49 protein-coding genes and 2 tRNA genes (1 of these 51 running past the window's edge) are annotated in these 57,671 nt (G+C 71.6%); 16 read left to right on the top strand and 35 right to left on the bottom strand.

What is annotated here, in order from left to right:
* Together CLV40_RS28055 and CLV40_RS28050 are read right to left on the bottom strand one after the other, a co-directional pair.
* On the bottom strand, nucleotides 1–56 hold the start of the coding sequence (locus CLV40_RS28055) for an NAD(P)H-dependent glycerol-3-phosphate dehydrogenase (protein WP_104482003.1). It extends 955 nt beyond the left edge of the window; the window shows 56 of its 1,011 coding nt (coding positions 1–56); the start codon lies at nucleotides 54–56; its stop codon lies beyond the left edge, outside the window.
* A gap of 12 nt (nucleotides 57–68) precedes the next feature.
* Complete coding sequence (locus CLV40_RS28050; RefSeq protein ID WP_104482002.1) at nucleotides 69–797, bottom strand: lysophospholipid acyltransferase family protein; 729 nt, start codon at nucleotides 795–797, stop codon at nucleotides 69–71.
* A 117-nt stretch (nucleotides 798–914) separates the two neighbouring features.
* On the opposite strand from CLV40_RS28050, the gene cofC reads away from it, so the two are divergent.
* From cofC to CLV40_RS28035, 3 genes are all read left to right on the top strand, one after another.
* Nucleotides 915–1,559 carry a 2-phospho-L-lactate guanylyltransferase gene (gene cofC / locus CLV40_RS28045; protein ID WP_245931620.1) on the top strand — a complete coding sequence of 215 codons (645 nt, stop codon included), beginning with the start codon at nucleotides 915–917 and terminating at the stop codon, nucleotides 1,557–1,559.
* Between the two features lie 473 nt (nucleotides 1,560–2,032).
* On the top strand, nucleotides 2,033–4,216 hold the full coding sequence (locus CLV40_RS28040) for an RNA degradosome polyphosphate kinase (RefSeq protein WP_245931622.1): 2,184 nt from the start codon (nucleotides 2,033–2,035) through the stop codon (nucleotides 4,214–4,216).
* 3 nt (nucleotides 4,217–4,219) lie between these two features.
* Nucleotides 4,220–5,170 (top strand): NUDIX hydrolase, encoded by a 951-nt coding sequence (locus CLV40_RS28035; protein ID WP_104482000.1) that lies wholly within the window; start codon nucleotides 4,220–4,222, stop codon nucleotides 5,168–5,170.
* Between the two features lie 1,081 nt (nucleotides 5,171–6,251).
* Here CLV40_RS28035 and CLV40_RS28030 read toward each other — a convergent pair.
* The 3 genes from CLV40_RS28030 to leuC form a co-directional block, all read right to left on the bottom strand.
* On the bottom strand, nucleotides 6,252–6,941 hold the full coding sequence (locus CLV40_RS28030) for an HU family DNA-binding protein (RefSeq protein ID WP_104481999.1): 690 nt from the start codon (nucleotides 6,939–6,941) through the stop codon (nucleotides 6,252–6,254).
* A 274-nt stretch (nucleotides 6,942–7,215) separates the two neighbouring features.
* Nucleotides 7,216–7,818, bottom strand: coding sequence for a 3-isopropylmalate dehydratase small subunit (leuD, locus tag CLV40_RS28025; RefSeq protein ID WP_104481998.1), 603 nt, complete (start codon nucleotides 7,816–7,818; stop codon nucleotides 7,216–7,218).
* An 11-nt stretch (nucleotides 7,819–7,829) separates the two neighbouring features.
* Nucleotides 7,830–9,263, bottom strand: a complete 1,434-nt coding sequence (leuC, locus tag CLV40_RS28020; RefSeq protein ID WP_104481997.1) for a 3-isopropylmalate dehydratase large subunit — start codon at nucleotides 9,261–9,263, stop codon at nucleotides 7,830–7,832.
* A 64-nt stretch (nucleotides 9,264–9,327) separates the two neighbouring features.
* On the opposite strand from leuC, the gene CLV40_RS28015 reads away from it, so the two are divergent.
* The gene (locus CLV40_RS28015; protein WP_181043774.1) at nucleotides 9,328–10,029 is read left to right on the top strand and encodes an IclR family transcriptional regulator; all 702 of its coding nucleotides are present in this window, start codon (nucleotides 9,328–9,330) and stop codon (nucleotides 10,027–10,029) included.
* A 907-nt stretch (nucleotides 10,030–10,936) separates the two neighbouring features.
* Here CLV40_RS28015 and CLV40_RS28010 read toward each other — a convergent pair.
* The 4 genes from CLV40_RS28010 to gltX all read right to left on the bottom strand — a co-directional run bounded on the left by CLV40_RS28010 (nucleotide 10,937) and on the right by gltX (nucleotide 13,686).
* Nucleotides 10,937–11,009 (bottom strand) — tRNA-Glu (locus tag CLV40_RS28010).
* Nucleotides 11,010–11,095: 86 nt separating this feature from the next.
* Nucleotides 11,096–11,170, bottom strand: a tRNA-Gln gene (locus CLV40_RS28005).
* Nucleotides 11,171–11,272: 102 nt separating this feature from the next.
* Nucleotides 11,273–12,070 carry an HAD family hydrolase gene (locus tag CLV40_RS28000; protein WP_104481995.1) on the bottom strand — a complete coding sequence of 266 codons (798 nt, stop codon included), beginning with the start codon at nucleotides 12,068–12,070 and terminating at the stop codon, nucleotides 11,273–11,275.
* Between the two features lie 131 nt (nucleotides 12,071–12,201).
* Nucleotides 12,202–13,686 (bottom strand): glutamate--tRNA ligase, encoded by a 1,485-nt coding sequence (gltX, locus tag CLV40_RS27995; RefSeq protein ID WP_104481994.1) that lies wholly within the window; start codon nucleotides 13,684–13,686, stop codon nucleotides 12,202–12,204.
* A 102-nt stretch (nucleotides 13,687–13,788) separates the two neighbouring features.
* Between gltX and CLV40_RS27990 the strand changes: the two genes are divergently transcribed.
* A complete protein-coding gene (locus CLV40_RS27990) occupies nucleotides 13,789–15,015 on the top strand; it encodes an FAD-dependent oxidoreductase (RefSeq protein WP_104481993.1) in 1,227 nt (408 codons plus the stop codon).
* A gap of 808 nt (nucleotides 15,016–15,823) precedes the next feature.
* On the opposite strand, the gene CLV40_RS27985 is transcribed toward CLV40_RS27990, so the two are convergent.
* The 6 genes from CLV40_RS27985 to CLV40_RS27960 all read right to left on the bottom strand — a co-directional run bounded on the left by CLV40_RS27985 (nucleotide 15,824) and on the right by CLV40_RS27960 (nucleotide 24,584).
* Nucleotides 15,824–16,597, bottom strand: coding sequence for a fumarylacetoacetate hydrolase family protein (locus CLV40_RS27985; protein ID WP_104481992.1), 774 nt, complete (start codon nucleotides 16,595–16,597; stop codon nucleotides 15,824–15,826).
* Nucleotides 16,598–16,773: 176 nt separating this feature from the next.
* Nucleotides 16,774–18,444, bottom strand: coding sequence for a citramalate synthase (gene cimA, locus CLV40_RS27980; protein WP_104481991.1), 1,671 nt, complete (start codon nucleotides 18,442–18,444; stop codon nucleotides 16,774–16,776).
* A 282-nt stretch (nucleotides 18,445–18,726) separates the two neighbouring features.
* Complete coding sequence (locus tag CLV40_RS27975) at nucleotides 18,727–19,764, bottom strand: 3-isopropylmalate dehydrogenase (RefSeq protein ID WP_104481990.1); 1,038 nt, start codon at nucleotides 19,762–19,764, stop codon at nucleotides 18,727–18,729.
* A 277-nt stretch (nucleotides 19,765–20,041) separates the two neighbouring features.
* Nucleotides 20,042–21,637, bottom strand: a complete 1,596-nt coding sequence (serA, locus tag CLV40_RS27970) for a phosphoglycerate dehydrogenase (protein WP_104481989.1) — start codon at nucleotides 21,635–21,637, stop codon at nucleotides 20,042–20,044.
* A 131-nt stretch (nucleotides 21,638–21,768) separates the two neighbouring features.
* A complete protein-coding gene (locus CLV40_RS27965; protein ID WP_104481988.1) occupies nucleotides 21,769–22,056 on the bottom strand; it encodes a hypothetical protein in 288 nt (95 codons plus the stop codon).
* 2,252 nt (nucleotides 22,057–24,308) lie between these two features.
* Entirely contained in the window at nucleotides 24,309–24,584 is a 276-nt protein-coding gene (locus CLV40_RS27960; protein WP_104481987.1) for a DUF397 domain-containing protein, read from the bottom strand.
* A 127-nt stretch (nucleotides 24,585–24,711) separates the two neighbouring features.
* Here CLV40_RS27960 and CLV40_RS27955 point away from each other — a divergent pair, with 127 nt between their 5' ends.
* Nucleotides 24,712–25,428, top strand: a complete 717-nt coding sequence (locus CLV40_RS27955; protein WP_104481986.1) for a hypothetical protein — start codon at nucleotides 24,712–24,714, stop codon at nucleotides 25,426–25,428.
* Between the two features lie 178 nt (nucleotides 25,429–25,606).
* On the opposite strand, the gene ilvC is transcribed toward CLV40_RS27955, so the two are convergent.
* From ilvC to CLV40_RS27940, 3 genes are read right to left on the bottom strand one after another with little or no spacing between them, the layout of a single operon-like run.
* Nucleotides 25,607–26,620 carry a ketol-acid reductoisomerase gene (gene ilvC / locus CLV40_RS27950; protein ID WP_104481985.1) on the bottom strand — a complete coding sequence of 338 codons (1,014 nt, stop codon included), beginning with the start codon at nucleotides 26,618–26,620 and terminating at the stop codon, nucleotides 25,607–25,609.
* Nucleotides 26,621–26,648: 28 nt separating this feature from the next.
* Nucleotides 26,649–27,155, bottom strand: a complete 507-nt coding sequence (gene ilvN, locus CLV40_RS27945) for an acetolactate synthase small subunit (RefSeq protein ID WP_104481984.1) — start codon at nucleotides 27,153–27,155, stop codon at nucleotides 26,649–26,651.
* A gap of 18 nt (nucleotides 27,156–27,173) precedes the next feature.
* Entirely contained in the window at nucleotides 27,174–29,018 is a 1,845-nt protein-coding gene (locus tag CLV40_RS27940; protein ID WP_104481983.1) for an acetolactate synthase large subunit, read from the bottom strand.
* A 334-nt stretch (nucleotides 29,019–29,352) separates the two neighbouring features.
* Here CLV40_RS27940 and CLV40_RS27935 point away from each other — a divergent pair, with 334 nt between their 5' ends.
* Nucleotides 29,353–29,823: a PH domain-containing protein gene (locus CLV40_RS27935; RefSeq protein WP_104481982.1), complete on the top strand. Its 471-nt coding sequence runs from the start codon at nucleotides 29,353–29,355 to the stop codon at nucleotides 29,821–29,823.
* A 78-nt stretch (nucleotides 29,824–29,901) separates the two neighbouring features.
* The gene (gene ilvD, locus CLV40_RS27930) at nucleotides 29,902–31,746 is read left to right on the top strand and encodes a dihydroxy-acid dehydratase (RefSeq protein WP_104481981.1); all 1,845 of its coding nucleotides are present in this window, start codon (nucleotides 29,902–29,904) and stop codon (nucleotides 31,744–31,746) included.
* Nucleotides 31,747–32,557: 811 nt separating this feature from the next.
* Here the strand turns inward: ilvD and CLV40_RS27925 are convergent.
* Entirely contained in the window at nucleotides 32,558–33,238 is a 681-nt protein-coding gene (locus CLV40_RS27925) for a DoxX family protein (RefSeq protein WP_219824135.1), read from the bottom strand.
* Between the two features lie 31 nt (nucleotides 33,239–33,269).
* Entirely contained in the window at nucleotides 33,270–34,181 is a 912-nt protein-coding gene (locus tag CLV40_RS27920; RefSeq protein ID WP_104481979.1) for a 2-hydroxyacid dehydrogenase, read from the bottom strand.
* Between the two features lie 62 nt (nucleotides 34,182–34,243).
* Here CLV40_RS27920 and CLV40_RS27915 point away from each other — a divergent pair, with 62 nt between their 5' ends.
* Nucleotides 34,244–35,161 carry an alpha/beta fold hydrolase gene (locus CLV40_RS27915; protein ID WP_104481978.1) on the top strand — a complete coding sequence of 306 codons (918 nt, stop codon included), beginning with the start codon at nucleotides 34,244–34,246 and terminating at the stop codon, nucleotides 35,159–35,161.
* Between the two features lie 11 nt (nucleotides 35,162–35,172).
* Nucleotides 35,173–36,357 (top strand): PQQ-dependent sugar dehydrogenase, encoded by a 1,185-nt coding sequence (locus tag CLV40_RS27910; protein ID WP_104482066.1) that lies wholly within the window; start codon nucleotides 35,173–35,175, stop codon nucleotides 36,355–36,357.
* 50 nt (nucleotides 36,358–36,407) lie between these two features.
* Here the strand turns inward: CLV40_RS27910 and CLV40_RS27905 are convergent, their stop codons facing one another.
* Nucleotides 36,408–37,334, bottom strand: a complete 927-nt coding sequence (locus tag CLV40_RS27905) for an alpha/beta fold hydrolase (RefSeq protein WP_245931619.1) — start codon at nucleotides 37,332–37,334, stop codon at nucleotides 36,408–36,410.
* On the opposite strand from CLV40_RS27905, the gene CLV40_RS27900 reads away from it, so the two are divergent.
* Complete coding sequence (locus CLV40_RS27900) at nucleotides 37,296–37,568, top strand: hypothetical protein (protein ID WP_104481976.1); 273 nt, start codon at nucleotides 37,296–37,298, stop codon at nucleotides 37,566–37,568. The two genes, CLV40_RS27905 and CLV40_RS27900, sit on opposite strands and share 39 nt — an antisense overlap.
* 47 nt (nucleotides 37,569–37,615) lie before the next feature.
* Nucleotides 37,616–38,596, top strand: coding sequence for a hypothetical protein (locus CLV40_RS27895; RefSeq protein WP_104482065.1), 981 nt, complete (start codon nucleotides 37,616–37,618; stop codon nucleotides 38,594–38,596).
* 48 nt (nucleotides 38,597–38,644) lie between these two features.
* Here the strand turns inward: CLV40_RS27895 and gatB are convergent, their stop codons facing one another.
* From gatB to gatC, 4 genes are read right to left on the bottom strand one after another with little or no spacing between them, the layout of a single operon-like run.
* Entirely contained in the window at nucleotides 38,645–40,147 is a 1,503-nt protein-coding gene (gene gatB, locus CLV40_RS27890; RefSeq protein ID WP_104481975.1) for an Asp-tRNA(Asn)/Glu-tRNA(Gln) amidotransferase subunit GatB, read from the bottom strand.
* Nucleotides 40,144–40,341, bottom strand: a complete 198-nt coding sequence (locus CLV40_RS27885) for a hypothetical protein (protein ID WP_104481974.1) — start codon at nucleotides 40,339–40,341, stop codon at nucleotides 40,144–40,146. The genes gatB and CLV40_RS27885 overlap by 4 nt, the downstream gene beginning before the upstream one ends.
* Complete coding sequence (gene gatA / locus CLV40_RS27880) at nucleotides 40,341–41,858, bottom strand: Asp-tRNA(Asn)/Glu-tRNA(Gln) amidotransferase subunit GatA (protein WP_104481973.1); 1,518 nt, start codon at nucleotides 41,856–41,858, stop codon at nucleotides 40,341–40,343. Before gatA ends, CLV40_RS27885 begins: the two co-directional genes overlap by 1 nt.
* Entirely contained in the window at nucleotides 41,855–42,154 is a 300-nt protein-coding gene (gene gatC, locus CLV40_RS27875; protein WP_104481972.1) for an Asp-tRNA(Asn)/Glu-tRNA(Gln) amidotransferase subunit GatC, read from the bottom strand. Before gatC ends, gatA begins: the two co-directional genes overlap by 4 nt.
* Before the next feature lie 229 nt (nucleotides 42,155–42,383).
* Here gatC and CLV40_RS27870 point away from each other — a divergent pair, with 229 nt between their 5' ends.
* Nucleotides 42,384–43,037: an ACT domain-containing protein gene (locus CLV40_RS27870; protein ID WP_104482064.1), complete on the top strand. Its 654-nt coding sequence runs from the start codon at nucleotides 42,384–42,386 to the stop codon at nucleotides 43,035–43,037.
* Here the strand turns inward: CLV40_RS27870 and CLV40_RS27865 are convergent.
* Nucleotides 43,034–43,756 (bottom strand): 3-keto-5-aminohexanoate cleavage protein, encoded by a 723-nt coding sequence (locus tag CLV40_RS27865; RefSeq protein WP_104481971.1) that lies wholly within the window; start codon nucleotides 43,754–43,756, stop codon nucleotides 43,034–43,036. The two genes, CLV40_RS27870 and CLV40_RS27865, sit on opposite strands and share 4 nt — an antisense overlap.
* Nucleotides 43,757–43,961: 205 nt before the next feature.
* Here CLV40_RS27865 and CLV40_RS27860 point away from each other — a divergent pair, with 205 nt between their 5' ends.
* Complete coding sequence (locus CLV40_RS27860; RefSeq protein WP_104481970.1) at nucleotides 43,962–44,435, top strand: hypothetical protein; 474 nt, start codon at nucleotides 43,962–43,964, stop codon at nucleotides 44,433–44,435.
* 848 nt (nucleotides 44,436–45,283) lie between these two features.
* Here CLV40_RS27860 and CLV40_RS27855 read toward each other — a convergent pair.
* The 8 genes from CLV40_RS27855 to CLV40_RS27820 all read right to left on the bottom strand — a co-directional run bounded on the left by CLV40_RS27855 (nucleotide 45,284) and on the right by CLV40_RS27820 (nucleotide 54,090).
* Nucleotides 45,284–45,763 (bottom strand): GNAT family N-acetyltransferase, encoded by a 480-nt coding sequence (locus tag CLV40_RS27855; protein ID WP_104481969.1) that lies wholly within the window; start codon nucleotides 45,761–45,763, stop codon nucleotides 45,284–45,286.
* 551 nt (nucleotides 45,764–46,314) lie between these two features.
* Nucleotides 46,315–48,507: an NAD-dependent DNA ligase LigA gene (gene ligA / locus CLV40_RS27850; protein WP_219824134.1), complete on the bottom strand. Its 2,193-nt coding sequence runs from the start codon at nucleotides 48,505–48,507 to the stop codon at nucleotides 46,315–46,317.
* Between the two features lie 38 nt (nucleotides 48,508–48,545).
* Nucleotides 48,546–49,202: a hypothetical protein gene (locus CLV40_RS27845; RefSeq protein WP_104481967.1), complete on the bottom strand. Its 657-nt coding sequence runs from the start codon at nucleotides 49,200–49,202 to the stop codon at nucleotides 48,546–48,548.
* 55 nt (nucleotides 49,203–49,257) lie between these two features.
* Nucleotides 49,258–49,542, bottom strand: coding sequence for a MoaD/ThiS family protein (locus CLV40_RS27840; RefSeq protein WP_104481966.1), 285 nt, complete (start codon nucleotides 49,540–49,542; stop codon nucleotides 49,258–49,260).
* Complete coding sequence (locus CLV40_RS27835; protein ID WP_104481965.1) at nucleotides 49,543–50,640, bottom strand: WD40/YVTN/BNR-like repeat-containing protein; 1,098 nt, start codon at nucleotides 50,638–50,640, stop codon at nucleotides 49,543–49,545.
* 59 nt (nucleotides 50,641–50,699) lie between these two features.
* Nucleotides 50,700–51,446, bottom strand: a complete 747-nt coding sequence (locus CLV40_RS27830; RefSeq protein ID WP_104481964.1) for a succinate dehydrogenase/fumarate reductase iron-sulfur subunit — start codon at nucleotides 51,444–51,446, stop codon at nucleotides 50,700–50,702.
* Entirely contained in the window at nucleotides 51,443–53,371 is a 1,929-nt protein-coding gene (locus tag CLV40_RS27825; RefSeq protein ID WP_104481963.1) for a fumarate reductase/succinate dehydrogenase flavoprotein subunit, read from the bottom strand. Before CLV40_RS27825 ends, CLV40_RS27830 begins: the two co-directional genes overlap by 4 nt.
* 5 nt (nucleotides 53,372–53,376) lie before the next feature.
* On the bottom strand, nucleotides 53,377–54,090 hold the full coding sequence (locus CLV40_RS27820; RefSeq protein WP_104481962.1) for a succinate dehydrogenase cytochrome b subunit: 714 nt from the start codon (nucleotides 54,088–54,090) through the stop codon (nucleotides 53,377–53,379).
* 71 nt (nucleotides 54,091–54,161) lie between these two features.
* Between CLV40_RS27820 and CLV40_RS27815 the strand changes: the two genes are divergently transcribed.
* Complete coding sequence (locus tag CLV40_RS27815; protein ID WP_104481961.1) at nucleotides 54,162–55,094, top strand: LysR family transcriptional regulator; 933 nt, start codon at nucleotides 54,162–54,164, stop codon at nucleotides 55,092–55,094.
* Between the two features lie 397 nt (nucleotides 55,095–55,491).
* Here the strand turns inward: CLV40_RS27815 and CLV40_RS27810 are convergent, their stop codons facing one another.
* Nucleotides 55,492–56,529: a methionine synthase gene (locus CLV40_RS27810; RefSeq protein WP_104481960.1), complete on the bottom strand. Its 1,038-nt coding sequence runs from the start codon at nucleotides 56,527–56,529 to the stop codon at nucleotides 55,492–55,494.
* A 58-nt stretch (nucleotides 56,530–56,587) separates the two neighbouring features.
* On the opposite strand from CLV40_RS27810, the gene CLV40_RS27805 reads away from it, so the two are divergent.
* Nucleotides 56,588–57,490 (top strand): serine/threonine dehydratase, encoded by a 903-nt coding sequence (locus CLV40_RS27805; protein WP_245931618.1) that lies wholly within the window; start codon nucleotides 56,588–56,590, stop codon nucleotides 57,488–57,490.
* The last annotated feature ends 181 nt before the right edge of the window (nucleotides 57,491–57,671 follow it).

The raw sequence follows: 57,671 nt of genomic DNA, 5'->3' as shown, positions 1-57,671 counted from the left end.
AAGGTGGTGCCCCACGACCCCGCGCCGAGCACCGCGATCTTGTCCGCGCCGGTCATCGCGCCGTCCGCTCAGCCGGAGTTCTCGTCGGCGGCGCGCGCGGTGCCCGGCCGGTAGAAGTCCGCGGGCTCCGGTTCGCCGCGGACCTCCGCCAGCAGCGCGCGGACGTGGGACATCAGCAGGTCGGTGACCTCGCGCAGCAACTGGTTGGTCACCGGCTGCCCCCGGTAGGCCGACAGGTCGACGGGGTCGCCGAGCAGGGTGACGACCTCCTTGCGGGGGAACGGCCGGAACTTCTTGGTGTAGCCGTCCCAGATCTTGTTGCTCCCCCACCGCGCAGCGGGGATGACCGGCACGTCGTTGTCCAGGGCCAGCCGGGCGACACCGGTGCGGGAGCGCATCGGCCAGCCCTCGGGGTCCTTGGTGATGGTGCCCTCGGGGTAGATGAGCACGACCTTGCCCTCGCGCAGCGCGTCGTGCGCGGCGCTGAGGCTGTGCTTGGCGTCGGTGGTGCCGCGGTAGACGGGGATGCCGCCGGAGCCCGCGAGCATCTTGCCGAAGACGGGGACCTTGAACAGGCTGTCCTTGGCCATGAACCGGGGGATCCGCTTGTTGCGGTGCACGAAGACCGCGTCGTTGGGCGGGTCCAGGTGGGAGACGTGGTTCATCACCAGCAGCGCCGCGCCCTCGGCGGGCAGCTTCTCCGCGCCCCGGTAGGTCCGCTTGCCCAGCCAGCTCAGCGGGTAGAACACCACCGCGGCCGCCCCGATCCAGAAGCCGCCCTTCTCGCGCTTGCCCAAAACCCGCTCCTCCTCGTGCTGCCCGGCCCGTGACCGGTGAGTCTCCCTGGCGTCCCGCGACGGGTCCACCACCGGGGTGCCCGCCGCGGCGCGCCGCGCACTGGCAGTATCGAACGCGTGGCGGACCTCGCGCTGGTGGACCTCGTGGTGCCGGTCAAGCACCTGGACCGGGCGAAGTCCCGGCTGCGCGGCGCCGTGCCGGGTGGACTCGACGCGCACCGCGCCCTGGTGCTGGCCGTCGTGTCCGACACCATCGGCGCCGCACTGGCCGCCCCCGGCGTCCGCCGGGTGCTGGTGGTGTGCGAGGACTCCCGGGTGGTCGAGGCCCTGGCGGGCACCGGCGCGGAGTGCGTCGACGAGCGCGGCCTGCCCGGCCTGAACGCCGCCCTGCGCTTCGGCGCCCGGCGGCTGCGCGCCGACGACCCGCGCGTGGCAGTGGGGGCGTTGCAGGCGGACCTCCCGGCCGCGCGCCCTTCGGACATCGACGAGGCCATCACCGAGGCGGACGGCAGGCGCGCGTTCGTCGCGGACCGCCCCGGCACCGGCACGGCCCTGCTGATCGGCGCCCCGGGCGAACCGCTGGCCCCCCGCTTCGGCCAGGGCTCCGCGACCGCCCACGCCCGCGACGCCGCCCGCGTCGGCGACCACCTGCCCTACCTGCGGTGCGACGTGGACACCCCGGACGACCTCACCCTGGCCCGCGACCTGGGCCTCGGCCCCCGCACCGCCCGCGTGCTCGAAGCCACCTGCCGGGTCTGCTGACGCCCGACCACATCCCGCCCAACCCTCACCCCAGCGCGGGCAAGAGGTCCCTGGCATGGGGAACCAGCGCCACCGCCCTCGCAACACGCAAAAGTGGCTTGGCCCACCTCGAAGCCACCTGCCGGCCTGCTGACAACCACGCTTCGCCCACACCTCGCCCCAGCGCGCGCGAGGGGTCCCCTGGCATAGGGGAACCCCTATTTTCAAGCCTACGCGGCAACGACCGAGCGGCGGAAGTCGACCTCGACCTGTGGACAACTCGGGCGGATGTGGAGGACCCGCCCCCGACCAAGATCAACCACAGCGAGCCCGGCCGGGCCACGCCCACGGCCAAGCGCCGCCGGACGAGCGGCGCCGGATGGGACAACCGGTGCCCAACCGCCGAGAATTCACGGTGGCGTCGGTCGCGCGGGTGCGCCATCGGTTGTCACGTGCCTGACAATGGGCCGGTGAGCACCTCGGACCAAGAGCAGTTGACCAGCCAGGACGCCCCCGCGACCGGAGCCGCCCCGGCGCAGCGCGCCGTGCCGTCCGCGCCCCCGGCGGTGACCCCCGCCGCGGTGCCGACCGACCTGCCCGACGACCGCTACCTCAACCGGGAACTGTCCTGGTTGGACTTCAACTCCCGGGTCCTGGCGCTGGCCGAGGACGCCTCCCAGCCGCTGCTGGAGCGGGCCAAGTTCCTGGCGATCTTCGCCTCGAACCTCGACGAGTTCTACATGGTGCGGGTCGCGGGCCTCAAGCGCCGGAACGAGACCGGCCTGTCGGTGCGCAGCGCCGACGGGCTCACCCCGCGCGAGCAGCTGGCCTACATCGCCAAGCGCAACCAGGAGCTGGTCGACCGGCACGCCAAGGTCTTCGAGGACCAGGTCCGCCCGGCGCTGGAGGAGTGCGGGATCCGCATCGCCAACTGGGAGCAGATCACCGACGAGGAACGCACCCGGCTGTCGAACTACTTCCGCGACCAGGTGTTCCCCGTGCTGACCCCGCTCGCGGTCGACCCGGCGCACCCGTTCCCCTACATCTCGGGGCTTTCGCTCAACCTCGCGGTGACGGTCCGCGACCCGGAGGGCGGCCGCGAGCGCTTCGCCCGCGTGAAGGTGCCGGACAACGTGCCGCGGCTGGTGCCCATCGACCGCAGCGCCGACGAGCAGGTCGCGGTGTTCCTGCCGCTGGAGGAGCTCATCGCCGCGCACCTCGACGCGCTGTTCGCGGGCATGGACCTCACCGAGGTGCACGCCTTCCGGGTGACCCGCAACGCCGACATGGAGGTCGAGGAGGACCGCGACGAGGACCTGCTCAAGGCGCTGGAGCGGGAGCTGGCGCAGCGCCGGTTCGGCCCGTCGGTGCGCCTGGAGATCGCGGGCGACATGAGCGACCACATGCTCGAACTGCTGCTGCGCGAGCTGGAGGTGCACCCCGGCGACGTGGTCATCGTGCGGGGCCGCGACTCCGACGGCTTCGACGGCGGCCACGCGCTGCTGGACCTGTCCTGCCTGTGGCAGATCTACGGCGTGGACCGCAAGGAGCTCAAGGACCCGCCGTTCGTGCCCGCCACGCACCCGGCGTTCGGCGAGCGGGAGACCCCGAAGAGCATCTTCGCGACGCTGCGCGAGGGCGACGTGCTGGTGCACCACCCGTACGACTCGTTCTCCACCAGCGTGCAGCGGTTCATCGAGCAGGCCGCGAGCGACCCGCACGTGTTGGCCATCAAGCAGACCCTGTACCGCACCTCCGGCGACTCCCCCATCGTGGACGCGCTCATCGACGCGGCCGAGGCGGGCAAGCAGGTGGTGGCGCTGGTCGAGCTGAAGGCGCGCTTCGACGAGCAGGCGAACATCAAGTGGGCGCGGGCGCTGGAGAAGGCGGGCGTGCACGTGGTCTACGGCCTGGTGGGCCTCAAGACGCACTGCAAGACCTCGCTGGTGGTGCGCCAGGAGGGGTCCACGATCCGCCGCTACTGCCACATCGGGACGGGCAACTACAACCCCAAGACCGCGCGGCTCTACGAGGACGTCGGCCTGCTCACCGCGGAGCCCGCGGTCGGCGCGGACCTCACCGACCTGTTCAACGTGCTCACCGGCTGGGCCCGCCAGGACGAGTACCGCAGCCTGCTGGTCGCCCCCTACGGCGTGCGGCGCGGCATCGTCGAGCGGATCGAGCGCGAGGTCGAGCACCTGCGGGCCGGTCGCCCGGCCGGGGTGCGGATCAAGGTGAACTCCCTGGTGGACGAACAGGTCATCGACGCGCTCTACCGGGCGTCGCAGGCCGGGGTGCCGGTGGACGTGGTGGTGCGCGGGATCTGCGCGCTCAAGCCGGGTATCCCCGGGTTGAGCGAGAACATCCGGGTGCGGTCCATCCTGGGCCGCTTCCTGGAGCACTCGCGCATCTTCCACTTCGCCGGGTCCGACGAGCACTGGATCGGCAGCGCGGACATGATGCACCGCAACCTCGACCGCCGCGTCGAGGTCACCTGCCGGGTGACCGACCCGAGGCTGACCGCGCAGCTCGACGCCATCTTCGACTCGGCGCTGGACCCGTCCACCCGGTGCTGGGTGCTGCTGGCCAACGGCGAGTGGGAACCGTCGCCCGCGGACGGGTCGACGGTGCGCGACCACCAGGCCGAGTTGCTCAAGCGCCACCGCGCCACCGGCTGAGCCGTGGTACGGAACGTCCGCGCCGCGGGCGCGGTGCTGTGGCGGTTCCGAGGTGCCGGGGACACCCCCGGCGCCTCGGCCGTCGAGGTGGCCATCGTGCACCGGCCGCGCTACGACGACTGGAGCCTGCCCAAGGGAAAGCTGGAGCGGGGCGAGACGCGGCACGCCGCGGCGGTGCGGGAAGTGGCGGAGGAGACGGGTTTCGCCGCCGTCCTGGGCCGCCACCTCGGCCGCGTCGGCTATCCGGTCCCGGAGGGCGACAAGACGGTGGACTACTACGCCGCGCGCGCCGCGGGCGGGGAGTTCGCCCCGAACGAGGAAGTCGACGAGCTGCGCTGGCTCCCCGCGGCCGCCGCGGCCGACCTGCTCAGCTACCCGCACGATCGGGTGGTTCTGTCCCGGTTCACGGAGTTCCCGCCCGACACGGTCACGGTGTTGCTGGTGCGCCACGGGCACGCGGGCCGCAAGAAGCTGTGGACGGGTCCCGACGACCAGCGGCCGCTCTCGCCGACCGGGCGGCACCAGGCGGACGCCCTCACGGCGCTGCTGCCGCTGTTCGGCGCGGACCGGGTCTTCTCGGTCCCCAAGGAGCGTTGCGTGGCCACAGTGGCGCCGCTGGCGGGGTTGCTGGGTGTCCCGGTCGTACCCGAGCCCGCGCTGGCCGAGGCCCCCCGGCCGCCCGACTCCCCCCGCGGACCCACCGACCCGGCCCCGGCGGTGGCCCGCCTGCGGGACATCGCCCGCGCGGGTGGCACGCCCGTGGTGTGCAGCCAGGGCGGGGTTATCCCGGGCGTGGTCGGGGCGCTGCTGGCCGACCTGCCGGGCGGCTCCGGAGTGGAGCCCGACGAGCTGAAGAGCCCCAAGGGAAGCGCCTGGGTGCTCAGCTTCACCCCCGACGGGCGGCTGGTGTCCGCCGACCACATCCCCCACCCGGCCCAGGCGGACCGGGCGTAGGCCCAGGCGGGACGCATCGCCCCGGCGGTCGGAGAGCCCGCGGGTGACCAGCCGGGATGTGGCCCGCCCAGCGTGGTTCGGCGCCTGCGGTGACCACCCGGGCCCCGCTTCCACCGCGCCCCGCGGAATCCCCGCGGCCCGGTCCGAACACCCCGACCGCGTGGCGGTCGAGGGATCGGCAAGCAGGCCCGGATCTCCTCCGCCGCCACGATCCCGCCCGGGCTGCGCGCCTGGCGCCGCGGTACGGCACCGATCGCGGTCGGGTCTCCAACGAACCCATGACCTGCCCGGCCTTCGACGCCGGTGCCTCGAACGCACCCCAGGAGGCCAACACCCACCCCGCTCGGATCTCGCCCGCCGCAGCGCGAGCGGCCCCGCCTCGGGCCGCCCTCCGGAACCACGGTCCGCCCCAACGTGTCCACTCGACCGCACCGCGGCGGCCCGGACCCGGCCCACGCGGGACCCTCGATCCCCAGCTCCACTGCCTGCCGAAGACTTCGCCCCCGGCACCCGGGCAACGCCTTCGAATCCCGCTCCGACCTCGCCGTGAGCAACGGATCCCCGGCAACGCCCCTCCGCGAACCGCGCCGCGAAAGCGGACCCGCCCAATCCCCTATCCAGACCCGAGCACGGCCGAGAAGCCCCGATCCCCACCTCGGCGCGGCGGAGCCAACCGTCTCCACCACATATCCCGGCGCCTGCCCGCGGCCCCCGATCCCGGTCCCGACCCCACTCCGGACAACGATCCCCGCCAATCCCCAACCGGCCCGAAGCGCGAGCGAGGGGTCCCCCGCAATAGGGGAACCCCTGTTTTCAAGCCTACGTGGGAAGGCGCGCGGGCGAGAGTCACCGATGTCCGGCTGTGGACGACTTCGACGTGTGTGGATGGCCGCCGAAGGCGCGCGCGGCGCCGGGCGCGACCGGTCGGGCGGGGCCGGAAAAGGGCCTGGACCAGGGAAAGCAGCCAGGTCCGGACACGCGAGAGCCCCGCACGGGGGAAGCGTGCGGGGCTCTCGCGATGTGCTGGAAAACCACTCCGGCGCCGGAACCCGCGCGGGCCCCGGCGACCGTGGGGGCGACGTTACTTCTTGGTCGCCTTGGCGGTCGCCCGAGGCGTGCTGCTCTTGGCGGCCGTCGTCTTCTTGGCGGCGGTGGTCTTGGCCGCCGTGGTGGTCTTCTTCGCCGCGGTGGCCTTGGGGGCCGCCGCCGTCTTCGTCGCGGCCGCGGTCTTGGTGGCCGCCGCCGGCTTCGCCGCCGCCGCGCGCGTGCGCGTGGTGGTGGCCTTGGCCGCGGTGGTCGCCGCCGCGGGCTTCGCCGCCGCCGCGCGGGTGCGCGTGGTGGTGCTGCGCGTGGTCGCCGCCGCGGGCTTCGCCGCCGCGGGCTTCGCCGCCGCCGCGCGGGTCGTGGTGGCGGGCTTCGCCGCCGCGGTGCCACGGGTGGCGGTCGCGGTGCGGGTCGTGCCGGTCGCCTTGGTGGCCGCGACCTTGGGCAGCTTCTTCGCCCCGCTCACGACCTCCTTGAACATCGTGCCCGCGCGGAAGGCGGGAACGTTGGTCTTCTTCACCTTGACCGTCTCACCGGTGCGCGGGTTGCGCGCGGTCCGGGCGGCACGAGCGCGCTTCTCGAACACGCCGAAGCCGGTGATGTTGACCTTCTCGCCCTTGTTGACCGTGCGAACGATCACGTCGACCAGACCGTCGACCGCGGCGCCCGCGGCCTTCTTGTCGCCAAGACGCTCGGTCAACGCCTCGATGAGTTGGGCCTTGTTCACCCTTCAGTCCTCCGTAAGAGAGCCACACTGCCGTTTACGGCCGATTCCGACCGACTTCTGGCAAAGATAGGCCCAAATGCGCGCGATTTCCACGCGACGCGCCCGATTTTTCCTTGGCTCGTGCCAGGACCACCCCCCGCGGGGGTGCGAATCGGAGGTTTTCGGGCGTCGCGCTGGGCGCTGGAGGCGGGGCCGGGATGGGTTGTGGACGCCGGGATCGGCGCCGGGGCGGGCCGGAACCCCCGGTGTGCGAAGGGGATTCCGGCCCGGTCCCTCAGGAGGCCTGAAGGGGGGTGGTAACCGGCAGGTACGAGGCCCTGGCCTGCTCGAACGTGTCGATTTCGGTGCTGTGCCGCAGGGTCAGGGCGATGTCGTCGAGGCCCTCCAGCAGCCGCCAGCGGGTGTAGTCGTCCACCTCGAACCGGGCGGTGAAGTCCTTGGCCTGGACGGTCTTCTCCCGGAGGTCGACCGTGACCTGGGTCCCAGGCTCGGATTCGAGCAGCTTCCACAACAGTTCGATGTCGGACTGCTCGCAGACGGCCGCCAGCAGCCCCGCCTTGCCCGAGTTGCCCCGGAAGATGTCGGCGAAGCGGGCCGACAGCACGACCCGGAAGCCGTAGTTCGACAGCGCCCAGACCGCGTGCTCGCGGGAGGAGCCGGTGCCGAAGTCCGGTCCGGCCACCAGCACGCTGCCCGCCCGGTAGGGCTCCTGGTTGAGCACGAAGTGCTCGTCGGAGCGCCACGCGGCGAACAGGCCGTCCTCGAACCCGGAGCGGGTGACGCGCTTGAGGTAGACCGCGGGGATGATCTGGTCGGTGTCCACGTTGGACCGGCGCAGGGGCACCCCGACGCCGGTGTGGGTGGTGAACGAGTCCATGTGATCTACCCTCAGTTCTGCGCGTCGGCGCTGGTAGCTGCGGTGACGAGGTCTTCCGGCGAGGACAGCGTCCCCCGCACGGCGGTGGCCGCGGCCACCAGCGGCGAGACCAGGTGGGTGCGCCCGCCCTTGCCCTGCCTGCCCTCGAAGTTGCGGTTCGATGTGGACGCGCTGCGCTCCCCGGGGGCGAGCTGGTCGGGGTTCATGCCCAGGCACATGGAGCAGCCCGCCTGGCGCCATTCGGCCCCGGCGTCGAGGAACACCTTGTCCAGCCCCTCGGACTCGGCCTGCGCGCGGACCCGCATCGAGCCGGGCACCACGAGCATCCGCACGCCGTCGGCGACCCGGTGCCCGCGCAGGATGTCGGCGGCGGCGCGCAGGTCCTCGATCCGCCCGTTGGTGCAGGAGCCCAGGAAGACCGTGTCGACGCTGATGTCGCGCAGCGGCGTGCCGGGGACCAGGTCCATGTACGACAGGGCCTTCTCCGCCGCGACGCGCTCGTTCTCGTCGGCGATCTGCGCGGGGTCGGGCACCCGGTCGCCCAGCGGCAGCCCCTGGCCGGGGTTGGTTCCCCAGGTGACGAACGGGGTCAGGGTGTCGGCGTCGAGCACCACCTCGGCGTCGAACACGGCGTCGTCGTCGGTGCGCAGCTCCCGCCACGCCGCGACGGCGGCGTCCCACTCGGCGCCCTCGGCCGCGTGCGGGCGGCCCTTGAGGTAGGCGAAGGTGGTCTCGTCCGGGGCGATCATCCCGGCGCGGGCGCCCGCCTCGATGGACATGTTGCAGACCGTCATCCGCGCTTCCATCGACAGCTTCTCGATGGCGGGGCCGCGGTACTCGAGCACGTAGCCCTGCCCGCCGCCGGTGCCGATCTTGGCGATCACCGCGAGGATGACGTCCTTGGCGGTGACACCGGGGCGCAGTTCGCCCTCGATGGTGATGGCCATCGTCTTGAAGGGGCGCAGCGGCAGCGTCTGGGTGGCGAGCACGTGCTCGACCTCGGAGGTGCCGATGCCGAACGCGAGCGCGCCGAACGCACCGTGCGTGGAGGTGTGGCTGTCGCCGCACACCACGGTCATGCCGGGCTGGGTCAGGCCGAGCTGCGGACCGACCACGTGCACGATGCCCTGCTCCGCGTCGCCCATGGGGTGCAGCCGGACGCCGAACTCCGCGCAGTTGCGGCGCAGCGTCTCCACCTGGGTGCGCGAGACCGGGTCGGCGATCGGGAGATCGATCCCAACCGTCGGGACGTTGTGGTCCTCGGTCGCTATGGTCAGGTCGGGCCTGCGCACCGGCCGACCGGCTAGCCGCAGGCCGTCAAAGGCCTGCGGGCTGGTCACCTCGTGCACGAGGTGCAGGTCGATGTAGAGCAGGTCGGGTTCGGCACCGCTGCCCCGGCGCACCACGTGCTGGTCCCACACCTTCTCGGCGAGCGTTTTGGCCATCGCCAATCACCATCAGCTTCCCACGGACTGGACTTCCCACATAACGGGAAAGTAGTATCGAGACGTGGGACAGCATAGCGGCATCGGAGTTCTGGACAAGGCAATGGCCGTACTGCAGGCGGTGGCCAAGGAGCCGTGCGGCCTGGCGGAGCTGTGCACCAAGACCGGCCTCCCCCGGGCGACGGCGCACCGGCTCGCGGTCGGCCTGGAGGTGCATCGCCTGCTGCGCCGGGGAAGCGACGGCCGCTGGCGCCCGGGCGCCGCGCTGGCCGAACTCGCGGGCGGTGCCACCGACCCGCTCCTCGACGCGGCGACCGCGGTGCTGCCGCGGTTGCGCGACCGCACCGGCGAGAGCGTGCAGCTCTACCGCCGAGATGGTCTACACCGGATCTGCGTCTGCTCCGCCGAGCCGCCGAGCGGCCTGCGCGACACGGTCCCGGTCGGCGCCCGCCTGCCCATGACGGCGGGCTCGGGCGCCAAGGTCCTGGCCGCCTGGGCCGACCCGGCCACCCAGCGCAGCCTCTTGGCCGACGCCGTCTTCGGCGAACGCGCCCTCCTCGAAGTCCGCCGCCGCGGCTGGGCCCAGAGCGTGGCCGAACGCGAACCGGGCGTGGCCAGCGTCTCCGCCCCCGTCCGCGACGCGGCAGGCCAGGTGGTGGCGGCCGTCTCGGTCTCCGGCCCCATCGACCGCATGGGCCGCCGCCCGGGCGCCCGCTGGGCCGCCGACCTCCTGGCCGCCGCCGACGCCCTCCAGAACCGCCTCTAACCCCCTTCTCCCAACCCCCACCCACCCCGCACGCCCGCGCCTCCCGCGCGGGCGTTCTTCTTCTCCACCACATCAACGCCCCTCCACCTCCCGACTGCGGAGCTGGGCACGTCGTGTCTGTCCTAGCCGTTCGCGAAAAAGATGCACGGCCTCGCTTGGGCGAACTTGCTTTGCGCGGGGCCCCTACGAGCCCGCGGTGGGGCAAAAGCGGTGGGGATGGCAAGCCACCCCACCCGCCGGGAAGCTTGGCAGACTCGTCCCCCCACACAAAGCAAGTCCACCCAACCAAGGCGCACAGCAGGGGCGCCTTGCGTCAGGTGGAGCTCAGGCTCAACCGGCAGTTGGCGGGATGGCTGAGGAGAGAAGCAAGACCCGGGACAGCGGGCGAAGCACGCCGCGTTGGCGACCACCGCGAGATTCCGCGGCGGTCGGCGGAGTCGCCAGAGACGGGAAGCGAGGAGCAGCAGGACAGCCCCAGCTCAACGAGCAACACGCCCAAGCCCAACCGACCGAATCACCACAGCAGGAACAACCAAGGCAGGCGACATGAGCCGCATCGCATTGGCCCACGCCCTCAGAACCACACAGCACTCAGGAACACACCCAGCGAGAACCCACAAGCCAATTACGCGCCCAACCCCAAAACACAACCCCCACACCCGCCAGTCCGAAAATCACTCCCGAACCAATCCCCGCCCCGTCCTTCGCCCTAGCCCCACCCCACGACCTCCGATGGCCGAAGGCCGAAGGCCGAGCCACCCCCACCCAACCCGACCGCCCCACTCCGGCACCCGCTGGTTCGGCACCGATCGCACCGTGGGGGTCTGGGGGCTCGGCCCCCAGATACAAAAGCGGAAGAGGCCTGCGAAGGTGCCAAGCACCAAGCAGACCTCTTCCACCTTTTCCGTAGCCCCGACGGGATTCGAACCCGCGCTACTGCCTTGAGAGGGCAGCGTCCTAGGCCGCTAGACGACGGGGCCAAGACTTTGTTCAGTTGTTTTGCCGCCGTTTGCTTTCTGGCGGGCCTTGCTGGGAGAGACTCTAGCAGAGTGCTTTTCCGTCTCTCTGGCTGGGGTACCAGGACTCGAACCTAGACTAACTGAACCAGAATCAGTCGTGCTGCCAATTACACCATACCCCACCGCCCGCGCGGTCCAGGCTCGTCACCGTGCGGTGCCGAGTGGCTGTCCTGCGTGCTGGGGAAGATGTTAGACCACGGGGCCGCTGATCGAGAAATCGACCCCTACCCGCGTGGGGCGGGGAGGGCGGAGGCGCTGGTCACGGTGGGTGTGCGGTACTCGGTGACGAGCAGGGCGGGCAGGTCGGCGAGGGTGTCCACGACGGGTACGCCGGGTTCTTGTGGTTCACCGGTCCGGGTGCGGTCGAGCCAGATGCCGCGCAGTCCGGCGTCGCGGGCGCCGTGCGCGTCGAGGTCGAGGCGGTCGCCGACGTGGGCGGTGCGCTCGGGTCGGGCGCCCAGTAGGCCGCAGGCGGTGTGGAAGATCACCGGGTCGGGCTTGGCCGCGCCCAGTTCCCCGGCGCTGACCACGGCGTCGAAGAACCGCCCGAGGCCGAGGTCGACGAGTCTGCCGCGCTGGTGCGGGCCTGAGGCGTTGGTCACAGCGGCGATCTTGATGTCGGCCGCGCGCAGCCAGTCCAGGCAGGGCAGCACGTCGGGGAACAGCCGCCAGGCGCGGCTCATCTGGTGCAGCCTGCGGTCCTCCAGCTCGGCCACGGTGTCGTCGTCACAGGGGGTGCCGAGGTCGGCGAGGAACGCTTTCGTGCGCGCGCGGCGCATGGTGTCGTAGTCGAGTTCACCCGAGACGACCAGCGCGCTGTGCTCCTCGGTGACCCGCTGCCAGGCCGACCACATGTCGTCGCGGCCGATCAGGACCGACAGCGCGGTGCGCGCGGAGCCGGTGAAGTCGATCAGGGTGTCGTCTATGTCGAGGCAGACGGCCTCGATCGTGGGCGGCTCGTGCGCCGGGGTGGGCCCGCGAGTGATCGAAGTGGACGGTGCGGGCACGAGCGCTGAAGTCATCCAGCGAGGCTAGATCTCCCGACGCCCCCGGCGATTCGTCTGCATAGGTGATGTTTCGTCATCTGACACGGTAAAGCGCGGACGCCCCGCGACAGCCTGAGATCGGACTATCGCGGGGCGCCACTGTTCCGTTACGCCAACGCTTTTCGCAATCGGGTGAGAGTACGGTCACGACCCAACAGCTCGAGCGACTCGTAGAGCGGGGGGGACACCGTACGGCCCGTGGTGGCCACCCGCACGGGGGCGAACGCCTTGCGCGGCTTGAGTCCCAGGTCGTCGATCAGCGCGGTCTTCAGCGCCTGCTCGATGGCCGCGGTGGTCCACTCCGGCAGGGCTTCCAGCGCGGCGACGCTCGCCTGCAATACGGGTGCGGCATCGGCGCCGAGGTTCTTCGCCGCCGCGTCGACCTCCGGGGTGAACTCGTCTTCTCCCGTGTAAAGGAAGCGGACCATCGGCACCGCGTCGGACAGCACGATCAGCCGCTCCTGCACCAGGGGGGCGATAGCGTCCACAGTGGCCAACTGCGCCTCGGACGGTTCGTCGGGCAGCACGCCCGCCGCCTTGAGGTACGGCAGCACCCTGGTGACGAACTCCCCTTGCGGCAGCGCGCGCAGGTGTTCGCCGTTGATCGACTCGGCCTTCTTCAGGTCGAAGCGGGCCGGGTTCTGGCTGACCCGGCCGATCTCGAAGGCCGCGGTCATCTCGGCCATCGAGAAGATGTCGCGGTCCTCGGCGATCGCCCAGCCCAGCAGCGCCAGGTAGTTGAGCAGGCCCTCGGGGATGAACCCGCGGTCGCGGTAGGCGAACAGGTTCGACTCGGGGTCCCGCTTGGACAGTTTCTTGTTGCCCTCCCCGCGCACCAGGGGCAGGTGCCCGAAGTGCGGGGTGAACTCGGCGACGCCGACCCGCTGCAGGGCCTCGTGCAGCGCGATCTGCCGCGGCGTGGACGGCAGCAGGTCCTCGCCGCGCAGCACGTGGGTGATCCGCATCAGCGCGTCGTCGACCGGGTTCACCAGGGTGTAGAGCGGTTGGCCGTTGGCCCGCACCAGCACCGGGTCGGGCACGCTGCCCGCCGGGAAGGAGATCTCGCCGCGGACCAGGTCGGTGAAGGTGATGGCCCGGTCGGGCACGCGCAGGCGCAGCACCGGCTCGCGGCCGTCGGCGCGGAAGGCGGCCTTCTGCTCGTCGGTGAGGTCGCGGTCGGCGTTGTCGTAGCCCAGCTTGGGGTCCTGGCCCTTGGCCTTGCGGCGGGCCTCGACCTCCTCGTTGCTGGAGAACGACTCGTACAACTCGCCCGCGTCGGTCAGCCTGCGCACCACGTCCTGGTAGATCTCGTGGCGCAGGCTCTGCCGGTACGGACCGTGCTCACCACCGACCTCGGGGCCCTCGTCCCAGTCGATGCCGAGCCAGCGCAGCGCGTCGAGGAGGGCGTCGTAGCTCTCCTCGGAGTCGCGCGCGGCATCGGTGTCCTCGATGCGGAAGACGAGTTTCCCGCCGTGGTGGCGAGCGAACGCCCAGTTGAACAGGGCGGTGCGGATGAGCCCGACGTGCGGTGTGCCGGTCGGTGACGGGCAGAAGCGGGCTCGTACTGGGGTATCTGCGTTTGGCGTGCTCATGGCCCGATCAGCGTATCCGGCACCCGGCCGCCTTGACCGGCGCGGGCGGGAGGTGCATCCTGAAGATATTCAACTGGTGTTGAAATAGTCGGAGGAGGGGCCATGGACGGGACCGGTGTGTGCGTCGTCGGCGGCGGACCGGCGGGGATGGTGTTGGGGCTGCTGCTGGCGCGAGCGGGCGTCGAGGTCACGGTGCTGGAGAAGCACGCGGACTTCCTGCGCGACTTCCGCGGCGACACGGTGCACCCGCCGACCCTTGACCTGCTCGACGACCTGGGCCTGGGACCGGCGTTCCGCGAGCTGCCGCAGAGCCGGGTGGAGAAGGTGCAGGTCCCGTTCGCGGGCGGCGCGTTGACCGTGGCCGACCTGTCCCGGCTGCCCGGGCCGAACAACCACATCGCGATGGTGCCGCAGTGGGACTTCCTCGACCTGCTGGCCGAGGCCGCGCGGACGGAGCCCACCTTCACCCTGCGGATGCGGACCGAGACGACCGGGTTGCGGTTCGACGGCGACCGGGTCGTCGGCGTGGACTACCGGACCGCTGACGGCGAGACCGGCAGCATCGACGCCGCCCTGGTGGTGGCCTGCGACGGGCGCGGGTCGCGGCTGCGCGACGCCGCCGGGCTGCGGCCGAAGTCGTACCCGACGCCGATGGACGTCTGGTGGTACCGACTGCCCCGGCACGCCGACGACCCCGCGGGCATCGTCGGTGTAGTCAGCACGGCGCGCGCGGCGGTGCTCATCGACCGGCGGGACTACTGGCAGGTCGCCACGTTGATCCGCAAGGGCTCGGACGCGCAGAACAGGCGGCAGCCGGTCGCCGACATGCTGCGCGACCTGGTGAACTCCGCACCGTGGCTGGCGGACCGGGCGGGCGGGCTGTCATCGTGGGACGAGGTCAAGACGCTCGACGTGAAGCTGGACCGGCTGCCGCGCTGGCACGTCCCCGGTCTGCTCTGCCTCGGTGACGCGGCGCACGCGATGTCGCCGATCGGCGGGGTCGGCATCAACCTGGCCGTGCAGGACGCCGTCGCCGCCGCGCGGCTGCTGGCCGCCCCGCTGCGCCGGGGCCGTGTGTCCACTTCAGACCTCGCCAGGGTGCGGCGACGCAGGCTGCTGCCGACCGTGGCGGTGCAGACCCTCCAGCGGTTCCTGCACGCCAAGGCGCTGCGGCCGACGCTGGAGGGGAAGGTCGAGATCGCGGGGGCTACGCGTGCCCCGCTGCCGCTGCGCGTGCTGTCCCGGTTCGGCCTGCTCCAGCGCATCCCCGCGCAGGTCATCGGGCGGGGCCTGTTCACCGAACCGACGCCGGACTTCGCCCGCCGCTGACCGGCCGGGAAGCGCAGGGCAAGCCCGCAAGCGAAGCCGGGCGGTGATCCCCCGCACGCCGCGGAACCGCTGCTTTACCGGCCGTGTCCGGCGGAGTCCCACGACGACGGACCGGGTGCCACATCCGGAACCCGCCGCGGGTTCGGCCGCGGGGCACTCGGTTCCCCGAGCCCCTCGCCGAACCCTCCCACCGCTCCGGCAACGGTTGTCCACAGGCATGATCGTCTGCCGCCGGTTTTGTCGGTGTGCGCCACTAGAATGGATACCGGGGGGCCGACGGCCGCCCTCACCCGTTCGAGCACAAGAACAGCGCTCGCCGCGTCCCGATGTCACAACACCCCAGTGCCGCGCCGTCTCAGCGTCCCAATGCCGCAGTACCCCGGTGCCTCAACGCCTCAATGTCACGGCATCCCGCGTCACAGCATCCCGACGCCTCGGCGTCTCGATGTCCCAGCACCTCAATGCCCCGGCGTCCTCGACGCCACGCGTCTCACTGTCATGGCGCACGGCGTCTCGACGTCGCGGTGCCTCGATGTCCGGGTGTGCCGATGTCCCGAGATCGCGGGCCGGCCGCTCGGCGGTTCCGCGGAGGTCGGCGGGCAGATCGGCGGGCAGATCGGCGGGAAGGGCGAGCGCGATTGCGATTGGCGGAGCGGTCGCGGGTGATCTTGGTATGCCTCCGGCCCCCGATATCAATTCTACCGGCGGACACCGACAATCCGGCGCGACGATGATCAAGCCTGTGCACAACTCGGGATCCGGGTGGACGGCGGTCCACCCGGATCACCGGGGTGTCAACGGGAGATGGTCAGCGGTTGGCGACCGTGTTGGTGAGGGTGCCGAGTCCCTCGATGGTGACCGACACGGTCTGGCCCGCCGTCAGGGGGCCGACACCGGCCGGGGTGCCGGTGAGGATCACGTCACCCGGTAGCAGGGTCATCACCCGGGAGACCCACTCGACCAGCTTGGGGACGTCGTGCAGTAGTTGGGACGTGCGGGAGTCCTGTTTGACCTCGCCGTCCACCGCGGTGCGGATGGCCAGGTCGCCCGGGTTCGGCACGCCCTTGGTGATCCACGGGCCCAGCGGGCAGAACGTGTCGTGGCCCTTGGCGCGGGTCCACTGGCCGTCCGCGTGCTGCTGGTCGCGGGCGGTGACGTCGTTGGCGATGGTGTAGCCGAGGATGACGTCGTTGGCCTTGGCCGCCGGGACGTCCCGGCACGGCATGCCGATCACCACAGCCAGCTCGCCCTCGTAGTCCACTCTGGACGAGTCGGCGGGCAGCCGGATGGCCGCGCCGGGGCCGATGACCGAGGTGGACGGCTTCATGAAGATGACCGGGTTGGCGGGCGCCTCGCCACCCATCTCGGCCGCGTGGTCGGCGTAGTTCTTGCCGACGCACAGGATCTTGCTGGGCAGGATCGGGGCCAGCAGCCGGGTGTCGGCCAACGGCCAGCTCCGGCCGGTCAGGGTCGGGTTCCCGAACGGGTGCTCCGCGACCTCGTGGGCGATCTCGGCGCCTTCGTCACCCTCGACGGTGACGAAGGCGACTCCTTCAGGATGGGCAATTCGAGCGATACGCACCCACCAACTGTGACATGGCCTCGGCTCCGCCGAGGCGGCGAGGTCGCCTTTGGAGCCGATTTCTTCCCTCCCGGTTCACGCGGCCCGAGGGGCCGCGTGAACCGCTCAGTCCAGAAACCGGCGCGACCTCGCGAGCGACACGGCCTCGGCGAAGCCAAGGTGGTGACGTCGTGCGGTCACGGAGTCGGCGCGACCTCGCGGGCGGCGGCGCGGACGCGCATCGCCTTGTGCGCCAGGGCGTCGCAGAGGGCCAGCCAGCTGGCCTCGACGATGTTGCCGTGCACGCCGACGGTGGTCCAGTCGGTCTCGCGGTCGGTCGACTGCACCAGCACCCGGGTGACCGCGTCGGTGCCGTGCTCGGCGCCGCGCGTGCCGCCGGAGGTGAGGATGCGGACCTTGTAGTCGGTCAGCTCGACGTCGTCGAGCCACGGCAGGTGCGGCAGCAGCGCCCGGCGCAGCGCGGCGTCGAGGGCGTGCACCGGGCCGTTGCCCTCGGCGGTCGCGATGACCCGGTGCCCGTCGACGCGCACCTTCACCGTCGCCTCGGACACCACCTCACCGTCCGCCCGGTGGTCCAGGATCACCCGGTACGACTCCAGCTCGAACGGCACGACGGGGTGCTGCGCGGCCGGGTCCACCCCGGCGATCTCGGCGCGCAGCAGCAACTCGAAGGACGCGTCGGCGGCCTCGAACGACCAGCCGCCCGCCTCCAGTTCCTTGACCTTGCGCAACGCGTTGGTGACGGCTTCAGGCTTGCCGGCCAGGTCCACCCCGAGCTCGTGTCCCTTGAGCTCCAGGCTGGCCCGGCCGGCCATCTCGGTGACCAGTACCCGCATGTCATTGCCGACGGTGGCCGGATCGATGTGGTTGTACAGCAGCGGGTCCACCTTGATCGCGCTCGCGTGCAGGCCCGCCTTGTGGGCGAAGGCCGACGACCCGACATAGGCCTGGTGGGTGTCGGGTGCGATGTTGGCGATCTCGGCAAGGGCGTGGGAGACCCGGGTCAACTCGGCCAGCGAGCCGGTAGGCAGCGCATCGAGGCCGAGCTTGGTCACGAGATTGCCGATCACGGCGAACAGGTCGGCGTTGCCCGCCCGCTCCCCGTAACCGTTCGCGGTGCACTGGACGTGGCTCGCGCCAGCCTGTACCGCCGCGACGCTGTTGGCCACCGCGCAGGACGTGTCGTCCTGGCAGTGGATGCCCACCCGGAAACCGGTGCGGGCGATGACCTCGCGGACGGTGTCCGCCAGGCCGAGGGGCAACTGTCCCCCGTTGGTGTCGCACAGCACGGCCACGTCCGCCCCGGACTCCACCGCGGCGGTGAGCACCCGCAGCGAGCAGTCCGGGTCGAAGGCGTAGCCGTCGAAGAAGTGCTCCGCGTCGAGGAACACCCGCCGCCCCTCGCCGACGAGGAAGGACACGGTGTCGCGCACCATCGCCACGGCCTCGTCGACGTCGGTGCGCAGCGCGCGCTCGATGTGCCTGCGGTCGGACTTGGCGACGAGCGTCACGACCGGCGCCTGGGAGTCCAGCAGCGCGCGCACCTGGGGGTCCTGCGCGGCCGTCGCGCCCGCGCGGCGGGTGGAGCCGAACGCGACCAGCGCGGCGTGCTCGAGCTCGAGCTCACCCGCCGCGGCGCGGGCGAAGAACTCGGTGTCCTTGGGCAACGCGCCCGGCCAACCGCCCTCGATGAACCCGACGCCGAGCCCGTCCAGCAGCCGCGCCACGGCCAGCTTGTCGGTCACCGAGTAGGAGATGCCCTCCCGCTGGGCGCCGTCGCGCAGGGTCGTGTCGTAGACGTGGAAGGAGTCGCCGAGCGGGGTGCCTGCGGGCGTCTGGCGGGTCACGGTGTCTGCTCCTTGACGGATTTCTTGGTTCGGGCAAACAAAAAGACCCCCCGCGTAAGGTGCGAGAGGTCTGCGCGCTGGGCTCTTGAGGGAGCTACCCAGCGCGCTGGTCAATAATGATGACGAAGAGTGCCACGAACGCATAGTGGCACAGTGGACTTCCCCCGGTCCACTCCACGGACCTTGAGTCCCACTTTCCGGGAAAGGTTACCGCCCGCAAACGCCAGGAAGGCCGCCCCGGTCGGGAGCGGCCTTCCTTGGTTCGCTTGGCTTCGCGGCTGGTCAGCCGGTCTTCGCGTTGGAGGACACGAGTGCCGCGAGCCGGTCGCCGATGGCGAAGGTGCCACCGGGCGAGCCGTGGTCGCGGGTCGCCAGGTCGAAGGCGACCGAGGCCTCGATGCGCCGGGCCGCCTCCACCTCACCCAGGTGGTCGAGCAGCAGCGCCACCGACAGCACGGCGGCCGTCGGGTCGGCGATGCCCTGGCCCGCGATGTCCGGCGCGCTGCCGTGCACGGGCTCGAACATGCTCGGGTTGCGGCGGGTGATGTCCAGGTTGCCGCTGGCGGCCAGCCCGATGCCGCCGGTGACCGCCGCCGCCAGGTCGGTGAGGATGTCGCCGAACAGGTTGTCGGTGACGATCACGTCGAAGCGGGTGGGGTCGGTCACCATGTGGATGGTGGTGGCGTCCACGTGCTGGTACGCGACGGTCACGTCCGGGTGCTGCAACGACACCTCTTCGACCACACGCGACCACAGCGACCCGGCGTGCGTGAGCACGTTGGTCTTGTGCACCAGCGTGAGGTGCTTGCGCGGGCGCGAGGACGCGCGGGTGAACGCGTCGCGCACCACCCGCTCGACGCCGAAGGAGGTGTTGACGCTCACCTCCGTGGCGATCTCGTGCGGAGTGTCCTTTCGCAACAGTCCGCCGTTGCCCGCGTACAAGCCCTCGGTGCCCTCGCGGACCACGATCATGTCGATCTCGCCGGGGTCGGCGATCGGGCTCTTCACGCCGGGGTAGAGCCGCGCCGGGCGCAGGTTCACGTGGTGGTCGAGCTCGAACCGCAGGCGCAGCAGCAGGCCGCGCTCCAGGATGCCGCTGGGCACCGAGGGGTCGCCGACCGCGCCGAGCAGGATGGCGTCGTGTTCGCGCAGCTCCGCGAGCACGGACTCCGGCAGGAGCTCCCCGGTCGCGTGCCACCTCGCCGCGCCGAGGTCGTATCGAGTGATCTCCGCGGTCGGAACGACCTCACCTAGCACCTTCAGCGCCTCGGCGATCACTTCCGGCCCGATCCCGTCACCTGGGATCACCGCGAGCCGCATGCACACACCTCCCGGGTATCGGCCCGAACTGTCAGGGCCTGGTAGTCGAGGGAAGGCTACCGGCAAGCCGTCCGTTCGCCGCACCTCGCCACCCCTCTGGGTGGACTTTCTCCGCCACATCGACCCCCGGTTAACACGAACGGTGCCCGGATCGGTTGGTCGCCAACCGTTTCGGGCACCGCGTGCCGTTTCGAGTTGCATCCCAGCCAGTGGGCTGGGACGGCGCGCGGGTGGACCGGTCAAGCCCGGCCACCCGCGCGATCCACTCCCCCGGGTCTCAGCCGAAGTCGACCGAGCGGACGATGGTGGCGCCGATCGAGGCGCCGATGGACTCCAGCACCGACTTGTCGACCGCGCGGTCCACGCGCAGCAGCATGACCGCGTCGGTGCCCTTGGTGGTCTGGCTGATCTGCGCGGCGTCGATGTTCACGCCCGCCTCGCCGAGCAGGGTGCCGACGGTGCCCATCACGCCGGGGCGCTCCGGGTACTCCAGCAGCACGACGTCGCCCTCGGCGCGCAGGTCGAAGGAGCGGCCGTGCACCTCGACCAGCTTCTCCACCTGGCCGAGGCCGGACAGGGTGCCGCTGACGGTGACCGCGGTGCCCTCGGGGTAGACCGCGCGCAGGGTGACCACGCTGCGGTGGTTGAGGCTCTCGCTCTCCTTGGCCACCTCGACCGTGACGCCGAGGGTCTCGGCCAGCCGCGGCGCGTTGACGAAGGTCACCTGGTCCTCGACGATGTCGGCGAACACGCCGCGCAGCGCGGCCAGCGGCAGGATCGAGACGTCCTCAGTGGACAGTTCGCCGCGGACCAGCACGGTGATCGAGGTCGGCGCCTTGCCGCCCAGCGCGGACACCACGGTGCCCAGCTTCTGCACCAGCGGCAGGAACGGGCGGACCTCCTCGCCGACGGCGCCACCGGCCACGTTGACCGCGTCCGGCACGAAGTCGCCGCTGAGCGCGAGCCGGACCGAGTGCGCCACGTCGGTGCCCGCGCGGTCCTGGGCCTCGGCGGTGGAGGCGCCCAGGTGCGGGGTGACGACGATGCCGGGCACGCCGAACAGCACGCTGTCGGTGGTCGGCTCCTTGCTGTAGACGTCCACGCCCGCGCCGCCGACCTGGCCGCTGCGCACCGCGTCGGCCAGCGCCTGCTCGTCGATGAGGCCGCCGCGGGCGGCGTTGACGATGATGACGCCCTTCTTGGTCTTGGCCAGCGCCTCGGCGTTGAGCAGGCCCTTGGTCTCCGGGGTCTTCGGCAGGTGCACGGAGATCACGTCGGCGCGGGCGAGCAGCTCGTCGAGCTCGACCAGCTCGATGCCCAGCTGCGCGGCGCGCGCGGCGGAGGCGTACGGGTCGTAGGCGATGAGCGTGGTGCCGAAGCCCGCGAGGCGCTGGGCGAACAGCTGCCCGATCTTGCCGAGGCCGACCACGCCGACGGTCTTGCCCAGCAGCTCCACACCGGAGAACTTGCTGCGCTTCCACTCGCCGTCCTGCAGCGTGGCGTGCGCGGCCGGGATCTGGCGGGCGGTGGCCAGCAGCAGCGCGACGGCGTGCTCGGCGGCCGAGACGATGTTGGAGGTGGGCGCGTTGACGACCATCACACCGCGGTCGGTCGCGGCGGGCACGTCGACGTTGTCGAGGCCGACACCGGCGCGGGCGACGACCTTGAGCGTGTCGGTCGCCTTGAGCACCTCGGCGTCGACCTGGGTCGCGGACCGCACGAGCAGCGCGTCCGCCCCGGCCACCGCGGCCAGCAGGGCGGGCCGGTCGGTGCCGTCGACGTGGCGGACCTCGAACTCGGTACCGAAGACGTCGAGCACGGACGGCGCGAGCTTCTCGGCGATGAGGACGACGGGGCGGCTCGAAGTAGTCACGCTGCGACTCCTGGGCTGGAAGAGCATAGGTGTGGGAGTTCGGTTACGACGCTGTAACCAGAGACCTCGAGTCTAGGCCGGAGACTGAACCGTTCAACCGCTGGGTGAGTCAGGTGTCACATCCCCGCGACCTACTCGCCGATCACCGGTGGGGCGGTGAAGTCGGCGTTGCCGAACACCTCGTCGTAGTCCCCCTCGACGAGGTACGAGGGCCGCTTCTTCACCTGGTCCTTGGCCAACGGCGGCTCCTCCCCCACCGGCGCCTTGGGCGCGACGGGGGTGAGCCCGGTGGGGTACGCACCGGATCCGGCGGGCCCGAAGGAGTAGTCCCCCGACGGACCGAAAGCGACATCAGCCACCGGATCGGGCGAATCCGGGAACACGTGCACCGGCGGATCGCCGACGGGTTCACGTCGCACGACCGGATTCATCCCGGTACGCGAGGGCGGATTCCCACCGGGCGGCCCGAGTGGACGGTTCGGCCCGACGGGGACCGGATTGGCGCCGGTCCGCGACGGCGCCACGGGCGACATCCCGACCTGGGACCCCGGCCCCGCGGGTGGCCGCACCGGAACCATCCCCGCCTGCGACGGCGGCTCCACCCGTGCGGGCCCGCGCGGGTTCGGCTGCGACGCGGTGCCGGGTGGGCGCCGCACCGGCGGCATGCCCGTCATCGAGGGTGGGTGCCCGGTGCCTGCCTGGCCGGGCCGCGGGCCGGATAAGTCCGGCCCGGGAACAGGCAGCATCCCGGACACCGAGGGCGGCCCCCCGCTCGGCGGCCGGGTGGCGGGATTCGGCGGACTCAGCGCGGTGGTGGCCGGTGTCTCGTCCAGAGCCGACGGCGGCTGCTTCCCGGGGCGCAGGACGGAGGTGGCCGGAGCCTCCTCGGACAGCGCGGACACCGGGAGCATCCCGGAGAGCGAGGGAGGATCCGCGGGCTTCGGCTGCCTGCGCAACTCGACCGTGGGCCGCATGGAAGTCGTGCGATTCGGCGGGGCCAAGGCCGAGGGAGGGGTGGGGTTGTCGCCACCGGCCGGGGCTGCTCCGTCGGCAGGCGGTACGGGTGTCGCGGGGATGCCGAAACCACCGCTGGAGCTGCCCGGACGGTCCCTGGGCAAACCGTGCCCGGGAGCGGCGGGAGCAGCATCTGACCCATCACCGCCGGGACGGCGGAAGCCACCAGTGGAACTGCCCGGTCGCGCGGGTGGTGAACCTTGGCCCGCAGCGGAGGTGAAGGGCGGGACAGGCCCGCCAGGAGCGGTATTCGATCTATCGACGGAATTGCCGGGCGATGCCCCCGGAACATTCTCGGGAAAACCGTGCCCGGCCGCACTGGGCGGTACAGGCCCACCAGAAGCGGAACCCGTACCACCGCCTGGGACGCCGAACCCGCCGGTGAACGTGCCCGGCTGCCCGGAAGACCCGCCTTGACCCGTGGTGGAAGGGAAAGGCCGGACGGTAGGCGGGATAGGCCCGCCGGAAGCAGAACCCGCGCCATCGCGGGGAATACCGAAACCGCCGGTGGTAGAGCTCAGCCGCTCGGACGGTAAACCCTGACCAGCGGCGGAAGGGAAAGGCTGAGCGACAGGCCCGCCAGGAGCTGCGTTCGGCCCGTCAGCAGAAGTATCGGAGAAGGCATGCCCAGCCGCACCCGGCGGCACAACACCACCAGAAGCGGAACCCGCACCACCGCCGGGAACACCGAAACCGCCGGTGGCGGGGCTCGGCCGCGCAAACGGTGAGCCTTGACCCGCGGCAGAGGGAAGGGGTGGGACAGGTCCACCTGGAGCGGCATTCGACCCACCAGCGGAGATACCGGGAAAACCGCGCCCAGCCGAGCCAGGCGGTACAGCACCACCGGAGGCAGAACCCGCGCCGTCACGGGGAACGCCGAAACCGCCCGTGGCTGGGTCCGGGCGCTCAGGCGGTGAACCCTGACCCGCAGCCGAGAGAAAAGACGGGACAGGCCCACCGGGAGCGGCACTCGACCCACCAGCGGAGATACCGGGAAAACCGCGCCCAGCCGAGCCAGGCGGTACAGCACCACCGGAGACGGAACCCACACCATCGCCGGGAACGCCGAAACCGCCCGTGGCAGGGCCCGACCGATCAGGCAGTGAACCTTGACCCGCAGCCGAGCGGAAAGGCGGTACGGGTCCGCTGGGAGCGGCGTTCGGCCCACCGGCCGAAGTGCCGGGGAAACCTCGCCCAGCCGAGCCGTGCGGCGCGGCTCCGGCGGGAGGGGAACCCGCAACGCCGAAGCCGCCGGTGAACGTGCCCGGCTGGCCCGGAGGCGCGCCTTGACCCGTGGTGGAAGGGAAAGGGCGGGCGGGAGGCGGGACGGGTCCGCCGGGAGCGGGGGCGGCCCGGGTGCCGAAGCCGCCGGTGAAGGTGCCCGGGCTGTGTCCCGCGGCGGGGGCAGGTCTTCCGGGTGGAACGGGACCCGGGGTGGGGATGCCGGGTGCGCCTGCGAAGGGCGGGTGGCCGGGTGGGGCGGGGATTGGGGTGCCGGGGCCGGTGGGGGGTGCCTCGCCGGGTGGGCGGGCCGTGGGGTCGGCCAGGGCCTCCGGGGGGATCCAGACGTTCGCGGGGACGTCCGGTGACGGGTCCGGCTCGGTCCACACCGGCCGGGCATGGCGGCCCGGGTCGCGGGGGTCCGCGCCGGGGGCGGTCACCACGGCTCGTCGAACTCCCCGGCCTTGGCGCCCTCCACGAAGGCGTCCCACTCCGATTCGGTGAAGACCAGCACGGTGTCCTCCGGTCCGGTGTACTTCGAGTTCCGCATCGCGATGTAGGTCTTCCCGTCGTTGTGGGGAACGAACGCGATCTCCACGTACTCGCCGTCCGGGTCGGCGTCCGGCTCGGCGGCGCGCTGCCACTCCGCCTTGGACAGGTCCAACTGGCCGCGGACCTCGGCCTTGTCATCGTAGATGGGGGCGCTCGCCATCACGTCTCCTCGCTGGGACTTGATCGGGGTGGTGCCGGGGATCAGGTATACCGCAGTGCGCCAGCCCGCCACGCACGCACCGTGTCTTTACCGCCGCCGGTTGGTCGCGGTGAGTAGCCTGAGCGCCGTGACCTCGTATTTCCGCCGCTACCTGCGCGGCGAACGCGGCGAGGTCTGGGACGACCTGCGCGCCCTGGGCCCCGTCCCCGACGACCTCGCCGAGGACGTCGCGGCCGTCGCCGACGAGACCATGCTGCGCGTCGGCCAGCACGTGGCCCGCATCGCCGCGGCGCTGCCCGAGCTGGGGTGGACCTGCTCCGACCGCCAGGTGGACCCCCACCTACCGCCCACCGACGGCGACCGCGCGATGGCCGAGTCGCTGGCGGAGAAGGTCGGCGGCCTGCCGTACGCCCTGGAGGCCTGCTTCCGCCGCGTCGGCCACGTCTGGTTCGCGGGCGACTGCGAGGCCCTGCTGCTGACCTACCACCAGGAGCCCGCGCCCCACGGCGAACCGCCCAGCCCCGAGTACCCCGACCCGCTGTGCCTGGGCAACGCCTACGCCCTGCACAGCGAGTGGCAGGACTACGGCCACGAACCGGAGTTCGCCTTCGCCCTGGCCCCGGACGAGTACCACAAGGCGAACACCAGCGGCGCCACCCACGACATCGCGCTGCCGTCGTCGGTCGCGGACCCGGTGCTGGCGGGTGTGGCGGGCAGGCCGGGCATCACCCTCGTGGAATACCTGCGGGAATCGGTCCGCTGGGGCGGTTTCCCCGGCTATTCCTTCGCCCCGGACCTGGCACCCGCCGCCCTCATCACCCTGCGCTGCGACCCGGATTTCTGACGCGCGGGCGGGCGCGGGTTCGCCTCCGGCCCCCGGAATCGAATTCCACCGGCCGGAACCGACGAGTTCGGCCGAAGACGATCAAGCCTGTGGACAACTCCGCGGTGAGTTGCGGACCGGCAAACAAGAAGGGGGAGGGGCCCAGTGCGCGGACCCCTCCCCCAGCGACAACCGAAGATCAGGCCGTCTCGGTGATCGGCCGGTCGATCCACGACATCAACCCGCGGAGCTTGGCGCCGGTCTCCTCGATCGGGTGCTTGGCGCCCTCCTCCTGGAGCCGCGTGTAGTTGGCGCGGCCGGAGACGTCCTCCTCGACCCACTCGCGGGCGAAGGTGCCGTCCTGGATCTCGCCCAGGATCTTCTTCATCTCCGCCTTCACCGCGGGCGTGATGACGCGCGGGCCGCGGGTGAGGTCGCCGTACTCGGCGGTGTCGGAGATGGAGTAGCGCTGGCGGGCGATGCCGCCCTCGTACATCAGGTCGACGATCAGCTTGAGCTCGTGCAGCACCTCGAAGTACGCGATCTCCGGGGCGTACCCGGCCTCGGTCAGCACCTCGAACCCGGCCTGCACCAGCGCCGACGCGCCACCGCAGAGGACGGCCTGCTCACCGAACAGGTCGGTCTCGGTCTCCTCGGTGAAGGTCGTCTTGATGACGCCCGCGCGCGCGCCGCCGATGGCCGCCGCGTACGACAGGGCCAGCGCCTGCGCGCCGCCGGTGGCGTCCTGGTGCACCGCGATCAGCGCGGGGACGCCCTTGCCGTCGACGAACTGGCGGCGGACCAGGTGACCCGGGCCCTTCGGCGCGACCATGGCCACGTCGACGCCCGCCGGGGGCTTGATCAGGTCGTAGCGGATGTTGAAGCCGTGGCCGAAGAACAGCGCGTCGCCGTCCTTGAGGTTGGGCTCGATGTCGTCGGCGTAGATGAAGCGCTGCTTGGTGTCCGGCGCCAGCACCATGATCAGGTCGGCTTCGGCGGACGCCTCGGCCGGGCTGAGCACGCGCAGGCCCTGCTCCTCGGCCTTGGCGCGGGACTTGGAGCCCTCGGGCAGTCCGATGCGGACGTCCACACCGGAGTCGCGCAGGCTCAGCGCGTGCGCGTGGCCCTGGCTGCCGTAGCCGATGACGGCGACCTTGCGTCCCTGGATGATGCTCAGGTCGGCGTCTGCGTCGTAGAAGATCTCGACGGACATGGGGTGTGGCTACCTTTCTGGTGACTATCTAGCGGACCGCGGTTGCGGTGATGGAGCGGGGGCCGCGACCGATCGCGACCATGCCGGACTGCACCATCTCCCGGACCCCGTAGGGCTCGAGCATGCGCAGCAGCGCCTCTATCTTGTCGGCGGTGCCCGTGGCCTCGATGGTCAGCGCCTCCGGGGAGACGTCGACCACCTTGGCGCGGAACAGCTGCACGGTCTCCAGGACCTGGCTGCGCACGGTGGCGTCGGCGCGGACCTTGACCAGCAGCAGTTCCCGCTGCACCGCGGCGGACGGCTCCAGCTCCACGATCTTGATCACGTTGATCAGCTTGTTGAGCTGCTTGGTGACCTGCTCCAGCGGCAGGTCCTCGACGGCGACCACGATGGTCATCCGGGACACGTCCGGGTGCTCGGTGGCCCCGACCGCCAGCGACTCGATGTTGAACCCGCGCCGGGAGAACAGGCCCGCGACCCGGGCGAGCACGCCGGGCTTGTTCTCCACCAGCACGCTCAAGGTGTGGGTGCTCATGATCCCTTCCCCGCCGCGTCAGTCTTCGTCGAACAGCGGCCGGATGCCGCGCGCGGCCATGATCTCGTCGTTGCCGGTGCCCGCGGCGACCATCGGCCACACCTGGGCGTCCTTGCCGACCACGAAGTCCACCACGACCGGGCGGTCGTTGATGGCCATCGCCCGGTGGATCACCGAGTCGACGTCCTCCCTGGTCTCGCAGCGCAGCCCGGCGCAGCCCAGGGCCTCGGCCAGCAGGGTGAAGTCCGGGATGCGGTGCTTGTGCGTGCCGAGGTCGGTCTGCGAGTAGCGCTCGCTGTAGAACAGGTTCTGCCACTGCCGGACCATGCCGAGGTTGCCGTTGTTGATGACCGCGACCTTGATCGGCGCGCCCTCGATGGCGCAGGTGGCCAGTTCCTGGTTGGTCATCTGGAAGCAGCCGTCGCCGTCGATGGCCCACACCGTGGTGCCGGGCATGCCGAACTTGGCGCCCATGGCCGCGGGGACCGCGTAGCCCATGGTGCCGAGGCCGCCGGAGTTGAGCCAGGTGCGCGGGTTCTCGTAGCGGATGTGCTGCGCGGCCCACATCTGGTGCTGGCCGACGCCCGCGGTGTAGATCGACTCGGGGCCCGCGATGCGGCCGATGCGCTCGATGACGTACTGCGGCGACAGCGTGCCGTCGTCGGGCCACTCGTAGCCCAGCGGGAACGTGGTGCGCCAGGAGTCCAGCGTCGTCCACCACGGCGCGAGGTCGGCGGTGCCGTTGGCCCGCTCGGCCTTCACCGCGCCGATCAGCTCGACCAGGATCTCCTTGCAGTCGCCCACGATCGGCACGTCCGCGCGGCGGTTCTTGGAGATCTCGGCGGGGTCGATGTCGGCGTGCACGACCGCGGCGTCGGGGGCGAAGCTGTTCAGCACGCCGGTGACCCGGTCGTCGAACCGGGCGCCGAGGGCGACCAGCAGGTCCGAGCGCTGCATCGCGCCGACGGCGGGCACGGTGCCGTGCATGCCGGGCATGCCGAGGTGCTGCTTGTGCGAGTCCGGGAACGCGCCGCGGGCCATCAGCGTGGTGACGACCGGGATGCCGGTCAGCTCGGCCAGTTCGAGCAGCTCGGCCGCCGCGTCGGCCTTGATCACGCCGCCGCCGACGTAGAGCACCGGGCGCTTGGCCGCGCAGATCAGCTTGGCCGCCTCGCGCACCTGCTTGCCGTGCGGGCGGGTGGTCGGCCGGTAGCCGGGCAGCCGCAGCTCCGGCGGCCAGGTGAAGGAGGTCTGCTCCTGCAGCACGTCCTTGGGGATGTCGACCAGGACCGGGCCGGGGCGACCGGTCTTCGCGAGGTGGAACGCCTCGGCGATCGTGCGCGGGATGTCGGCCGGGTCGGTGACCAGGAAGTTGTGCTTGGTGACCGGCAGCGTGATGCCGCAGATGTCGGCTTCCTGGAAGGCGTCGGTGCCGATCAGCGCGCGGGTCTGCTGGCCGGTGATGGCCACGATCGGCACGGAGTCCATGTTCGCGTCGGCCAGCGGGGTGACCAGGTTCGTCGCACCGGGGCCCGAGGTGGCCATGCACACGCCGACCTTGCCGGTGGCCTGCGCGTAGCCGGTGGCCGCGTGGCCCGCGCCCTGCTCGTGGCGGACCAGCACGTGGCGGACCTTGGTGGAGTCCAGCAGCGGGTCGTAGGCGGGCAGGATGGTGCCGCCCGGGATGCCGAAGACGATCTCGACGCCCACCGCCTCGAGCGACCTGACGAGCGACTGCGCGCCAGTCACCCGGACGGGTGTTCCGGACGGCGGCGCAGGCTTGGGCCGGGCAGGCTGCGCGGTGGCGGCCGCCGTCCCCGGGTTCGCTGCGGCCGGGGTGGGCCGCGATGTTGCGCTGGTCATCGGTTCTGCCTCGTGGCTCGGAGGTGTTCGGGTTTCGGGAGTGTCGGAAGTCGGACTGTCGGTGGTGCGAATACGGGCCTGGACACAAAAAAGCCCCCGTCGACCTCTACAGGTCGCACGAGGGTCGCGCGTTCGACGCGGGGCGGGTTCTTCCGTCAGCGTCGAACGCGCGGCGGAAGTACGAGAATGGACTGAGCGGGCACCCCCCAGACGTTAGTGCGTTCGGGGTAGAGCGTCAACTCTGCGGGACAGCGCTCCCGGATGGTGGACGCCACGTCCCCCGCCCGGGCGCCCCGGACGAGGTCGTCGAACCCGGTGGGTGCACCATCTAGGGGTGTCCGAGCAGCCAACGGTGCCGTCCCGCCTCGTGTTCCGCATACCGACCATCACCGTGCTGGCGGCGCTGCTGTTCGCGATCTGCGCCACCCCGGTCGCGTTCGGCGCGCCCGGTCTCGCCGTGGTCTACGTGATCCCCATCGCGGCGATCGCCTGGGTGTTACGCGTCCGCACGGTCGCCGACGCGGAGGGGCTGACGGTCCGGCAGGTCGTGGGCTCGCGGAAGCTGGCCTGGGACTCGCTCAAGGGCCTGCGGCTGACCGGCAAGGGCGCGGTGCGCGCGGTGCTCGACGACGAGCGCGAGGTCGCGCTGCCGTCCGTGCGAGTACGCCACCTGCCCGCGCTCTCCCTCGTGAGCGGCGGTCGGTTGGCGGACCCCACGGTCGCGCCCGAGGCGGAGGACACCCCAGAGGACGTGGCACCCGACGCTGTGGACAACCCGGAGACCGGGTCGCGGGCAGCGGAGTAACCTGGACGGCACCGCTCCCTCCCCCAGGCCCCCACCAGGTGCCGCGTCACCCGAACCGAGATCGACTTTGGAGGAGCCGTGCCAGCGCTGCGCTCCCGCACCACCACCCACGGCCGCAACGCCGCCGGGGCCCGATCCCTGTGGCGCGCCACGGGGATGACCGACAGCGACTTCGGCAAGCCCATCGTGGCCATCGCCAACTCGTACACCCAGTTCGTGCCGGGGCACGTGCACCTGCGCGACCTCGGCGACATCGTGGCCGAGGCGATCCGCGCGGCGGGCGGCGTGCCGCGGGAGTTCCACACCATCGCCGTCGACGACGGCATCGCCATGGGGCACAGCGGGATGCTGTACTCGCTGCCCTCGCGGGAGATCATCGCGGACTCCGTGGAGTACATGGTGAACGCGCACCAGGCGGACGCGCTGGTGTGCATCTCCAACTGCGACAAGATCACCCCGGGCATGCTCAACGCCGCGCTGCGGATCAACATCCCGGTGGTGTTCGTCTCGGGTGGACCGATGGAGGCGGGCAAGGCCGTGGTGGTGGGCGGCGTCGCCCACCCGTCCAGCGACCTGATCACCACCATCTCCGCGTCGGCGAACTCGTCGGTGGACGAGGGCGCGCTCGGCGAGGTCGAGCGCTCCGCCTGCCCGACCTGCGGCTCGTGCTCGGGCATGTTCACCGCGAACTCGATGAACTGCCTCACCGAGGCGCTCGGCCTGGCGCTGCCGGGCAACGGGTCGACGCTGGCCACGCACGCGGCCCGGCGCGACCTGTTCACCCGCGCGGGCACCACGGTCGTGGAGTTGTGCAAGCGCTGGTACGGCGAGGACGACGAGACGGCCCTGCCGCGCACCATCGCCGACCGCGCCGCCTTCGAGAACGCGATGGCGCTGGACATGGCGATGGGCGGGTCGACGAACACCGTCCTGCACATCCTGGCGGCGGCCCAGGAGGGTGAGATCGACTTCACCCTGGCCGACATCGACGCGATCTCCCGGCGCGTGCCGTGCCTGTCGAAGGTGTCGCCGAACTCCGACTACCACATGGAAGACGTGCACCGGGCGGGCGGTATCCCCGCCATCCTCGGTGAGCTGTGGCGCGGCGGGCTGCTGAACACGGACGTGCGCTCGGTGCACTCGCCGACGCTGGCGCAGTGGCTGTCCGACTGGGACATCCGCGGCGCCGCGCCGACGGCCGAGGCGGTCGAGCTGTTCCACGCCGCCCCCGGCGGTGTCCGCACCACGCAGGCGTTCTCCACGTCGAACCGGTGGTCGTCGCTCGACACCGACGCCGCGGCGGGCTGCATCCACGACGTCGAACACGCCTTCACCGCCGACGGCGGCCTGGCCGTGCTGCACGGCAACCTGGCCGAGGCGGGTGCCGTCATCAAGTCGGCGGGCATCGACGAGGACCTGTTCGTCTTCGAGGGCCCGGCGCGGGTGGTGGAGAGCCAGGAGCAGGCCGTCTCGGTGATCCTGGGCAAGCAGATCCAGCCCGGCGAGGTCCTGGTCGTCCGGTACGAGGGCCCGGCGGGCGGGCCGGGGATGCAGGAGATGCTGCACCCCACGGCGTTCCTGAAGGGCGCGGGCCTGGGCAAGAAGTGCGCCCTCATCACCGACGGCCGCTTCTCGGGCGGCTCCTCGGGCCTGTCCGTCGGCCACATCTCCCCGGAGGCGGCGGGCGGCGGCACGATCGGCCTGGTGGAGGACGGCGACCGGATCCGGATCGACGTGCACCAGCGGTCGCTCGAACTGCTGGTCGCCCCGGAGGTCCTGGCCGAGCGGCGGGCGAAGATGGACACGAGCGAGCGGCCGTGGCAGCCGAAGGACCGCGTCCGCCCGATCACCGCCGCCCTCCGCGCCTACGCCCGCATGGCGACCGACGCCTCGACCGGAGCCGTCCGCGACCCGTCGCGCTAGCCCCGGAGCACCCGACGCGGACGCGGCCGGTTCGGACTCGGGTCCGGACCGGCCGCTTCGGTTCGCGAGCAGGAACCGATGCCGAATCCGACCCCCGACCCGCCTCGAACACGCGCGTCCTCGGGCAGCGATCCCAACCGGCTCACGCACCCGGAACGCCGGAACACGAGCCCTCGCACCCTTGCCTTCCGCAGCCTGGCGATCCGCCGACCATCACCAGGTCGGCCCCTCGGACGCGTGCCCGGCTCACGCCCCTGGAGGCGGCGAGTTCCCATTTGCCGTAGAACCAAGAACAGCGAAGGCCGACGGAACCGGCGATGATGCCGTGCGCAGAACGGCGCCCTCCTGGCTGCTCTCGTAGAGCAGCCTGCGTGACCTCGCCCCGGCTCGTCGACCGGAGCGCCAGATCCGCCAACCGCGCCACGCGCGTCCACCCGCATCGCCGGGCGCGCGTCCACCCCGCAGTCAGCACGCACCACCAGGAAAACGGCCCGCAAGTCCGGCACCTCGAGCACGTGCTCCCGCATCACGCGCCGGGTCGCCGCCGCGTTCACTCCCCACGACCGGCCCCGGATATGCCTCCGGCCCCCGGTATCAATGCTATCGGCGGGAACCGACAGATCCGGGGGCCGGAACGTTGTCCCTGTGGACAACCAGGCCGATCGTGCTCTCGTTCGAGTGAGTCTTTCGCTGTCAGCGCAAGGGTTCGCGCTCCCCGGGCGTGTTGTCCACAGCCTTGATCGTCTACGCCCGGAGCCGTCGGTGGCCGCCGGTAGCATTGATACCGGGGGCCGGTGGCCACCCGAGCCGGCTAGCGCAGCACCACCAGCGTCACCACGGACAGCCCCGCCGCCAGGATCAGGAAGATGAAGCCGAACGCGGGCGCCCGGCGGAACCACGGCGAGTTGCGGTCCAGCGAGATCTTGCCCGCGCCCGCGAACAGCAGCAGGAACGCCGCCGCCGCGTAGACGGACTCCAGTTCGACGTTGCCCGCGAACAGGTCGATGTTCACCCGGACCCAGATCGCGTTCGCCATCACGCCGAGCACCGCGGCCGCCGCGGCCGGGGTGAACAGCCCCAGCACCAGCAGCGCGCCGCCGACCAGCTCGGTGATCCCGGTGACCCAGGCCAGCAGGGTCGCCTGCTGGAACCCGAGCTGGGTCAGCACCTGCGCGAACCCGTCGATCCCGGGGCCCTCCAGCAGGCCGAACACCTTCTGCAGGCCGTGCCCGATGAACAGCGCGCCCACGGTCACCCGCAGCACCAGCAGCCCGAGGTCGGCCCCGAGGTGCCAGGCGTGCGGCGTCGGGTCCAGCACCTCCTCCCGCCGTGGCTCGTCGAGGTCGGTGGAGATGGGGTCACCGGGTCGTGGGAGGGCGGCGGTGGTGCCGCTGCCGAAGTCGGAGACCGAGCTGCTCTCCGACGACGGCGTGTAGAAGCCGCTGTCCGCGTATCCGCCAGCCTGTCGGGGGCGGTCGTCTTCGGTACTCACGGCCCGCACACTAGGCGAGGTGTCAACCCCGCTAGTAGTCACCGCGCACGAGGAACTCCGGTTCGCGGCCCGCCGCGAACCGCGCGATCTGCTCGGCGACGATCCGGTACGCGCGCTGCTGCACGCCCGTGCAGTTCCCCGCGACGTGCGGGGTGAGCAGCAGGTTGGGCGCGCTCCACAGTGGATGGCCGGGCGGCAGCGGCTCCGGGTCGGTCACGTCCAGCGCCGCGCGCAGCCGCCCGGACCGCAGTTCGGCGACCAGCGCGTCGGTGTCCACGACGGGACCGCGCGCCGCGTTCACCAGGACCGCGCGGTCGGGCATGCGGGCCAGGAAGTCGGCGTCGACCAGGCCGCGCGTCGCCGGCGTCATGGGGACCATCAGCACCACGACGTCGTGCTCGGGCAGCAGCGCGGGCAGCTCGTCCAGCCCGCGCACACCGTCGCGGGCCTTCGTGGCCACCATCGTGACCTCCGCGTCGAACGCGACCAGCCTGCGGTGCAGCTGCCGCCCCAGGTCACCCGCGCCGACGACGAGGACCCGCTTCGCCTGCAAGGTCTCGGTCCGGCGGCTGTCCCACGACTCGGCGCGGCGGTCGTCCTCGAACTCGCGGATCCGCCGGAACACGGCCAGCAGCGCGGTCACCGCCCACTCCGCGGTGCTGCCGCCGTGCGCGCCGCTGCAGGTGGACAGCATGACGTGGTCCGGCAACCGGCCGATCCACGCCTCCGCGCCCGCGGTCAGCAGCTGCACCAGCCGCAGCTTCGGCAGGGCGTCGAGCACGTCGGCCTGGCCGGGGGACAGGAAGCCCGGGACCAGCACCTCGGCCTCGGCCGCCTCGGGCGGCAGGTCGTCGAGGGAGTCGTACCGGACCGCGCGCACGCCGTCGACGGCGCCGAGCGCGGACACCCCGTACTCGTCGGGCACCAGAACCGTGACAATCACGCGTCCACCGTACTGATGCCGATCACCCCCGCGCGGGCTCGGGCTGCGGCACACTGGCGGCGATGCGCGAACACGACCTGCTCGGCGCGGACGGCACCCGGCTGCGCGGCTGGCACACCGAGTCCGACGGGCCGGCGGTGCTGCTGTGCCCGGGGCTGGGCACGGTCCCGGAGGCGTGGCCCGCGCTGCTGCTGCCGGGGTCCGGCGTGCGGGTGCTGAGCTGGTACCACCGCGGCACCATGGGCTCGGCGCGGCCCGACGACCCGTCCCGCATCACCCTCGACGACCACGTGTCCGACGCGCTCGCTGTGCTGGCGGCGGCCGGGGTGGACCGGTGCGTGGTGGTGGGCTGGTCGGCCGGGGTGATGGTGGCCGCCGAGCTGGCGCTGCGGCACCCGGAGCGGGTGTCCGGTCTGCTGCTGGCCGCGGGTGTGCCGGGTGACCTGTTCGGCGGCGTGCTCGGGGTGCTGGGCATCCCGGCGGCGGTGCGCCGGTACCTGGCCATCGGCGGCGCGCGGGCGGTGCGGGCGGCGGGTCCGCTGGTGGACGCGGTGCTGCACCGCGTCCCGGCGACCCGGCTGACCGCGGCCGTGCTCCAGCGCAGCGGGTTCATGCTCCCGGGCGCCGACCCGGACGACGTGGCCAAGGCGCTGCGCCGCTTCCTGGCGCACGACTGGCGCTGGTACGTCACCCTCGCCCTGGCCCTGGCGGACGTGCCCGAGGCCGACCTGACCGGCGTCACCTGCCCGGTGACGGTCCTGGCCGGGCGCTACGACCTGGTCGCCGACCCGAAGCGGGCGGTCGCCGCGGTGGCCGGGTTGCCGCAAGCCCGCACCCGGGTGGTGCCGACCAGCCACTTCCTGCCGCTGGAGGCGCCCCAGGTGATCGTCGACGAGCTCGGCCTGCTGGTCGACCGGGTGCGCGTGGTCGAGCGGGCGCGCGCCGACGTGCTCACCAGGGATTCACGGCGGCGACCCTAGCCTTGGGCATCATGTCTGGCCTGGCGCGGTTCCGTGTGCTCGCCGCCGCGTGCGCGGCGCTGGCCGTGTCCTCGTGCGCGACGTTCACCGAGCAGCCCCCGCCGCCGAGCTGGCACCAAGAGGTCCCGCTGACCGCGCAGGCCGCCCCCGAGCCGGACACCGGCGGCAGCGGTGGTGGCGGCGGGTCGGGTGGCGGCGGCGGTGCCGCCCCGGAGCAGATCCCCCCGCCGGACGGCTGCAAGGACTTCAACCCGGCCGTCCTGGGCACCTGCCTGGACACCGTGGTGGCCGTGGCGGCCCTGCCGGGTGACGGGACGAACCCGACGGCCCTGGTCGGCGAGCGCAAGACGGGCCGCGTGCTGCTCGTGCGCCACGACAGCGACCCGCAGGTGTTCGCGACCATCCCGGTCGACGCGTCGACCGACGGCGGCCTGATGGGCCTGGCGCTGTCCCCGAACTACGTCGAGGACCAGCTGGTCTTCGCCTACATCACCACCAAGACCGACAACCGCCTGGTCCGCATCGCCCCCGGCGACTCGGCCAAGCCGGTGCTGACCGGCATCCCGCGCGGCGCCTCCGGCAACCGCGGGTCGCTGGCCAACGACCACAACGGTGCCCTGCTGGTGGCCACCGGCAACGCCGGGTCGCCGACCGCGGCCGCCGACCCGAACTCGCTGGCGGGCAAGGTCCTGCGCGTCACCGGTGAGGGCAAGCCCGCCCCGGGCAACCCGACCCCGACCAGCGCGGTGCTGACCTCGGGCCTGCAGTCGCCCGGGGGCGTCTGCGCGCCGCTGAGCGACGGTCCGATCTGGGTCACCGACCGCACCCCCGCCGCCGACGTGCTGTACCGGATCACCCCAGGCAAGCCGCTCACCACGCCCGCGTGGAGCTGGCCGGACCACCCGGGCGCGGCGGGCTGCGCGGCGACCCAGCAGCTGGTCTGGGTGGCCATGTCCAACGCCGGGCACCTGCAGAACATCCCGCAGGCCCCCGACGGCAGCTTCACCGGCAAACCGCAGATCGCGCTGGCCGCGCCCGGCGGCTTCGGCAAGATCGACGGGCTGGACCTGATGACCGAGCAGCTGGCGGTCGCGGGCACGGTGAACAAGCAGGCGGGCGGCCCCCTGGTCTCCAGCGACGACCGCGCGGTGGCCATCCTCGTCCAGCCCCAGGGCGGCGGCGGCAGCGCGGACTGAGTCCATTCCTCCCGCCACCGTTCCCGACTTGGCGGGCGCCGGGCTCGGGTCTAGTCGCCGACCCGGTGCCCGTCGGCCAGGTCGAGGATCCGGTCGGTGACGAGTCCCGGCTGCGTCAGGCTCAGCGTGTGGTCGGCGCCGGGGACGACCTCCGCGCGGACGCGGGGGTTGAGCGCTTCGACGCGGGCGGCGACCTCGTGGGCCTTGACGACGTTGCTGCGCTCGGCGAGGACATGGCGGGTGGAGACTTCGATCGCGCGGAGCTCGTCGTCGGTGAACAGGTGTTGTGGCGGGATGCGCGCCTTGTACTTGAAGCCAGCGAACAGCAGGCTGCGGAAGGTGTGCCGCACCGTCGGATCGCCCTTGGCGACCAGCCGCAGGATCGGCGCGGGAAGCAGCCAGCGCCCGATCTCGACCAGGCTCCAGAGGATGAACCGCGGCCCGACGATCGAGAACCCGGACGGTTCGAACGCGAGCACGCTCGCCAGCCGGTCGCCGGACCGGACCGCGAGGTGCAGCGCGAGGTAGCCGCCCCGCGAGAGCCCGACGAGGTGCGCCTTGTCGTGGCACAGGCCCGTGAGCAGGTCGCCGAGCCAGGCGGCGAGGTCGTCGTCGGTCTCCAGCGCGCGGGTCTGGACCGAGTGGCCCGCCTCGCCCATGGTGTCGACGGCGTAGACGGGGTGCCCCGCGGCCAGGTCGGCGACGTGCGGGTACCAGGACAGCGAGGTGCCCATGATGCCGGGCAGCAGGACGATCGGGATGCCGTCGGTGGGGCCGCTGCGCCGGACGCGGGTGGGGCCGTAGCGGGTCTCGATGTCGATGTCCACGGAGGGAACCGGCCACTTCTTCTGCATGTCGGCGTAGACGGCGAAGTAGCGGTCGCGCGCCTGCCGGTTGGTGAACTCGCCGAGCGCGGTAGAGCGCTGTGCGCGGTCCAGATGGCCTACTTCGCCGTCGACGTCACCCGAGGAAGCCAATCCCCGGACCACGAAGCCCTGATCCCCCACCTGATCCACGCGCTGGCCGAACAACTCGGCCGCGCCAAGGAACGCGGCCGCGTCTCGTCAACGGTCGACACCACCCTGGAAGCCGACGCGCTGGCCACCATGGCGGCGGGCCTGCTGACCGGGATGCTGGTCAACTACTACGACACCGACCATGCCACGCGCATCGTCGACTACCGGTTGGCACAACTGTTCACAGGTCCCTGACCGGATACTCCCTCCGAAATGGACTCCGCGTGGCCTACAGTCCGGCCATGTACTTCGTATACCGGTCGCACTACGCGGGTTCGCTGAGCAAGGCGGTTCGGCGGTTGCCCGATCCGACCGTGCTCGCCTGGTTCCGACGGGGGTGGGCAGCCGAGGACCCCGAGGCCTGGGTCGAGGAGGAGTTGGGGACCGACGTCTACGGCCTCACCTCGATCTTCGACGCTGCCCGGGAAGCGGGGTTACCCCTGCCGGAAACCACGGACGAGCTGCGGGAATCCCTGCACGAACACCTCTACGTCGAGGGCGACGACGACTACATCCGGCTCGACGACCACAGCCTCCGGGTGCGGACCGACGACGACGAGGTCGAACTCGCCTACTTCTTCTTCGACGACAACGCCGTGGCCGCGGCACCCGAGCGCTTGGCCTACCTGCTGCACGAGTCGTGGCCGCTCCCCCACGGGATCGCCGCGTCCCAGTCGTTCGTGCCCGACGTCCCGGTCACCGTCGCCACCCCGGCCGCCAAGGGCAAAGCGACCACCTTCGCCGTCTTCCTCACCTTCCTCGACGGCGAAAGCCTTGCCCGCCAAGAGCCCCTGGCCTTCCCCGGCGTCGACCTGCTCGGCCTCGCCCGGCACCTGCGCGACGCCGACGTCCCCGACGACACCTGGCCGCCGGAACTCCACGTGCTGCGCGCCCTCATCGCCCCCGAGGACGAGACCATCGACCCGGCCCTGGAGCGCTGCAACCGCTGGCCCGGCTTCAACCTCAACGAGGAGCCCTGGTTGGCGCCGGTCGACCACCCCAAGGCGCTCGAACTCCTCGACTCCCCCGAGTTCGTCGACGGTCGCGACCCCGCCAAGTCGCTGCTGAGGGTCGACCCGCACCTCGCCCAGTTCGCCATGCACTGCAACGAGTCGTTCGGGTACCAGCAGTGGTTCCTGTTCGACTCCACCTGGGCCGCCGCCCACCCGGCGCTGGCCAACTCGCTGCTGCGGTACTCGCACCACTGGGACCCGCTGGACTGAGAACGGAAGGGGGCGCCCGAGTCCGGACGCCCCCTTCCACGAAAACCATCAGGCCCCGCAACGCTCCAGCACGAGTTCCCGGACCCGCTTGGCGTCGGCCTGGCCCTTGGTGGCCTTCATGACCGCGCCGACGATGGCGCCCGCGGCGGCGACCTTGCCCTCGCGGATCTTCCCGGCCACGTCCGGCTGGGAGGCCAGCGCCTCGTCCACCGCCGCGTACAGGGCGGAGTCGTCGGAGACGACCTTCAGGCCGCGCTTGTCCACGACCTCGTCCGGCTCGCCCTCGCCCGCCAGCACGCCGTCGACGACCTCGCGTGCCAGCTTGTTCGTCAGGGCGCCCTCGGCGACCAGCGCGATGACGCGGGCCACCTGGGCCGGGGTGATGTCCAGTTCGGACAGCTCGACGCCGCGGTTGTTGGCCTGCTGCGACAGGTACGACACCCACCACGACCGGGCCTCGGCGGGCGAGCTGCCCGCGGCGACGGTCGCGGCGACCAGGTCGACGGCCCCGGCGTTGATCAGGTCCCGCAGCTCCAGGTCGGTCAGCGACCACTCGGCCTGGATGCGCTTGCGGCGCTCGGCGGGCATCTCCGGGAGCGTGCCGCGCAGCTTCTCCACCCACTCGCGCGACGGGGCGATCGGCACCAGGTCGGGCTCCGGGAAGTACCGGTAGTCCTCCGAGGTCTCCTTGCGCCGACCCGCGCGGGTCGTGCCGGATGCCTCCTCGAAGTGCCGCGTCTCCTGCAGGATCGAGCCGCCGTCGACCAGGATCGCCGCCTGGCGGGTCATCTCGTGGCGCACCGCGCGCTCGACGCTGCGCAGCGAGTTGACGTTCTTGGTCTCCGTGCGGGTACCGAATTCGGTGGCGCCCTTGGGCATCAGCGACACGTTCGCGTCGCAGCGCAGTGAGCCCTGGTCCATCCGCACGTCCGAGACGTCCAGCGCCTTGAGCAGGTCGCGCAGGGTCGCCACGTACGCGCGCGCCACCTCCGGCGCCCGCGCGCCGGTGCCCTCGATCGTCTTGGTGACGATCTCGATCAGCGGCACCCCGGCGCGGTTGTAGTCCAGCAGCGAGTGCTCGGCGCCGTGGATGCGCCCGGTCGCGCCGCCGACGTGCAGCGACTTGCCGGTGTCCTCCTCCATGTGCGCGCGCTCGATGGCCACGCGCACGACCTCGCCGTCGTCGAGGGTGACGTCGAGCCAGCCGTTGAACGCGATCGGCTCGTCGTACTGGGAGGTCTGGAAGTTCTTCGGCATGTCCGGGTAGAAGTAGTTCTTCCGGGCGAACCGGCACCACTCGGCGATCTCGCAGTTGAGCGCGAGACCGATCCGGATCGCCGACTCCACCGCGATCTCGTTGACCACCGGCAGCGAGCCGGGCAGACCGAGGCAGGTCGGGCACACCTGGGTGTTGGGCTCGCCGCCGAAGACCGTGGGGCAGCCGCAGAACATCTTGGTGTGCGTCGACAGTTCGACGTGCACCTCGAGGCCCAGGACCGGGTCGAACCGGGTGAGGACCTCGTCGTAGTCGAGCAGTTCAGCCGTGCTCACTTGTCGCCCTTCCGGAACGCGCGCACCGCGATGAGCAGGCCGGTGGCCGCGACGATGATGCTGCCGACGGCGTTGACCAGCAGCAGCTTGTCCTTGTCCGCGCGGGCGGTGGACAGCCCGCGCGCGGCGCTGAAGCCCGCGGTGAGCGAGCTGACGATGCCGAACACGCCCTTGAACTTCTTCGAACCGGCCATCAGTGCGCGACCTCCAACTCGGGTACACGGGTGATCAGGGGACCGCCCTGGGCCGCGTTGCGCGCGACCTCGTAGGCGGCGGCGACGCGGTAGCCGCGGTGGTCCTGCAGCGCGGGCGACATGATCTGGAGCCCGACCGGCAGGCCGTCGTCGTCGGACAGTCCGCACGGGACGCTGAGCGCGGCGTTGCCCGCCAGGTTGGACGGGATGGTGCACAGGTCGGCCCGGTACATCGCCATCGGGTCGTCGGTGCGCTCGCCGATGCGGAACGCGGTGGTCGGCGTGGTCGGCGAGACCAGCACGTCCACCTTCGAGAAGGCCGCGTCGAAGTCGCGCATGATGAGCGTGCGGACCTTCTGCGCGGAGCCGTAGTAGGCGTCGTAGTAGCCCGCCGACAGCGCGTACGTGCCGAGCATGATCCGGCGCTTGACCTCGGCGCCGAAGCCCGCGGCGCGGGTCAGCGACATGACCTCCTCGGCGCTGCGGGTGCCGTCGTCGCCGACGCGCAGGCCGTAGCGCATGGCGTCGAAGCGGGCCAGGTTGGACGAGGCCTCGCTGGGCGCGATGAGGTAGTACGCGGGCAGCGCCAGCAGGAAGCTCGGGCAGGACACCTCGACGATCTCGGCGCCCAGCGCTCGCAGCTGCTCCACGGCGGCGTTGAACGCGGACAGCACACCCGGCTGGTAGCCGTCGCCGCCGAGTTCGGTGACCACGCCGACCCGCACGCCTGCGAGGTCGCCCGTGGCGCCCTCGCGCGCGGCGGCCACGACCGGCGGCACGGGCGCGTCGATGGAGGTGGAGTCCAGCGGGTCGTGCCCGGCGATGACCTCGTGCAGCAGCGCCGCGTCGAGCACGGTGCGCGCGCACGGCCCGGCCTGGTCCAAAGAGGACGAGAAGGCGACGAGGCCGTAGCGGGACACGGTCCCGTAGGTGGGCTTCACGCCGACCGTGCCGGTGACCGAGCCGGGCTGGCGGATCGAGCCGCCGGTGTCCGTGCCGATGGCCAGCGGCGCCTCGAAGGCGGCCAGCGCGGCGGAGGAGCCGCCGCCGGAGCCGCCGGGGATGCGGTCGAGGTCCCACGGGTTGCGGGTGACGCCGTACGCGGAGTTCTCGGTGGACGACCCCATGGCGAACTCGTCCATGTTGGTCTTGCCCAGGATGACCACGCCCGCGGCGAGCAGCCGCTGCGTCACGGTGGCGTCGTAGGGGGGCTGCCAGCCCTCCAGCATCTTCGACCCGCAGGTGGTCGGCGCGCCCTGCATGGTGAGCACGTCCTTGAGCGCCAGCGGCACCCCCGCCAGGGGTGAGGCGGGCGGGCGACCGGCGGCGACGTCCTCGTCCACCGCCTTGGCGGCCTGCAACGCGCGCTCGGTGTCGACGTGCAGGAAGGCGTGCACGGTCCGGTCCACGGCCTCGATGCGGTCCAGGTGGGCCTGGGCGACCTCGACGGCGGAGACCTCGCGGGCCTGGACCTTCGCGGCGATGTCGGCCGCGTCCAGGCGGGTCAACTCGGTCATGCTTCCTCCCCGAGGATCCGCGGAACGCGGAACCGGTCGTCCTCGGCGGCGGGCGCCGCGGCGAGGGCCTGCCGCGGTGTCAGCCCGGGGCGCGCGAGGTCGCGGCGGAACACGTTGGTCAGCGGCACGGCGTGCGAGGTCGGCGGGATGTCCTGCCCCGCGACCTCACCGACCTGGGCCACCGCGGCCACGATCTGGTCGAGCTGACCTGCGAACAGGTCCAACTCGTCTTCGGTGACGGCCAGCCTGGCCAGTCGGGCGAGGTGGGCCACCTCGTCACGGGAGATGCTGGGCACTCGACGAACCCCCGGGGTTGTCTCCTGACAGGAACCCCGCGAGTCTATTTCGCCTGCCCCCGCCGCCCCGAACGGGTTGTTCCGCGCGGCTCGCGGTGCTAAACCGGTGCCCGATCCCACGATTGGTGGCAGCCCGCACGGCCGCGGTCTGGTCTGCGACAATCGGCGGTCGGCAGAGGGCGCGGGCGACGAGGTTCCGCGCGCGGGGCTAGTGCGGGAGGCGTTCGCCTTGTCGTTCCTGATCCGGGTCCAGCTCCCGGACAGCCCAGGCACCCTGGGCGCGGTCGCGACCGCGCTGGGTGCGATCGGGGCCGACATCCTCAGCGTCGACGTGGTCGAGCGCGCGGGCGGGATCGCGATCGACGACCTGGTGGTGGAGTTGCCCAGCGGGCGGCTCCCGGACGTGCTGATCACCGCGGCGGAGTCGATCGCGGGCGTGGAGGTCGACGCGGTCCGGCCGTACGCGGGCGTGCTCGACACCCACCGCGAGCTGGAGCTGGTGGAGGACGTCGCGGCCGAACCGGCCGACGGCCTGGCCATCTTCGCCGGTGGCGTACCGAAGATCATCCGAGCGGGCTGGGCGCTGATCGTCGGCCCGGGCCAGGACGGCGCGCACTGCCTGGCGGCGAGCACGGCGGCCCCCGAGATCCGCACGATCGACCTGCCGTGGATGCCGCTGGCGCGGGCCACCGTGCTCGACGGCGAGGAGTCGTGGGTGCCCGCGACCTGGCGGGAACTGGGCACCGAACTGGCCGCGACCCCGCTGGGCAAACCCGATCGGGTGCTGTTGGTGGGACGACCGGGTGGCCCGATGTTCCGCGCGGCCGAGGTCGCGCGGTTGGCGCACCTGGCCGGGATCGTGTCGGTCGTGCTGCCGGACTAGGCGTCCAACGCCGCTCGGACGAGGGCGGTGTTGTCCGGGGCCCGCGTGCCGTCGGGCAGGTCGAGGGTGTCCTCCAGTCCGATCCGGGTGGCTAGTCCGCGGTTGTTGGCCTCCGCGAGCACGGTCCACGCGGAGTCGCCTTCGCCGTGCAGGAGGACGGGGAGCGTCACCCAGGAGAGCGCGTCCAGCAGCTCCCCGGCCGCTTCCGCCGCCTCGCCGGGCTCGGTCGGCTGGACCTCGGCGAGCACCCGGACGGCGCCGGGCGGGAGGCCGCGGTCGCGGAGGGTGCGCGCGGCTCCGGGGTCGTAGACGCCGAGTTCGACCTCCACACCGGCCTCGTGGGCCGCCGCGCAGACCTCCCACCAGCCGGGTTCGTGCACGTTGACCGACGCGAAGTCCGGCCGTCCGGCCGCCAAGGCGACCCAGCCCGCGACGAGGGCGGCCCGGCGCCGCGGGTCGGGCACGATCCATGCCCCCGTCGTCACCCCGACAGCCATCGCGGGCGCCACGGCCCGCACGGCGGCCACGGTGCCCGCCAGTTCCGAGCCGACCAGGGTCTCGGCGCCCGCCGCGTCCCGGGGGTGCAGGTGCACCGCGTCGACACCGAGTTCGGCCACCTCGGCGGCGGCGCGGGCCACCTGCCAACCGGTGATCGGGACGGCGGGGTGGTCGGTTGTGGACCGTGTGCCGTTGAGGCAGGCCTGAACGGTGCGGGGCATGCCTCGAAGTGAACCACGGGCCCGGGGGCCCCGGCTGCGGCCGCAATACGCCTCGCCCGGCGGTAGCGAGACCCACAAAGGACCCACTTTCGTGGTCACCCGAACGAACACACCTCACTCAGACGGCTGCCTTTTCGGCCCGCCAAGTGGTCAGACTGTGATCGCGGCGAGACCCGCTCTCCGCCACCGAGAGGGAGGACGCAACATGGTCACCGGCAAAGTCCTGGGCGCGCTCACCGGCGCGACGATCGCGGTGGTGGGCCTGACCCCCACGGCGTCGGCGGAGGTCGCCGCGGCGGCCGCCTGCCAGCACACCAGCGGCGGCGGAACCACGGTCTCGCGCGCCCCGGTCCCGGGCTACGGCGAAATCCAACTCTGCCGCGACGGGGACTACCGGTACTGGGGGTTCCTGGTGCTGAACAACCCGCCGTCGGTCAGCCAGTACGGACAGGCCTACCTGCGGCGGTACCGCAACAGCGTGCCGTACCCGGACACGGACTTCACGTGCGACAGCGCGGGCGGCAACGGCAAAATCCTGCCCGTCCCACCGCAAACCCGCTGCTGGACCCCCAAACTCGACGGCGCCGCTGGCGTCTACACCTTCGAAGCCGAGGGCCGCGTCTACAGCAGCCACACCGGCACCGTCCTGTCCCGCGGCTACACCGCCCGCACCCGCTGACCCTGTCGCCAGGGCCCGCCCCGGACCCCTGGCACCTTCGAGGCGCTTCAATCGAACACACACCTCGACGACAACCGCGCTTCAACTTGTCCAGCACACGCATGCCCCCCCGCATCCTGCGGACACCGTTCGAGCCAACCAGAAGGAGCACGGACGGAAGCCGCGAAGACAACGCCGCCTTCGCGATCGAGGAGCCGTTTCCGCCGCAGCCCTCGGCCCATCACGGACGAAGGCCGGGCAGGTCACACCTTGGCACACCGCCTGTCCGGACCAGCAGGCAGTTGTCAAACGCCCGGACACATTCGGATGCGGTCCGACGAACCGAGCCACCGCTTGTCACCCGATCAAGATCGTGCGGCGCCGATCGCTCTCCTGCGCCAGTCGAACAGATCCCCTTGCGGTCCCTTCGACCCGGTGCAGGACACCCACAGCCGATGTACCCCCGGGCTCCGCGGCTCCAGCCCTTCGACTCGTCGCAGGACCAGACATCGCACAGCCACCCAGGCCAGACGCCCGTCCAGGGTGCGCACGGACCGCCACCGCCCCCAAGCGGGGCGCGCCTCGCGGAAGAACAACTCCAGACGGGAAGCCCAAACCTGGAACCGATTCCGCGTCTTCGGTGTGCCGACACCACCACCGAACGGCACAAACGGATACGACCCGACGATCCGGACCACCGCGCAACTGTTCACCCGCCCCAACGCCGCGAGCACAGTCCCCGCCCTTCCCCTGGGGGTCAGCCCTGCTCCAGTTTATCGGCGTTGGGGCAGGGGAAAGGGGGCGCGGAATCCTGTGGACAGGGTCGGGGCATGGGGATAAGTCGGTGGTGGAGGCAAGATCAAAGTGGGTCAGATGTCCAGGGCGTAGGCGATGAGGAGGACGTCGGGGCCCGGGCGCCAGTCGCGGGTGGGGAGGCGGGTGAAGCCGAGGCGGTCGTAGAGGCGGTGGGAGGCCTTCATGTCCGTGGGGCTGCACAGGACGACTCGGGTCAGGCCCAGTTCCGCGGCTCGGTCTATGACGGCTCGGACGAGCAGTTCGCCGACGCCCCGGCCGCGGGCCTCGGCGGTGACGGCGAGCATGCGGAACTCCAGTTCGCCCTCCCGCGAGATCTCCGCGTACGGGGTGCCCGGTAGGGCGATCGTCACGGTGCCGACCAGGCAGCCGTTCGGGTCGACGGCCACCAGCAGTTCCGCCGACCGCAGGCGCGAGCCCGCGTCGGCCAGGGTGCTGGTGTAGCCACCCCCGCTGGTCGGGTACCCCGCCGACCGGTACGCCTCGACGGTCAACGCCCCCACGCGCCGCACCTCGTCGGAGCGCGCGGGTCGCACCGAAATGCCAGCCACCTCAGCCAACGCCTGTCCCTTCGCCTCGTGCCGTGCCCACCGCTGCCCCCCGACGCACGCCGAGGCCGCCCGACGCCCCCACGCCCGGCTGCCACCCCGACCGGCCCTCACCCCGGTCACGCAGGATGAACTCCGCCACGCACGGTGACGTCGTCTGCCATCCCGCTCTTTTGTCCTACACCATCCCTACCGGGAAAACCACGGCCGAACGCGCCGGACCCCGGCGTTCGGCTGAACGGGTGGCGTGGTCACCGGATCCACCCACAGGAGATTCACGTGCGGGTCGTGATCGGGGATCATTCGCATATCGGTTCCGCGTCCGGCGATCCCGGCGCCCCGATCAGCCTTTTACGCCGCGACGAGCCCCTACCGCGCGCGAGACCACCGCTCCCCGACCACCGGCCCGATCCGAATGGCGCAATGCGGTGCGACGTTTTCTCCCGCGTTCGCGAAACCGCGACATCGGCGCGATTGCGTTCGCGCGTGCACCATTACCGAGCGCGCCAAGAAACAGCGTGGTCTGGTTGTTTCTGGACTCAACTGTTTTCCGCGATCTCCTCCTCGACGGCCTTCCCCGACGACTCGTCGCCCGCGTCCGGGTCGCCGATCGTGGCCACGGCGGTCGCGGCCTCCGGGCCGTCGGTCAACAGGAGGCGGAAGCCGTCCTCGTCGAGCACCGGGACCTTGAGCTGGACGGCCTTGTCGTACTTGGACCCGGGCGCGTCGCCGACCACCACGAACGCGGTCTTCTTCGACACCGACCCCGACGCCTTGCCGCCCCGGGCGATGATGAACTCCTTGGCCTCGTCCCGGGAGTACGTGGTCAGGCTGCCGGTGACGACGATCGACATCCCCTCCAGCGTGCGCGGCGTGCGTTCGTCGCGCTCGTCGACCATGCGCACACCCGACTCCCGCCAACGTCGCACGACCTCGCGGTGCCAGTCGACGTCGAACCACTCCCGGACCGCCCTGGCGATCGTCGGGCCGACCCCCTCGGTGTCGGCCAACTGCTGCTCGTCGGCGGCGTCGACGGCGTCGAGCGCGCCGAACTCCAGCGCCAGGGCCTGGGCCGCGGTCGGGCCGACGTGCCGGATCGAGAGCGCGACCAACACCTTCCACAGTGGACGGTCTTTGGCCAGCTCCAGATTCGCCACCAGCTTGCGCCCGTTGGCCGAGAGCTCACCCGCTTTGGTGCGGAACAGGTCCACCCGCCGCAACGCGTCCTCGTCGAGGTCGAACACCTCGCCCTCGTCGGTGATCACACCGGAGGACAGCAGCGCGCCCGCGGCCTCCCAGCCCAGGCCTTCGATGTCGAAGGCGCCGCGGCCCGCGAGGTGGAAGATGCGCTCGCGCAGCTGCGCCGGGCAGGTGCGCGCGTTGGGGCAGCGGATGTCCGCGTCGCCCTCTTTCTCGTACGCCAAGGTCGTGCCGCAGACCGGGCACTCGGTGGGCATCTCGAACTCGCGCGCGTCCGCCGGTCGGGCGTCGACGACCGGCCCCAGCACCTCGGGGATGACGTCGCCCGCCTTGCGGATGACCACCCGGTCGCCGATCAGCACACCCTTGCGCTTGACCTCGCTCGCGTTGTGCAGGGTGGCCATCTCGACCGTGGACCCCGCGACCTTCACCGGCTCCATCACCGCGTACGGCGTGACCCGCCCGGTGCGGCCGACGTTGACCCGGATGTCGAGCAGCGTGGTCGTGGCCTCCTCCGGCGGGTACTTGAACGCGATGGCCCAGCGCGGCGCCCGGGACGTGCTGCCCAACCGGCGCTGGAGGGTGACCTCGTCGACCTTGACGACCACGCCGTCGATCTCGTGGTCGGCGTCGTGCCGGCGCTCGCCCCAGTACCGGATGTGCTCGGCCAGCTCGTCGGCCGACGCCAGCAGCTTGGTGTGCCGCGACACCGGCAGCCCCCAGGCCGCTAGCGCGCGGTACGCCTCGGACTGCGACACCGGCTCGAACCCGACGCGCTTGCCGAAGCCGTGGCAGATCATGTGCAGGTCCCGGCTCGCGGTGACCTTCGGGTCCTTCTGGCGCAGCGAGCCCGCGGCGGTGTTGCGGGGGTTCGCGAACGGCGGCTTGCCCTCCTCGACCAGGCGGGCGTTCAACTCCAGGAAGTCCTCGACGCGGAAGAACACCTCGCCGCGGATCTCCACCAGCTCCGGGACGGGGAACTCCTCGGTGCCGGTCAGCCGGTCGGGCACGTCGGACATCGTGCGCACGTTCAGCGTGACGTCCTCGCCGACGCGCGCGTCGCCGCGGGTCAACGCGCGGGTGAGCTTGCCGTGCTCGTAGAGCAGGTTGATGGCCAGCCCGTCGATCTTCAGCTCGCACAGGTAGTGCGCGGCGTCGCCGACCTCCTTGGTGACCCGGTCCACCCAGGAACCGAGGCCGTCGAGGTCGAAGGCGTTGTCCAGGCTGTACATCCGCTCCAGGTGCGCCACGGCGGCGAACTCGGTGGAGAAGGTGCCGCCGACCCGCTGGGTGGGCGACTCCGGGGTGACCAGCGCCGGGTGCGCGGCCTCGATGGCCTGCAACTCGCCGAGCAGCTCGTCGAACTGGCCGTCGGAGATGATCGGCGAGTCCAGCACGTAGTAGCGGAACTGGTGCCCCAGCACCTCTTCCGCGAGCGCCTGGTGGCGCTCGCGGATGTCGGTGGGGACGTCCTCCAGCCCCTCGGCGTCGGTTACGGCGAGGTCTGGCGGGAGTTCCTCAGCACTGGTCACACGAGCAGAGTAACGAGGACCACTGACAATTCCTCACCTCACTCGGGCAGCCTGTGGACGAGTTCTCGCAGCTCAAGCAGGTCGATGGTGTCGGCGGGCAGGTGCTGGGCCGTCTCCACCCGGCGCAGCCGCCGCCCGGCCAGCCGCTCACCCAGCGTGGCGTCCAGCGGCAGGAAGGTCATCGCCGAGCGGGTGGCCGGGTCGAGGTCGGCGAGCAGCGGGTGGTGCACGGCCACGTCGACGACCCCGGCCTCGGTGTCGACCTGCGCGTGCACGCGGACGTCGGCCAGCGCCAACCGGTGCGGGCCCAGGTTGACCGTGACGCCGGTGGGGTCGGGCACGGGCGGCACGGAGTCGTGGAACTCCCAGACGGCGTCGTCCGGCGGTGCGGCGGCCTTCCACGCGTCGGTGTACGCCCGCAGCGCGGGGTCCTCCTGGCCGGAGACGACCAGGGCGTAGATGGCCCGGCCGCCGCGGTCGAGGGCGAAGTGCAGGTCCGGGTGCACGGCGGCGACGAGGTCGCACAGCAGCCCCTCGACCCGCTGCGGCTCGGCGTCGCCCAGGGCGGCGGCGATCTCCGGCAACGCCGCGAACCACCCGGCCCAGAACCGCTCGGCCCGCCGCTCCGGCGTCTCGACCGCACCCTGGACGGGTGGGATCCGGACTCGGTTGGGGCGGCGGCGGAACAGGCGCATGCCACCATCCTGGCCCGGTGTCGCCGACCGCGGCGTGAATCACCCGATCCGGTGGCTATCCGCCGGCCACCGACGGGATCAGCTCGATCCGGGTGTCCGGGGTGATCGGCGCGTCGCCGCCACCGAGGCGGCGGGACTCCTCGCCGTCGATGAAGAAGTTGACGTGGCGGCGTAAGGCGCCCGTCTCGTCGCGGATGCGGCGGGACAGGTCGGGGTAGCGGGCGGCGATGACGTCCAGGATGTCGTTGAGGGTGGTTGGCGCGGGGATGTCCACCTCCAGCGTGGTGCGCCCACCCGCGCGCGGGTGCAGGGCGGCCGGGAGCACGACCGTGACGGGCATCTAGATCACCGCTGCCCGTACGGAGAACACGTCCGGGAGGTGAGCCGCCACCCGGGTCCAGTGCTCGCCCTCGTCGCGGCTCGCGTAGACCTCGCCGCAGCGGGTGCCGAAGTACACGCCCGCTGTCTGCGCGTTGTCGACGCACAAAGCGTCGCGCATGACCGCGCTCCAGTAGCCCTCCGACGGCAGACCTTCCGTCAACGCGCGCCATGTGGCACCCGCGTCGTCGCTGCGGTACACGCGGCAGCGGCCGTCCGGCGGGAACCGCATCGCGTCGGCCACGAGCGGGAACGTGTAGATGGTGTCCGGCTTGTGCGGGTGGACCACCATGGGGAAGCCGAAATCGCTGGGCAGGCCGTCGGCGATCGACTGCCACGTGCGGGCGCCGTCGTCGCTGCGGTACACGCCGTGGTGGTTCTGCGCGAAGAACCGCTCCGGCCGGTCGGGGTGTTGGGCGATCTTGTGCACGCACTGGCCGAACTCCGGGTAGGGGTCGGGCATGAAGTACGCCGAGATGCCCTGGTTGCTCGCGCCGAAGGACCTGCCGCCGTCCTCGGTGACGTAGACGCCGCCGGTGGACATGGCCACGGTGACGCGCCCGGCCTCGCGCGGGTGCGGGAGGACCGAGTGCACGGCCTGACCGCCGAACCCGGGCATCCAGTGCTCCCGGTGCGGGTGGTCCCAGAGGCCGCGCACGAACTCGTAGGTGAGTCCGCCGTCTTCGGAGCGGAAGAGCGCCGAGGGCTCCACCCCCGCGTAGACGACGTCCGGCTCGTCCACCGGTCCGGGCGCCAACTGCCACACCCTGGCCAGCGCGGCGCCGGTGTCGGTCGGGAAGGCGACCGGGGCGTGGTCCGGTTCGGTCCAGGTCCGGCCGAGGTCGTCGCTGACGGCCACGCTCGGGCCCCAGTGCTCGGACGTGATGCCGACGAGCAGCCGCGGTGTCGCGCGGCGGGTGTCGATGGCGACCGCGTAGACGTCCGTCATCGCGTGGTGCGGACCGGTTACCTCCCAGTCCACACCGGAGCCCGTGGCGAGGAACAGGCCCTTCCGCGTCCCTATCGCGACCAGCACCTGCTGCGTGTTCGACGTGTCCATCAGCGCACCTCCGAAAGTGATGCGCGCCACGGTACGCCGGGGGACCGACAAGAACCCGTTCAGCTCGAACGCGCGACCGCCGAGAGCACGTCGTGGTTGAGCCGGGCGATGGTGTCGAGCGGGATCCCCTTGGGACACACGGCGGTACATTCGCCGGTTTGCGTACAACCGCCGAACCCCAGGTCATCCTGGGCGCGAACCATGTCCAGGGCACGCGAACGGCGTTCAGGTTGCCCCTGTGGCAGCACCCCGAGGTGGGTCACTTTGGCGGCGGTGAACAGCATCGAGGACCCGTTGGGGCAGGCCGCGACGCAGGCGCCGCAGCCGATGCAGGCGGCGGCCTCGAACGCGGTGTCGGCGGCGGGTTTGGGCACCGGGACGGCGTGCGCGTCGGGCGCGGCACCGGCCTGCACGGAGATGTAGCCACCCGACTCGATGACGCGGTCCAGCGCCGACCGGTCGACGACCAGGTCCCGCACCACCGGGAAGGGTGCGGCGCGCCACGGCTCGACCACGATGGGTTTGCGGGGGTCGAAGTGGCGCATGTGCAGCTGGCAGGTCGTAGTGGCCTTCTCGGGGCCGTGGGCGACACCGTCGATCATCACGCCGCACGCGCCGCAGATGCCCTCACGGCAGTCGTGGTCGAACGCGACGGGGTCCTCTCCTTGGAGCAAGAGGCGTTCGTTGAGCACGTCGAGCATTTCCAGGAACGACATGTCCGCGCTGATGTCGTCGACCGTGTACTCCACCAGCCGTCCCGGCACGGTAGGGCCGTCTTGGCGCCATACGCGCAAGGTGTACTTCACTTGTAGCTCCTCACACTCGGGCGCACGGTGTCGAACACCAGTTGTTCCTTGTGCAGCACGGGCGGCTCCCCCACACCCGCGAACTCCCAGGCCGCGACGTACGAGAAGTGCTCGTCGTCGCGTCGAGCGTCACCTTCGGCGGTCTGGCTCTCCGCGCGGAAATGGCCGCCGCAGGACTCCGTGCGGTGCAGGGCGTCGACGCACATCAGCTCCGCCAGTTCCAGGAAGTCGGCTACGCGCCCGGCCTTCTCGAGAGTCTGGTTGAGGGCGCTGCCGGATCCGGTGACCTTCACTCGTCGCCAGAACTCGTCTCTTAGCGACGGTATGCGCTCGAGCGCTTTGCGTAGTCCTTCTTCTGACCGTTCCATGCCGCAGTGATCCCACATGAGCCTGCCGAGTTCGCGGTGGAAGGACTCGGGTGTGCGGTCACCGTCGACCGACAGCAGGGCGGCGATTCCGGCGCGCACGCCGTCTTCGGCGTCATGGAGGTCGCGGGGGTCGACGGCGCCGAAGGGTCCGTCGGCGAGGTAGTCGCCGATGACGGCGGGGAGGACGAAGTAGCCGTCGGCGAGTCCCTGCATGAGGGCACTGGCACCCAGGCGGTTGGCGCCGTGGTCGGAGAAGTTGGCTTCACCGATGACGAAGAGGCCCGGGATGGTGCTGCGCAGGTCGTAGTCGACCCAGAGGCCGCCCATCGTGTAGTGCACGGCGGGGTAGATGCGCATCGGCACGGCGTAGGGGTCCTCGTCGGTGATGCGTTGGTACATCTCGAAGAGGTTCCCGTATCGCGCGGCGACGGCGGCGCGGCCGAGGCGGGAGATCGCGTCGGCGAAGTCCAGGTAGACGCCAAGGCCACCCGGTCCGACACCGCGTCCCGCGTCGCAGACGGCTTTGGCCGCGCGGGAGGCGATGTCGCGTGGGACGAGGTTGCCGAAGCTGGGATAGATGCGCTCCAGGTAGTAGTCGCGTTCCGCCTCGGGGATGTCGCCGGGTGCGCGGTCGTCGCCCGCGCGCGCCGGTACCCACACCCGGCCGTCGTTGCGCAGGGACTCGCTCATGAGCGTGAGCTTGGATTGGTGATCGCCGCTAACCGGGATGCAGGTTGGGTGGATCTGCGTATAGCAAGGGTTTGCGAAGAGGGCGCCGCGGCGGTGCGCGCGCCAGATCGCGGTGGTGTTACAGCCCTTGGCGTTGGTGGAGAGGTGGAAGACGTTGCCGTAGCCGCCGGTCGCCAGTACCACGGCGTCGGCCAGGTGCGTAGTGATCTCACCGGTCACCAGGTCTCGGACAACGACACCACGCGCACGACCGTCCGAGACCACGAGGTCGAGCATCTCCGTGCGCGGATGGGAGGTGACCCGGCCCGCGTGGATCTGCCGCGCAAGCGCTTGATACGCGCCCAGCAGGAGTTGCTGGCCGGTCTGTCCGCGGGCGTAGAAGGTGCGGGAGACCTGGGCGCCGCCGAAGGAGCGCGTGTCCAGCAGTCCGCCGTATTCGCGCGCGAAGGGCACGCCTTGCGCCACGCACTGGTCGATGATGCTGGTGCTGACTTCCGCCAACCGGTGCACGTTGGACTCTCGTGAGCGGAAGTCGCCGCCCTTGACGGTGTCGTGGAAGAGGCGGTGGACGCTGTCACCGTCACCGGCGTAGTTCTTGGCCGCGTTGATGCCGCCTTGCGCGGCGATGCTGTGCGCGCGCCTCGGGCTGTCTTGGTAGCAGAAGGACAACACGTTGTAGCCGAGTTCGGCGAGGGTCGCCGCAGCGGACCCACCGGCCAGACCGGTACCCACTACTACGACGGTCAACTTCCGGCGGTTGGCGGGGTTGACCAACCGCGCGGCGAACCGGCGGCGTTCCCACCTGGTCTCGATAGGGCCGTCCGGGGCACGGGTGTCGGCAATCGGGTCACCGTCGACGTAGAGCACCGGAGTCACCTCACGAATCCGAAGAAGACAGAGAACGGAACGGCCAAGAAGCCGACGGTTACCACTACCGCGAGCACAAGGGCCACGGTCTGCGCATTGCGCACCGTGCCACCGAGGCTGCGCACGGCGCTCCACAGGCCGTGGCGCAGGTGGAAGCCCAGCGCGACCACCGCGAGCGTGTAGGCGAGCACGACGTACCAGTGCTGGAAGTCCGCCACCACGTTGGCGTGGATGTCGCCATCGACGCCGTGCGGGTTGAGCACGCCCGCGGTGAGGTCGAGCAGGTGGTAGACGACGAACAGGGCCAGGATCACCCCGCCCCAGCGCATCGTGCGGGCCGCGTAGCCGCCCTGCACGCGGGGCCGTTTCGCGTACCCGACCGGCCGAGCCTTGCGGGCGCGTCGCGCCAGCTGCACGGCGGCAGTGCCGTGCAACACGACCGCGAGCAGCAGCACCACGCGGACGACCCAGACGAGGCCGCCGTACCCGAGGACCGGGGTGAGGAACTCGCGCAGGAAGACGCCGTATCCGTTGATCGAGTCGGGTCCCCCGAAGAACTTCAGGTTGCCCGCCATGTGCACGACGACGTAAGAGAACAGCACGGCCCCGGTGACGGCCATCACCGCCTTCTTACCGACGGTCGACGACCACAGCCTCCCGGCCTTGGTACGCGGAACCCGTTGCGGTGTCTGAGGTTCCCGCTCGGTGGTCACAGCCATGCCGCCACGCTAAGAGCCGTTGCGACAAGTCGTCCAATACATGAATCCACTCAGCTCGATAGCCTGGGGCTATGACGCTGCAGCAGCTCGTGTACTTCCTGGCGGTGGCCGAGACCCGGCACTTCACCCGGGCGGCCCAGCGCGCGCATGTGGCGCAGCCCTCACTGAGCAAGCAGATCCAGAGCCTGGAAACCGAACTGGGCGCGTCCCTGTTCACCCGGTCGAGGGGCAACGTGGCGCTGACCGCGGCGGGCGAGGCGCTACTGCCCGTCGCCAAGCGCATCCTGTCCGATGTGGACACCGCGCGGCTGGAGGTGGCCGAACTGGTGGGCCTGCGCCGCGGCCGGATCCGCCTGGGCGCCACCCCGAGCGTGTGCGTCGGCGTGCTGGCCGACGTCCTGCGCCGCTACCACGACCGCTACCCGGGGGTGCGCCTGCTGGTGGAGGAGGGCGGCTCGCGCGACCTGACGGCGGCGCTGCTGGGCGGGGAACTGGATCTGGCCCTGGTGATCGTGCCACCCCAGGGGATCGGGAGCGCGCTGACCATGACGCCTGTGCTGCGGGAGCAGCTGATGGTGGCCTCGTCGGCGGCGGAACCGGCCCCCACCGACCGGGACACGATCCGCCTGGAAACCCTCCGCGACCACCGGCTCGTCATGTTCCGCCAGGGCTACGACCTCCGCGAAACCACCCTCCACGCCTGCCGGGAAGCGGGCTTCGAACCGCGACTGGCGGTGGAGGGCGGCGAAATGGACGCCGTCCTGCGCTTTGTCGAAGCGGGCCTAGGCGTGGCGGTGGTCCCCAGCCTGGTCCTCCCCGGCCGCCCCGGCCTACGCGCGACCCCACTCGCGGGCCCCAGCATCCGCCGCACGATCGCCCTGGCCCACCGCACCGACGCCCCACCCACAGCCGCCGCCCGCGCGTTCCGCTCCACCCTCCTGGGCCACATCGACGGCCTGGTCGCCGCCAACGCCCTACCACCAGGCGTCGAACCCCTGCGCTAGACAACTCGCCGCTTTCCGCCGAGCGGTCGCGGTGGCCTCGCCGACCTTGGTGGGGATGCTCAAACGGCGTTCCCCCGACCGCAGCTGCCCCTGGCCGCCAGAGGTCCTTCCCGAGAACACCGCTCAACCGGCACCGACGGCCCGGCAACCGCCAACGCCTTACCATCGGACTTCGAGCCCCGCGCTAGACCATCCCCTGGTCAGAACCCTTTTCCTGCCCCGACCACACCTCGCACAGCCCCCGCCCTTCCTCTGGGGGGACAGCCCTGCTCCAGCCTATCGGCGATGGGGTGGCCGGGAAGGGGCGGCGGAATCCTGTGGACGAGTTCGTGGCATGTGGACAACCCGGGACGGCCAACCAAGATCGAAAAGGCCGGAGCAGCGGAATGCGGTGGTCCTACCAGGAAGCTGGTGGCTCGACGAACGCCTTGCCGACCTCACGGACCAGGGCCATCGCCCGGCGCGACCACTTGGCCGAGGCGGTGGTGAGGCCGCAGGTGGGGGTGGCGACCGCGCGGTCGGCGAGGATGCTTCGGGGGAAGCCGAGGCGGTCCACCAGGCGCAGGGCGGGGGTGGCGACTTGGCGGAGGTCGACGGGGGTGGTCGGGTCCGTGCTGGGGACGGTGCCCAGGAAGAAGACCACGCCCGCGTCCCAGGTCTCGCCGATCTCGTCGAGGCGGGCGGCGGAGACCCCGCCCAGCAGGGTCGCGTCGACGGCGATCGCGTCCGCGCCCGTGTCGCGCAGTAGCGCGATCGGGGGGTCGCCCGCGCAGCAGTGGGCGATGACCGGCTGACCCGAAGCGCTCTTCGCGGCCGCCACCAGCGTCGACAGCACCTCGCGGGCCTCCGGCTCGGGCACCGCGGGCACCATGCCGTAGCCCGACGGCGTCGGCAGGCTCCCCGCGAGCACGGCGGGCAGCCCGGGCTCGTCGAGCTGGACCACGACCTGGGAACCCGTCCGCCGACGCACCTCGGCGACGTGCCGGGTCAGCCCCTCGGCCAGCGACTCGGTGACGTCCTTCAGCGCGCCCGGGTCGGTCAGCACCCGGTGCCCACGCGGCAGCTCGACGCTCGCCGCGAGCGTCCACGGGCCCGTGACCTGCACCTTCAGCAGCGGCGGCGGTGTCCCGAGCCGCCCGATGGCCTCCTCGATGGCGTCGAGGTCGCGGCGCAGCAGGTCGACGGCCCTGCGGTGGTCGATGCCGGGGCGCGCGGTGACCCGGTAGCCGGACGGCACGACCTCGACGGCGATGTCGACCAGCAGACCGGCCGCCCGACCGATCATGTCCGCGCCCTGCCCGCGCGCGGGCAGCTCGGGCAGGTGCGGCAGGTCGGGCAGCTCCCCGAGCACGGTCGTGGCGGCTTCCAGGGCGTCCGTACCGGGCAGCGCGCCGATGCCGGTCGCGGTGCCGGGCGGCCAAGGTGGCGTCGTCACACCCGCCAGTGTGGTGGATGGCCGCGACCGGCCGCGCGGTGCCCTAGTGTCGGGTGGCGTGAACCGGCCCATCACCTCCGCCGATGTCGCGGCCGCCGCGGCGCGGATCGCCCCCTACGCCCGTCGCACGCCGATCATGCGGACCGAATTGGACGGTCGACCGGTGGTGCTGAAGTTGGAGTACCTCCAGCGCACCGGCTCGTTCAAGCTCCGTGGCGCCCTCAACGCCCTCCTGGGCGGGGATAGGCCTACCCACGTCGTGACGGCCTCGGGCGGTAACCACGGCGTGGCGGTCGCGACGGCCGCGAGCCTGCTCGACCTCCCGGCGACGGTATTCGTACCCGAACAAGCACCCCTGTCGAAGACACGGCGTATCGAAGCGGCGGGCGCCAAACTTGTCCGACATGGTGCCTCTTACGCGGAAGCGTCCGCAGCGGCTCTTAACGAAGCCCGTGAAACCGGCGCCCTTTATGTCCCGGCCTACGACAACCCGCTGGTCGTCGCCGGACAGGGAACCTGCGCGGCGGAAGCCGTCGCCGACGCACCGGACATCGACACGGTGGTGGTCGCGGTAGGCGGCGGTGGGCTCGCTGCGGGCACGGTGGTTGGTAGCGGTAAACCGGTGGTCGTAGTGGAACCGGAAAACTGTCGCGCCTTGCACGACGCGTTGGCGGCGGGCAAGCCCGTGGATTCTGTAGTGGACTCCGTCGCCTCCTCAGCCCTGGGAGCGACCCGCGTAGGCACCGTGCCGTTCGCCGTCGTCCAGGCCGGTGCCGCGACGTCCGTCCTGGTCAGCGACGCCGAGCTGCTGGCCGCCCGCGACCGGTTGTGGGAGGAGTTCCGGATCGCTGCCGAACCCGCCGCCGCGGTACCGCTGGCGGCCTGGCTCGCCGGGCGCGTACCCGGCGAGCTGGCCTGCCTCGTCATCTGCGGCGCGAACAGCGACTGGGTACCCGCCTAGGCGCAATGCCGGTCGGTTAGGTGGTTTCGGCTGGTCGGCGGCGGTGTCGGGTCTTGCTGGGCGGGGTGAGGGTGATGTTCGAGTGGGGTGGTCGGCTGTTTCGGAGTTGTTGTCGGTGTCGTGCGCGTTTGATCGGGAAGTTGCTCATTTTCCGTTTGATCACCCGCGGGTAGCTCCGGTG

This window comes from Actinokineospora auranticolor, assembly GCF_002934265.1.
Classification (GTDB): domain Bacteria; phylum Actinomycetota; class Actinomycetes; order Mycobacteriales; family Pseudonocardiaceae; genus Actinokineospora; species Actinokineospora auranticolor.
Note: the sequence above shows the minus strand (reverse complement) of the source record. Positions and strands in the feature narration are given on the sequence as shown.

Excerpts from the sequence above, each read along its gene's own strand:
- CLV40_RS27910 (WP_104482066.1), top strand. The coding sequence starts at position 35,173 with ATGTCTGGCCTGGCGCGGTTCCGTGTGCTCGCCGCCGCGTGCGCGGCG.
- CLV40_RS27845 (WP_104481967.1), bottom strand. The coding sequence starts at position 49,202 with ATGCGCCTGTTCCGCCGCCGCCCCAACCGAGTCCGGATCCCACCCGTC.
- CLV40_RS27820 (WP_104481962.1), bottom strand. The coding sequence starts at position 54,090 with ATGGCTGTGACCACCGAGCGGGAACCTCAGACACCGCAACGGGTTCCG.
- CLV40_RS27940 (WP_104481983.1), bottom strand. The coding sequence starts at position 29,018 with ATGACCAGCGCAACATCGCGGCCCACCCCGGCCGCAGCGAACCCGGGG.
- gltX (WP_104481994.1), bottom strand. The coding sequence starts at position 13,686 with ATGAGCACGCCAAACGCAGATACCCCAGTACGAGCCCGCTTCTGCCCG.
- CLV40_RS27960 (WP_104481987.1), bottom strand. The coding sequence starts at position 24,584 with ATGGCGAGCGCCCCCATCTACGATGACAAGGCCGAGGTCCGCGGCCAG.
- CLV40_RS27915 (WP_104481978.1), top strand. The coding sequence starts at position 34,244 with ATGCGCGAACACGACCTGCTCGGCGCGGACGGCACCCGGCTGCGCGGC.
- CLV40_RS27900 (WP_104481976.1), top strand. The coding sequence starts at position 37,296 with ATGGCCTACTTCGCCGTCGACGTCACCCGAGGAAGCCAATCCCCGGAC.
- CLV40_RS27835 (WP_104481965.1), bottom strand. The coding sequence starts at position 50,640 with ATGGACACGTCGAACACGCAGCAGGTGCTGGTCGCGATAGGGACGCGG.
- CLV40_RS27865 (WP_104481971.1), bottom strand. The coding sequence starts at position 43,756 with ATGCCCCGCACCGTTCAGGCCTGCCTCAACGGCACACGGTCCACAACC.
- ilvC (WP_104481985.1), bottom strand. The coding sequence starts at position 26,620 with ATGTCCGTCGAGATCTTCTACGACGCAGACGCCGACCTGAGCATCATC.
- leuC (WP_104481997.1), bottom strand. The coding sequence starts at position 9,263 with ATGGCCAAAACGCTCGCCGAGAAGGTGTGGGACCAGCACGTGGTGCGC.
- gatA (WP_104481973.1), bottom strand. The coding sequence starts at position 41,858 with ATGACCGAGTTGACCCGCCTGGACGCGGCCGACATCGCCGCGAAGGTC.
- CLV40_RS27840 (WP_104481966.1), bottom strand. The coding sequence starts at position 49,542 with ATGCCCGTCACGGTCGTGCTCCCGGCCGCCCTGCACCCGCGCGCGGGT.
- leuD (WP_104481998.1), bottom strand. The coding sequence starts at position 7,818 with ATGGACTCGTTCACCACCCACACCGGCGTCGGGGTGCCCCTGCGCCGG.
- CLV40_RS28000 (WP_104481995.1), bottom strand. The coding sequence starts at position 12,070 with ATGACTTCAGCGCTCGTGCCCGCACCGTCCACTTCGATCACTCGCGGG.
- CLV40_RS27885 (WP_104481974.1), bottom strand. The coding sequence starts at position 40,341 with ATGGCCGGTTCGAAGAAGTTCAAGGGCGTGTTCGGCATCGTCAGCTCG.
- CLV40_RS27975 (WP_104481990.1), bottom strand. The coding sequence starts at position 19,764 with ATGCGGCTCGCGGTGATCCCAGGTGACGGGATCGGGCCGGAAGTGATC.
- CLV40_RS27895 (WP_104482065.1), top strand. The coding sequence starts at position 37,616 with ATGTACTTCGTATACCGGTCGCACTACGCGGGTTCGCTGAGCAAGGCG.
- ilvN (WP_104481984.1), bottom strand. The coding sequence starts at position 27,155 with ATGAGCACCCACACCTTGAGCGTGCTGGTGGAGAACAAGCCCGGCGTG.
- CLV40_RS27815 (WP_104481961.1), top strand. The coding sequence starts at position 54,162 with ATGACGCTGCAGCAGCTCGTGTACTTCCTGGCGGTGGCCGAGACCCGG.
- CLV40_RS27860 (WP_104481970.1), top strand. The coding sequence starts at position 43,962 with ATGGTCACCGGCAAAGTCCTGGGCGCGCTCACCGGCGCGACGATCGCG.
- CLV40_RS27990 (WP_104481993.1), top strand. The coding sequence starts at position 13,789 with ATGGACGGGACCGGTGTGTGCGTCGTCGGCGGCGGACCGGCGGGGATG.